53 protein-coding genes (2 of these 53 cut by a window edge) are annotated in these 57671 nt (G+C 55.8%); 28 read left to right on the forward strand and 25 right to left on the reverse strand.

Annotated features, from left to right (window positions below; translation table 11 throughout):
- From HALO_RS06270 to lpxL, 4 genes are all read left to right on the forward strand, one after another.
- On the forward strand, positions 1–716 hold the 3' portion of the coding sequence (locus tag HALO_RS06270; protein WP_050713192.1) for a peptidoglycan DD-metalloendopeptidase family protein. Its footprint begins 361 nt before the window's first position; the window shows 716 of its 1077 coding nt (coding positions 362–1077); the start codon falls outside the window, past its left edge; it ends in the stop codon at positions 714–716.
- Positions 717–881: 165 nt separating this feature from the next.
- Entirely contained in the window at positions 882–1856 is a 975-nt protein-coding gene (gene rpoS / locus HALO_RS06275; RefSeq protein WP_035585117.1) for an RNA polymerase sigma factor RpoS, read from the forward strand.
- Between the two features lie 19 nt (positions 1857–1875).
- Positions 1876–2976 carry an alanine racemase gene (gene alr, locus HALO_RS06280; protein ID WP_035585115.1) on the forward strand — a complete coding sequence of 367 codons (1101 nt, stop codon included), beginning with the start codon at positions 1876–1878 and terminating at the stop codon, positions 2974–2976.
- A 12-nt stretch (positions 2977–2988) separates the two neighbouring features.
- Positions 2989–3903 (forward strand): LpxL/LpxP family Kdo(2)-lipid IV(A) lauroyl/palmitoleoyl acyltransferase, encoded by a 915-nt coding sequence (lpxL, locus tag HALO_RS06285; protein WP_035585112.1) that lies wholly within the window; start codon positions 2989–2991, stop codon positions 3901–3903.
- Between the two features lie 65 nt (positions 3904–3968).
- Here lpxL and speD read toward each other — a convergent pair whose 3' ends face one another.
- From speD to HALO_RS06310, 5 genes are all read right to left on the reverse strand, one after another.
- On the reverse strand, positions 3969–4763 hold the full coding sequence (speD, locus tag HALO_RS06290; RefSeq protein WP_035585110.1) for an adenosylmethionine decarboxylase: 795 nt from the start codon (positions 4761–4763) through the stop codon (positions 3969–3971).
- Entirely contained in the window at positions 4760–5188 is a 429-nt protein-coding gene (locus HALO_RS06295) for an OsmC family protein (RefSeq protein WP_035585106.1), read from the reverse strand. Before HALO_RS06295 ends, speD begins: the two co-directional genes overlap by 4 nt.
- Positions 5189–5259: 71 nt before the next feature.
- Positions 5260–5682 (reverse strand): gamma-glutamylcyclotransferase family protein, encoded by a 423-nt coding sequence (locus HALO_RS06300; protein WP_050713193.1) that lies wholly within the window; start codon positions 5680–5682, stop codon positions 5260–5262.
- Between the two features lie 3 nt (positions 5683–5685).
- A complete protein-coding gene (gene murU, locus HALO_RS06305; protein ID WP_035585103.1) occupies positions 5686–6354 on the reverse strand; it encodes an N-acetylmuramate alpha-1-phosphate uridylyltransferase MurU in 669 nt (222 codons plus the stop codon).
- Positions 6351–7361, reverse strand: a complete 1011-nt coding sequence (locus tag HALO_RS06310; protein ID WP_035585101.1) for an aminoglycoside phosphotransferase family protein — start codon at positions 7359–7361, stop codon at positions 6351–6353. The genes murU and HALO_RS06310 overlap by 4 nt, the downstream gene beginning before the upstream one ends.
- Before the next feature lie 70 nt (positions 7362–7431).
- On the opposite strand from HALO_RS06310, the gene HALO_RS06315 reads away from it, so the two are divergent.
- The 5 genes from HALO_RS06315 to apaG are packed head-to-tail and all read left to right on the forward strand — an operon-like array spanning position 7432 to position 13275.
- A complete protein-coding gene (locus HALO_RS06315; RefSeq protein ID WP_050713194.1) occupies positions 7432–9882 on the forward strand; it encodes an LPS-assembly protein LptD in 2451 nt (816 codons plus the stop codon).
- A 48-nt stretch (positions 9883–9930) separates the two neighbouring features.
- Entirely contained in the window at positions 9931–10956 is a 1026-nt protein-coding gene (locus HALO_RS06320; RefSeq protein ID WP_035585096.1) for a peptidylprolyl isomerase, read from the forward strand.
- Entirely contained in the window at positions 10956–12020 is a 1065-nt protein-coding gene (gene pdxA, locus HALO_RS06325) for a 4-hydroxythreonine-4-phosphate dehydrogenase PdxA (protein ID WP_035585093.1), read from the forward strand. The genes HALO_RS06320 and pdxA overlap by 1 nt, the downstream gene beginning before the upstream one ends.
- 53 nt (positions 12021–12073) lie before the next feature.
- Complete coding sequence (rsmA, locus tag HALO_RS06330; RefSeq protein ID WP_035585090.1) at positions 12074–12901, forward strand: 16S rRNA (adenine(1518)-N(6)/adenine(1519)-N(6))-dimethyltransferase RsmA; 828 nt, start codon at positions 12074–12076, stop codon at positions 12899–12901.
- A complete protein-coding gene (gene apaG, locus HALO_RS06335; RefSeq protein WP_035585087.1) occupies positions 12898–13275 on the forward strand; it encodes a Co2+/Mg2+ efflux protein ApaG in 378 nt (125 codons plus the stop codon). The genes rsmA and apaG overlap by 4 nt, the downstream gene beginning before the upstream one ends.
- Here apaG and HALO_RS06340 read toward each other — a convergent pair.
- Together HALO_RS06340 and HALO_RS06345 are read right to left on the reverse strand one after the other, a co-directional pair.
- Positions 13272–14720, reverse strand: a complete 1449-nt coding sequence (locus HALO_RS06340) for an FAD-dependent oxidoreductase (protein ID WP_050713195.1) — start codon at positions 14718–14720, stop codon at positions 13272–13274. The genes apaG and HALO_RS06340 overlap by 4 nt on opposite strands.
- A complete protein-coding gene (locus tag HALO_RS06345; protein ID WP_035585085.1) occupies positions 14720–14899 on the reverse strand; it encodes a hypothetical protein in 180 nt (59 codons plus the stop codon). Before HALO_RS06345 ends, HALO_RS06340 begins: the two co-directional genes overlap by 1 nt.
- 247 nt (positions 14900–15146) lie before the next feature.
- Here HALO_RS06345 and HALO_RS06350 point away from each other — a divergent pair, with 247 nt between their 5' ends.
- Positions 15147–15959 carry a symmetrical bis(5'-nucleosyl)-tetraphosphatase gene (locus HALO_RS06350; protein WP_035585083.1) on the forward strand — a complete coding sequence of 271 codons (813 nt, stop codon included), beginning with the start codon at positions 15147–15149 and terminating at the stop codon, positions 15957–15959.
- A gap of 7 nt (positions 15960–15966) precedes the next feature.
- Complete coding sequence (locus tag HALO_RS06355) at positions 15967–17106, forward strand: polynucleotide adenylyltransferase (RefSeq protein ID WP_050713196.1); 1140 nt, start codon at positions 15967–15969, stop codon at positions 17104–17106.
- Here the strand turns inward: HALO_RS06355 and folK are convergent, their stop codons facing one another.
- A complete protein-coding gene (folK, locus tag HALO_RS06360) occupies positions 17107–17655 on the reverse strand; it encodes a 2-amino-4-hydroxy-6-hydroxymethyldihydropteridine diphosphokinase (protein ID WP_035585080.1) in 549 nt (182 codons plus the stop codon).
- A complete protein-coding gene (gene folB / locus HALO_RS06365; protein WP_035585077.1) occupies positions 17652–18032 on the reverse strand; it encodes a dihydroneopterin aldolase in 381 nt (126 codons plus the stop codon). Before folB ends, folK begins: the two co-directional genes overlap by 4 nt.
- Positions 18033–18135: 103 nt before the next feature.
- Between folB and plsY the strand changes: the two genes are divergently transcribed.
- A complete protein-coding gene (gene plsY / locus HALO_RS06370) occupies positions 18136–18708 on the forward strand; it encodes a glycerol-3-phosphate 1-O-acyltransferase PlsY (protein WP_035585072.1) in 573 nt (190 codons plus the stop codon).
- On the opposite strand, the gene tsaD is transcribed toward plsY, so the two are convergent.
- On the reverse strand, positions 18705–19754 hold the full coding sequence (gene tsaD / locus HALO_RS06375; RefSeq protein WP_035585069.1) for a tRNA (adenosine(37)-N6)-threonylcarbamoyltransferase complex transferase subunit TsaD: 1050 nt from the start codon (positions 19752–19754) through the stop codon (positions 18705–18707). The genes plsY and tsaD overlap by 4 nt on opposite strands.
- Before the next feature lie 236 nt (positions 19755–19990).
- Here tsaD and rpsU point away from each other — a divergent pair, with 236 nt between their 5' ends.
- The 3 genes from rpsU to rpoD all read left to right on the forward strand — a co-directional run bounded on the left by rpsU (position 19991) and on the right by rpoD (position 24402).
- A complete protein-coding gene (rpsU, locus tag HALO_RS06380) occupies positions 19991–20206 on the forward strand; it encodes a 30S ribosomal protein S21 (RefSeq protein ID WP_007113641.1) in 216 nt (71 codons plus the stop codon).
- A gap of 247 nt (positions 20207–20453) precedes the next feature.
- Complete coding sequence (gene dnaG / locus HALO_RS06385; RefSeq protein ID WP_035585068.1) at positions 20454–22325, forward strand: DNA primase; 1872 nt, start codon at positions 20454–20456, stop codon at positions 22323–22325.
- 226 nt (positions 22326–22551) lie between these two features.
- Positions 22552–24402 (forward strand): RNA polymerase sigma factor RpoD, encoded by a 1851-nt coding sequence (gene rpoD / locus HALO_RS06390; protein WP_050713197.1) that lies wholly within the window; start codon positions 22552–22554, stop codon positions 24400–24402.
- 94 nt (positions 24403–24496) lie between these two features.
- Here rpoD and HALO_RS06395 read toward each other — a convergent pair whose 3' ends face one another.
- Together HALO_RS06395 and HALO_RS06400 are read right to left on the reverse strand one after the other, a co-directional pair.
- On the reverse strand, positions 24497–26068 hold the full coding sequence (locus tag HALO_RS06395; protein ID WP_035585062.1) for an AbgT family transporter: 1572 nt from the start codon (positions 26066–26068) through the stop codon (positions 24497–24499).
- 195 nt (positions 26069–26263) lie between these two features.
- The gene (locus HALO_RS06400; RefSeq protein WP_035585059.1) at positions 26264–26911 is read right to left on the reverse strand and encodes a hypothetical protein; all 648 of its coding nucleotides are present in this window, start codon (positions 26909–26911) and stop codon (positions 26264–26266) included.
- Between the two features lie 209 nt (positions 26912–27120).
- Here HALO_RS06400 and HALO_RS06405 point away from each other — a divergent pair, with 209 nt between their 5' ends.
- Positions 27121–28488, forward strand: a complete 1368-nt coding sequence (locus tag HALO_RS06405) for an L-serine ammonia-lyase (protein WP_035585056.1) — start codon at positions 27121–27123, stop codon at positions 28486–28488.
- On the opposite strand, the gene HALO_RS06410 is transcribed toward HALO_RS06405, so the two are convergent.
- Positions 28485–29381 (reverse strand): LysR family transcriptional regulator, encoded by an 897-nt coding sequence (locus HALO_RS06410; protein ID WP_035585053.1) that lies wholly within the window; start codon positions 29379–29381, stop codon positions 28485–28487. The two genes, HALO_RS06405 and HALO_RS06410, sit on opposite strands and share 4 nt — an antisense overlap.
- Before the next feature lie 130 nt (positions 29382–29511).
- Here HALO_RS06410 and HALO_RS06415 point away from each other — a divergent pair, with 130 nt between their 5' ends.
- The 4 genes from HALO_RS06415 to mtgA all read left to right on the forward strand — a co-directional run bounded on the left by HALO_RS06415 (position 29512) and on the right by mtgA (position 33491).
- Positions 29512–30495, forward strand: coding sequence for an MBL fold metallo-hydrolase (locus HALO_RS06415; RefSeq protein WP_035585050.1), 984 nt, complete (start codon positions 29512–29514; stop codon positions 30493–30495).
- A gap of 45 nt (positions 30496–30540) precedes the next feature.
- Positions 30541–31650 (forward strand): S-(hydroxymethyl)glutathione dehydrogenase/class III alcohol dehydrogenase, encoded by a 1110-nt coding sequence (locus HALO_RS06420; protein WP_035585046.1) that lies wholly within the window; start codon positions 30541–30543, stop codon positions 31648–31650.
- A 259-nt stretch (positions 31651–31909) separates the two neighbouring features.
- Positions 31910–32764: an S-formylglutathione hydrolase gene (fghA, locus tag HALO_RS06425; RefSeq protein ID WP_050713198.1), complete on the forward strand. Its 855-nt coding sequence runs from the start codon at positions 31910–31912 to the stop codon at positions 32762–32764.
- Between the two features lie 10 nt (positions 32765–32774).
- Positions 32775–33491, forward strand: coding sequence for a monofunctional biosynthetic peptidoglycan transglycosylase (mtgA, locus tag HALO_RS06430; protein WP_035585042.1), 717 nt, complete (start codon positions 32775–32777; stop codon positions 33489–33491).
- Here the strand turns inward: mtgA and HALO_RS06435 are convergent.
- Together HALO_RS06435 and HALO_RS06440 are read right to left on the reverse strand one after the other, a co-directional pair.
- Complete coding sequence (locus HALO_RS06435; RefSeq protein WP_442905716.1) at positions 33488–34255, reverse strand: EAL domain-containing protein; 768 nt, start codon at positions 34253–34255, stop codon at positions 33488–33490. The genes mtgA and HALO_RS06435 overlap by 4 nt on opposite strands.
- 48 nt (positions 34256–34303) lie before the next feature.
- The gene (locus tag HALO_RS06440; protein ID WP_050713199.1) at positions 34304–35218 is read right to left on the reverse strand and encodes a DMT family transporter; all 915 of its coding nucleotides are present in this window, start codon (positions 35216–35218) and stop codon (positions 34304–34306) included.
- A 144-nt stretch (positions 35219–35362) separates the two neighbouring features.
- Between HALO_RS06440 and HALO_RS06445 the strand changes: the two genes are divergently transcribed.
- The 3 genes from HALO_RS06445 to HALO_RS06455 all read left to right on the forward strand — a co-directional run bounded on the left by HALO_RS06445 (position 35363) and on the right by HALO_RS06455 (position 38614).
- Entirely contained in the window at positions 35363–35755 is a 393-nt protein-coding gene (locus HALO_RS06445) for a DUF4168 domain-containing protein (RefSeq protein WP_035585033.1), read from the forward strand.
- A 221-nt stretch (positions 35756–35976) separates the two neighbouring features.
- Positions 35977–37887, forward strand: coding sequence for a DUF294 nucleotidyltransferase-like domain-containing protein (locus tag HALO_RS06450; protein WP_035585031.1), 1911 nt, complete (start codon positions 35977–35979; stop codon positions 37885–37887).
- Between the two features lies 1 nt (position 37888).
- Positions 37889–38614, forward strand: coding sequence for a 3'-5' exonuclease (locus HALO_RS06455; protein ID WP_035585028.1), 726 nt, complete (start codon positions 37889–37891; stop codon positions 38612–38614).
- Between the two features lie 100 nt (positions 38615–38714).
- On the opposite strand, the gene HALO_RS06460 is transcribed toward HALO_RS06455, so the two are convergent.
- The 4 genes from HALO_RS06460 to HALO_RS06475 all read right to left on the reverse strand — a co-directional run bounded on the left by HALO_RS06460 (position 38715) and on the right by HALO_RS06475 (position 43499).
- Positions 38715–40355, reverse strand: coding sequence for a BCCT family transporter (locus HALO_RS06460; protein ID WP_050713200.1), 1641 nt, complete (start codon positions 40353–40355; stop codon positions 38715–38717).
- Between the two features lie 114 nt (positions 40356–40469).
- Positions 40470–41345 (reverse strand): glycine betaine ABC transporter substrate-binding protein, encoded by an 876-nt coding sequence (locus tag HALO_RS06465; protein WP_035585026.1) that lies wholly within the window; start codon positions 41343–41345, stop codon positions 40470–40472.
- A 121-nt stretch (positions 41346–41466) separates the two neighbouring features.
- Entirely contained in the window at positions 41467–42297 is an 831-nt protein-coding gene (locus HALO_RS06470) for an ABC transporter permease (RefSeq protein WP_035585024.1), read from the reverse strand.
- Complete coding sequence (locus HALO_RS06475; RefSeq protein ID WP_035585021.1) at positions 42297–43499, reverse strand: quaternary amine ABC transporter ATP-binding protein; 1203 nt, start codon at positions 43497–43499, stop codon at positions 42297–42299. The genes HALO_RS06470 and HALO_RS06475 overlap by 1 nt, the downstream gene beginning before the upstream one ends.
- A gap of 396 nt (positions 43500–43895) precedes the next feature.
- Between HALO_RS06475 and HALO_RS06480 the strand changes: the two genes are divergently transcribed.
- Positions 43896–44315 carry a hypothetical protein gene (locus tag HALO_RS06480; RefSeq protein ID WP_231896815.1) on the forward strand — a complete coding sequence of 140 codons (420 nt, stop codon included), beginning with the start codon at positions 43896–43898 and terminating at the stop codon, positions 44313–44315.
- A gap of 197 nt (positions 44316–44512) precedes the next feature.
- Here HALO_RS06480 and HALO_RS06485 read toward each other — a convergent pair whose 3' ends face one another.
- The 5 genes from HALO_RS06485 to HALO_RS06505 form a co-directional block, all read right to left on the reverse strand.
- The gene (locus HALO_RS06485) at positions 44513–45913 is read right to left on the reverse strand and encodes a sigma-54-dependent transcriptional regulator (RefSeq protein WP_035585016.1); all 1401 of its coding nucleotides are present in this window, start codon (positions 45911–45913) and stop codon (positions 44513–44515) included.
- Between the two features lie 11 nt (positions 45914–45924).
- On the reverse strand, positions 45925–47370 hold the full coding sequence (locus HALO_RS06490; RefSeq protein WP_035585013.1) for an ATP-binding protein: 1446 nt from the start codon (positions 47368–47370) through the stop codon (positions 45925–45927).
- Between the two features lie 55 nt (positions 47371–47425).
- Positions 47426–48616, reverse strand: coding sequence for a PQQ-dependent sugar dehydrogenase (locus HALO_RS06495; protein WP_035585011.1), 1191 nt, complete (start codon positions 48614–48616; stop codon positions 47426–47428).
- 104 nt (positions 48617–48720) lie between these two features.
- Positions 48721–49596, reverse strand: coding sequence for an AEC family transporter (locus tag HALO_RS06500; RefSeq protein ID WP_050713201.1), 876 nt, complete (start codon positions 49594–49596; stop codon positions 48721–48723).
- A gap of 79 nt (positions 49597–49675) precedes the next feature.
- On the reverse strand, positions 49676–50590 hold the full coding sequence (locus HALO_RS06505; RefSeq protein ID WP_035585007.1) for a LysR family transcriptional regulator: 915 nt from the start codon (positions 50588–50590) through the stop codon (positions 49676–49678).
- Between the two features lie 204 nt (positions 50591–50794).
- Here HALO_RS06505 and HALO_RS06510 point away from each other — a divergent pair, with 204 nt between their 5' ends.
- On the forward strand, positions 50795–52759 hold the full coding sequence (locus HALO_RS06510; RefSeq protein WP_050713202.1) for a ligand-gated channel protein: 1965 nt from the start codon (positions 50795–50797) through the stop codon (positions 52757–52759).
- A 155-nt stretch (positions 52760–52914) separates the two neighbouring features.
- On the opposite strand, the gene HALO_RS06515 is transcribed toward HALO_RS06510, so the two are convergent.
- The gene (locus HALO_RS06515) at positions 52915–55047 is read right to left on the reverse strand and encodes a TonB-dependent receptor domain-containing protein (RefSeq protein ID WP_035584999.1); all 2133 of its coding nucleotides are present in this window, start codon (positions 55045–55047) and stop codon (positions 52915–52917) included.
- A gap of 319 nt (positions 55048–55366) precedes the next feature.
- Between HALO_RS06515 and HALO_RS06520 the strand changes: the two genes are divergently transcribed.
- The 3 genes in view from HALO_RS06520 to HALO_RS06530 are tightly spaced (at most 53 nt apart) and all read left to right on the forward strand, a layout consistent with a single transcriptional unit that may run on beyond the window.
- Entirely contained in the window at positions 55367–56302 is a 936-nt protein-coding gene (locus tag HALO_RS06520; RefSeq protein ID WP_035585718.1) for an ABC transporter substrate-binding protein, read from the forward strand.
- A 53-nt stretch (positions 56303–56355) separates the two neighbouring features.
- Positions 56356–57324, forward strand: a complete 969-nt coding sequence (locus tag HALO_RS06525; protein WP_035584997.1) for a FecCD family ABC transporter permease — start codon at positions 56356–56358, stop codon at positions 57322–57324.
- A 38-nt stretch (positions 57325–57362) separates the two neighbouring features.
- On the forward strand, positions 57363–57671 hold the beginning of the coding sequence (locus HALO_RS06530; protein WP_050714129.1) for a FecCD family ABC transporter permease. Its footprint extends 789 nt past the window's final position; only the first 309 of its 1098 coding nucleotides appear in the window; the start codon lies at positions 57363–57365; its stop codon lies beyond the right edge, outside the window.

Here is a 57671-nt window from a genome sequence, read left to right on the forward strand (position 1 = left end):
CGCAGACAGCCTCAGTGGCGAGTGATGACCAGGAGCTGGATTGGCTGTTGCCCGATGAATCAGCGATTCAGCGCAATCAGCGCCTGACGGCTGAACGCAATGCCGCAGAGCAAGAGGCCGATGGATCCYCCTCAACGCCTCAGCCTGAAGTGGTCGCGGCGGCTGATCCCGAGCCTGAGCCCGCCCAGCAGCCTGCTCCTCAACCATCATCAGAGCCCGAACAGGCGCCCGAGCCGGAACCTGAACCTGAACCCCAGCCTGAACCTGAACCCCAGCCCGAAGCTGCCCCTGCCACGCAAAGTGCCAGTGTGGATCGCTCTTCGCGGACCTATACGCCCGCTGAAACCATTGCCTGGCAGTGGCCTGCCGATGGCAACGTCGTTGGCGCCTTTGGTCAGGGCGATAGCATCACTGCCGGGATTGATATCGCCGGTGAAAAGGGGCAACCTGTTAAAGCGGCAGGCCCCGGCATCGTGGTCTATGCGGGCAGTGGCGTAAGGGGCTACGGCAACCTCATCCTGCTTAAGCACAACGATCAATTCCTGAGTGCGTATGCCCATAACGACAGCTTACGGGTCAGTGAAAATGATGTGGTCGAGGCTGGAGAGGTGATAGCCACAATGGGGGATAGCGATGCAGAAAACGTCAGATTACACTTTGAGGTTCGCCGTGATGGGCAACCGCAAGATCCCATTGACTTTCTGCCTTCCCGCTAATGCACTCAGCAAAAGAGTGAGCCGTCAGCGTTATAACCTGGACGTTGCCCGAATCGCTGTATTCGAGCGTCATATAACAATCGTCACATAACAATATGGTGTGCGTCCTGAACGCACCCCTTTGATTTTTAAATGGCGGGTAGGCGACAAACGAGGGGTAAGGCCATGAGTATGTTGGAGAAAGATCTACAGGAGGTTGACCTGGATGCTGCTGAGGAGGCGCTTGATGATACCGATGACGAGGTCACGGTAGAAGAAGACGCTTTCGAGAAAGCACTAGGGCGTGAGGATCGTCAATCGACCCAAAGCTTGGATGCGACGCAAATCTACCTCAACGAAATCGGCTTTTCGCCACTGTTAACGCCAGAAGAGGAAGTTTATTACGGCCGCCTGGCACGTAAGGGCGACCCCTTGGGCCGCTCGAGAATGATTGAATCCAACTTGCGGCTGGTGGTAAAGATTGCCCGCCGCTACCTAAACCGCGGCTTAACGCTGCTGGATTTGATCGAAGAGGGCAATTTGGGCTTGATCCGCGCGGTAGAGAAGTTTGACCCCGAGCGGGGCTTCCGTTTCTCGACCTATGCCACTTGGTGGATTCGTCAGACCATCGAACGGGCGCTGATGAACCAAACGAGAACGATCCGGCTGCCCATTCATGTGGTCAAAGAGCTCAATATTTATCTGCGTGCGGCGCGGGAATTAACCCAGAAGTTTGACCACGAAGCCACCGCCGAAGAGATTGCCGATCACCTCGATAAACCGGTTGAAGTAGTCAAGAAAATGCTCGGCCTTAATGAGCGCGTGTCGTCGGTCGACTACCCCATGGGTGGCGAGAGCGATAAGCCGCTGATCGATACCCTGGCAGACGATGAAGTGCAGGGCCCCGAAGCGCGCCTGGTGGATGGCGACGTCAAGCAGCATGTGGACCTTTGGCTGGACGAGCTGAGCGAAAAGCAGCGCGAAGTGGTGGTGCGCCGCTTTGGCTTGCGCGGCCATGAATCGGCCACCCTGGAAGAAGTGGGCGCCGAAATCGGTTTAACCCGCGAGCGGGTGCGCCAGATCCAAGTCGAAGCGCTCAAGAAACTACGCCGTTCGCTGGAAAAGCAGGGCCTGTCTCTGGAAGCTCTGTTTGAGACCTAATACATAAGCGAGACCACGCATGCGCCCCCTTGTGGCCGATATTGATCTGGACGCGCTGCGTCACAACTATCAATTGGCGTGCAGCTGCGCGCCCCAAAGCCGCTCAGTGGCGGTGATTAAAGCCGATGGGTATGGGCATGGTGCGCTTGCCTGCGCCCAGGCGCTGGCAAACCAAGCGCCGGCGTTTGCCGTTGCCTGCATTGAAGAGGCCCTTACGCTTCGCCAGGGTGGCATTACCCACCCCATTATCCTGCTGGAAGGCATCTTCAGCGCCGACGAACTGGCGCTGGTGGATTCCCACGGCTTCTGGATTGCGGTACACAGCCAATGGCAGGTCGATGCCCTGCTAGCTGCTTCACCTAAAAAGCCAATTCCTGTCTGGTTGAAAGTTGACTCCGGCATGCACCGCCTGGGCTTTGCCATCGACGAGGCTGCCGCCATCTGGCGTCAGCTAAGTGCCGCGCCAAGCGTGGCCTCGCTCCACCTAATGAGTCACTTTGCCAGCGCCGACTCCCGTGATAACCGCTACTTCCACCAGCAAATGGCCCGGCTTCAGGGGCTTGCCAGTGAGCTAGATGCGCCGCTGTGTTTGGCCAACTCTCCGGCCACCCTGGCGTGGCCAGTGGCCCACGGCGACTGGAACCGGCCTGGGGTCATGCTCTACGGCAGCGACCCTTTGGAAGTGGCCAATGACATCACCCAGCAGTTGCAGCCGGTGATGACCCTGCGCTCGGAAATTATTGCCCTGCGCGAGCTGGATGAGGGCGAACCTGTGGGCTATAGCGGCCGTTGGCGGGCGCCGCGACGTTCACGTATTGCCGTGGTCGCCTGCGGTTATGGCGATGGCTATGACCGTCATGCCCGCGATGGTACGCCGGTACTGGTCAACGGCCAGCGCTGTGCGCTTGCCGGTAAAGTCTCCATGGATATGCTCACCGTTGATGTGACGGACGTCCCTGAGGCCGCGATTGGCAGCGATGTCGTACTGTGGGGCAGAGCCAGCAACGGCGAAGTCCTGTCGGTGGATGAAGTGGCCCGTTACTGCGATACCATCAGCTATACGCTGCTCACGGGGGTACTGCCTCGGGCGCCGCGGCGTTATCATGGGCGCTCTGTTTAAACGGTTGTTTCCATGTCGAAATCACGTTACCCACGCTCCTTCGCCCACCCGCGATACTGGCCCACCTGGCTGGCTATTGGCGCGATGTATGCGGCTGCCTGGCTGCCTTGGCGATTGAAAATGGCCATTGGCAAAGGCCTTGGTTTACTTGCCTGGCGCTTTGCCAAGCGGCGTCGACGGATTACTGAAACCAACATTGCGCTATGCTTTCCGGAAAAGACCCCCGACCAACAGCATCAGCTGGTCAGAGAAACCTTTATTGCCAATGGCATCGGCCTGATTGAAACCGCCACCGGCTGGTGTCGCGATGGCGAAAGCCTACGTCACCGGGTTGCGTACATCGGCGAGGAGCATATGGCCCGCGCTGAGGCTCAAGGTAAAGGCGTGATTATTGTTGGCGTTCACTTCTCTTCCCTCGATTTAGGGGGCGCCATCCACGCGCTATTTTTCGCTGCCGATGCCGTTTATCGCCCGCATAATAACCCGCTGTTTGAGCGCTTTATGACTCGTGCGAGAAGGCGTAATTTTGGTGTCGCCATTGACCGTTATGACCTACGCGGCGCGGTGCGTCAGCTCAAGGCGGGCCGTATGGTGTGGTACTCGCCTGATCAGGATTTTGGCCGCGATGTCAGTGTGTTTGCGCCGCTGTTTGGCCAGCAGGCTGCGACCATTCGTTTAACGGCCAAGCTGGCGCGTATGACCGGCGCACCGGTGGTGCCAATGATGTTTCACCGCAACCCGGATAACGCGACTTATACGATTGAAAGCCTGCCCGCCTTGGAAGGCTTTCCCAGTGGCGATGAAGTGGCCGATGCCACGCGGATCAACCAGTTTATTGAGTTGGCCATTCGCAAGCACCCCGAGCAGTACCTCTGGCTGCATCGGCGTTTTAAAACCCGCCCCGAAGGTGAGCCCAGCGTTTATTAATCTCACTGTCGTCAGCCATAAAAAAAGCCAGCGTTAGCTGGCTTTTTGGCATTCCTGGGCGGCGTTTACTCCAGGTTGCGGGAGTAGAAAATTTCCAGCATCTCTTTACGCAGACGGCCCTCAATGTCACGGGCTTCTTCAAAGGTAATGTCGCGACGCGATGTGCCGAACAGGTAGTTATCCAGCGCGAAGTCTTTAAGCAACATTTTGGTGTGGAACATGTTCTCCTGATACACGTTAACGTCCATCATTTGATACGCATGCTTGGTGTCTTCAGCAAGGTAGTCTTGGATGGAGGTAATGCCGTGATCAATAAACAGTTTTTTGCCATCCACATCGCGGGTAAAGCCGCGCACCCGGTAATCCATGGTAACAATGTCGGAGTCGAAACTGTGGATCAGGTAGTTCAGCGCCTTTAACGGGCTGATATGACCACAGGTGGAGACATCGATATCCAGGCGGAAGGTACTGATGCCGTTGTCAGGGTGCGATTCAGGATAGCTGTGCACGGTGACGTGGCTTTTGTCCAGGTGCCCAACCACCGTCTCAGGCAGCGGTCCGGGGCCCGGCTTCACTTGTTCGGGTGCCGCCTCGTCAAGCTCATGTTCGGCAATTAATATCGTTACGCTGGCGCCATGGGGCTCGTAGTCCTGGCGGGCGATATTAAGCACATGGGCGCCGATAATATTGGTGACGTCTTTAAGAATCTGCGTTAAACGTTCGGCGTTGTAGAGCTCATCGATATAGTCGATGTAAGCCGCCGTCTGCTCTTCGGTTTTGGCATAACAGATGTCGTAAATGTTAAAGCTTAACGAGCTGGTCAGGTTGTTAAACCCGTGGAGTCGGAGATTGTCGGTCACGTCCGAACCTCGTCAATAATCTCAAAGGAATGGGTGATCTTAACGCCGCCGTTAACGAGCATGATCGATGCACTACAGTACTTTTCAGCGGAGAGTTCAACCGCGCGGGCAACCTGCTTCTCTTTCAGCGCGCGTCCGGTTACCACGAAATGGACGTGGATCTTGGTAAAGACAGCGGGCACCTCATCGGCGCGTTCGGCGTCTAGCTCAGCGACGCAGTCGGTCACATTGGCACGCGCTTTATCCAAAATATTCAAGATATCAAACGCGGTGCAGCTGCCCATGCCCATTAATAGCATTTCCATTGGGCGAGGCCCTGTGTTGCGGCCACCGTGGTCGGGCGGGCCGTCGATCACAACGCTGTGCCCGCTACCGGATTCCGCCACGAATTGGCGGCCTTCTGTCCATTTTACCCGTGCTTTCACGCTGCTCTCCTCATCTAGGCGACGAAAGGTAAGTCGCGCAGCATAACATTTCTTGGCCTGCGCGCCTCTCCTCAGCGCCGCTGTTGAACATTGTTAATGTTCGGCATGTGCCAGCCACCTTCAACAATGGCTGGTTTACCCACCACGCTGGGATTGTATAGATACACCCAGGCAAGGCCAAAACAGGTGGTTATCTGCTGGCGGTCATATTCGCCCTGGGCCGGGGCATCAACGCGGTAGTCCTCTAACCGGTCTAGCTGGGCCAAGTGGTCAATGTTGATCCGATAGACCTCAAGGGTGACCCCTTTTGACGGCTGCCATTTGGCACCGGGGTAGGGGCCAATATCGTAGAGCGTGAGCGCTGAGGCAACGTCACTCCCTAGCAGTGTCGCACCATTTAGCCAGTGGGCATTGTTGAAGCCTTGTTTTAGCGTGCCGTAGACCGCTACCCGTGGCGTGTCAGTGATTGCCTCACTTAAATAGCGCGGATGCATAGACTACCTCCCTTTGCCCTGTAGCTGGCTTTCCAGCGAGGCCAAGCGTTCAGGGGTGCCCACATCGACCCAGAGGCCAGTGTAACGTTCACCGCTTACCCGATGGTTATCAATGGCAGCTCTAAGCAGTGGCGCCAGTGCAAAGGCGCCCTGGGGCTGACCGGCTAACAGGGCGGGGTGAATCACACCGATGCCTGAATAGGTTAAGCGCTCAGCGCTGGTTTGGTTAACGCGCCCATCCTCGAGGCCAAAATCCCCATTCGCGTGGTGTGGCGGGTTTGCCACCAGCACCAGGTGCGCCAGATCGTCGCCTTGCAACGCGTGTTTKCCGGGAAGCGCTGTGCACCAAACATCACCGTTGACGAGCAGAAACGGCGCATCGCCCAGCAGTGGCAGCGCTTGCTGAATACCGCCGCCAGTTTCCAGCGGCGCTGTTTCCCGGCTCCAGTGAATCCGTAGCCCGTAGGCCTCTCCGTCGCCGAGTGCTGCGATAATCTGCTCTGCACGGTAGCTAACGTTGATGACCACTTCATGAATGCCCGCCTCACGAAGACGCTCAAGATGGTGCACAATCAGCGGCTTGCCCGCCACGGGCAGCAGCGGCTTGGGGCAGTGGTCGGTGAGCGGGCGCATCCGCTTGCCCAGGCCCGCGGCTAAAATCATCGCTTTCATGACGGTATTTCCGCTAGTCGTTTCATAATGGCAGGCCGTAAAGTGAGTTGGAGCCACTCAGCGAACTCATCCTGCTCGGTCAGAAACGAAAAGCTATCTTCCAGGTGATCCAGAAAGTGCGGTAAGCGCTCCAGATAGCCACTTTTTTGATCGCGCAGGGTTAAACGGCAGAAAATTCCCAACACTTTTAGTGATCGCTGGGCGGCCATAGCGTGGCACTGGGTGAGAAAAGTGGCAAAATCCACGCTGCTGGAAAGTCGGCCGTCGCTGCGCGCCTGGCGATAAAAAATATCGACAAAGTCGGCAAACTGCTCGCTGCTAAAGTGGCAGTAGCGACCCCGGAGCAGTGAGATTAAATCATAGCTAAGCGGGCCCGCCACCGCGTCCTGAAAGTCGATCATAAACAGCTGTTGTTTATGTACCATCAGGTTCATGGCATCAAAATCACGGTGCACAGTGACCACCGGCTGCGCTAAGGCGTGCTGGATTAGCTGCTCGCGAACGGCGTGCCAGCTTTCCGGCGGCGGCAGCTTTAACCAGGCACTAAGACACCACTCAGGAAACAGGTCGAGCTCGCGGCCCAGCAGTGCCGTATCATAAACCGGCAGTGAGTCGGGGCCTACGCGGTTTTGCAGCTCGGCGATCAGCGTGAGAGCCTGGGCATGGTAGGTCTGTGTGGTCGCGTCGTCGCTAAATAAATGCTGCAGCGGTGTATTGCCCAAGTCCTCAAGCAGCAGAAAGCCGTCCGCGAGGTTAGCCGCGTGCACCTTGGGGACCGGCAGTCCGGCACTGCGCCAGCGCCGGGCAATGGTCACAAATGGCTGGGAGTCCTCTTGCTCAGGCGGGGCATCCATAACCACCTGGGTGGTGCCGTCGGGTAGCGTAAGGCGAAAATAGCGCCGAAAACTCGCATCGCCCACGGCAGATGAAAGTGAAATATCGGCCTTGGATAGGCCATTTTGTTGGGCAGCCCACATGGTGAGGGCGTTAATCCGATATGAGGACATGCAAGCTCCTTGCTGGTCGGGCATCATGCGGGCTGTATAATACCGATTCTGGATGCCAAGGATAACGAACATGGGCAAGCGATTTTCGCGCACCTTGCCGGTTGCGCATACGCTGATGGGCAGTTTGCTTGCTGGCGCCTCGTTTACGGCGGTGGCTCAGGGTCAAACCATGTCCGCTGAAGCGTTGGATTGGCAACCCTGGGGGGAAGAGGAAGCGGCTAACCAATTGTGCCGTGGGCGCTACGTCATGCCCAACTACCGCTTGCCAGCGGAAGATAACCCGGAAACTCTCTCGCTAGAGGCCAGCGACGTCGATTATGCCGCCGACGGCGAGGCGTTGTTACGTGGTGATGTGGTGCTGCGCCGCGGCAATGAAGAAGTGGAAGCCGAGCGTGTGTTTTTMCCCGCTGACCGCCAGCAGGTCGATGCAGAGGGTAATATCGCCATCCGTGATGGGCGCGCTTTAGTCCGTGGCGAGCAGGCGATGCTAAGGCTAAACGAAGACCGCGCCACCCTGGGCAACAGCCACTATGTGCTCTACGAGCAGCATCTGCGAGGTCAGGCCAGTCAACTAGAGCAGACCGGGGAAAATGAGTACCGCCTGCAAGACGCAAGCTTTACCACCTGCGACCCGGGCGCCAATAGCTGGCAGCTGGTCAGCAGTGATATTCGCTTGAATCAGGCTGAGGGGTTTGGCACCGCGCGGCATGCCCGCTTGGAGGTGAAAGATGTGCCGGTATTTTACTGGCCTTGGTTACGCTTTCCCATCGACGATCGCCGCCACACGGGGCTGCTGTCCCCGTCGATTGGCTTTTCAACGGACGGTTTCGACTACGCCCAGCCGTTTTATTGGAATATCGCCGCTAACCACGATGCGACTATCACACCGCGCTGGATGAGTGATCGCGGGCTGCTAATGAACGGTGAGTACCGCTACCTGTTTGAGGAGAGCGCAGGCATCGTTGAAGGCGGCTATTTAAATAGCGATAACGGCGGCTCTGGCGGCAATGAAAACMGCTTTGAGGGCGAAGATCGCTGGTACGTGGATGCCCGCCACGCAGGGCGTGTAAACGAGCGCAGTAATTATCGACTGCGCTATGGGGCGGCCAGTGACGGGCGCTATTTTGATGACTTTGGTGGTGAGTTTGGCGACAGTGACCGCGTCAGCATGGAGCGGTTGGCCCAGGTTGATTACCGCGGCCAGCGTTGGCAGTTAGATGCCCGTGCCCAGGGTTTCCAGCGCTTGGAAGACCCGCTGAGCGATAGCGATAAACCCTTCTATCAACTGCCGAGTCTGAGCGCGAATGCCAATTGGCAGTTCGACAACGGGCTATATACCCAGTGGCGATCGAACGCGACCTATTTTTGGCGCGATGTGGATGAGCGCCGCGTGCCGGAGCGTGAAGCGGCCACCGGTAGCCGTTTGCATCTATCGCCTGCGGTTGGTTGGCGTTTTGAACGGCCCTGGGGGTACCTTGAGCCGCGCACCGAGCTGTGGAATACCGCCTATGAACTGGATTACGGTGAGCGCGACMCACAGCGTAGCGATTCGCCCAGCCGCAGTGTTGCGTTGACCTCCATTGACAGCGGGCTCGTCTTTGAGCGTGAGCTGGCCCTGGGGGGGCGCGATTATCGGCAAACCCTGGAGCCGCGCTTGAACTACGCTTACGTGCCGCGTACCGATCAGAGCGAACTGCCTGACTTTGACAGCCGCGAACGCGCTTTCTCCTGGGATCAGCTCTGGTCAGCCCAGCGCTTTTCCGGCACCGACCGGGTGGGCGATCTTAACCGGCTCTCATACGGGGTGCAGTCGCGGCTACTGGAAGATGCATCCGGTCGTGACCGGCTCTCGTTCGGGGTAGGCCAGAGTGTTTACTTTGAGGATCGCCGAATCGATAGCGAAGGCGATGCTGATACACTGCCGGATCGGCCAGAAGATAATGCCAGCGTCAATCCGGAAAGCCGCTACCAAGCCACTCGGGATCGTTCGCCGCTGGTGTCACGTCTTGATTGGCAGATCAATGATCGCTGGAGCAGTGGAGCAGAATGGCTCTACGATGATCACCGTGAACGTACCGAACGTTCAAGCATTGATGTAGGTTATCGGCACCCGAAAGGGCATGTAGTGAACCTTGGCTACCGTTGGGAGATCGAAGGGTTCGACCCAGGCGTATTGCCGGGCGACGATGGCTTCCGCGACTATAACCGCGAAGAGTGGGATCTCTCGTTTGCCTGGAAAGCCACAACCAACATTGATTTGATTGGCCGCTACCTGCACGATCAAACCAATGAGCGCTCCCTGGAGCAATTGGCAGGCGTGCAGTGGAACAACTGCTGTTACGGTTTGCAGTTGGTGTGGCGCGAGTGGGTAGACGACAATGACACCGCCCCCATTGATGATGATTTTAATGATCGTGGGCTATTTTTGCGCTTCGTATTCCGTGGTCTAGGCGGCGTTGGTCAGGATGCGGATAGCTATTTTGAGCAGACCATTCCTGGCTATAGTCCGACTGCCCTGTAAATGACTTCCATCGAATGGCTAATGAAGCTAATGAAAGAGACGTTTGTTATGAAAATGAGAAAGCCCCTGCTAGGCCGTATGAAACAGCTTTCTGCTGGTAGCCTGCTCGCGTTGTGTGTAGGTGCAGGCCTTGCGCTGGCCCCGCTAACCCTGCAGGCGCAGAACTTCCAGTCCACCCAGCGCCAGGCGCTAGACAGCGTTGTTGCAGTGGTTAATAACGATGTGATCATGCGCAGCGAGCTTAATGATCGCATGGCGCAAGTCGAGCAGCAGGCGCAGTCCCAGGGCGGCAGCCTACCGCCGCGCTCCCAGTTGGAGCGCCAGGTGCTTGAACGCATGGTGATGGAAGAGATTCAACTGCAAATGGCGGAAGATGCCAATTTGAGCATCGATGATACCGAGCTCAATGGGCAGGTGCGCTCGATTGCCGAATCCAACGGTATGACGCTTGATGAGTTTGCCGATGCCGTGGAAGCCGACGGTATGACGCTGGCCAGCGTGCGCGAGGATATTCGCCGCGAAATGCTGATGCGCCAGGTACAGCAGCGCCAAATTAGCGACCGCGTATCGGTCAGCGACCGTGACGTTGAGCGCTTTCTAAACCAGCAGTCCGGCCAATCAGGGGAGCAGAACTTTATTGAAGAGACCCGTGCCCGCCACGTACTGATTGCACTAACCCCTAATCGTGATGAAAATCAGGCCCGTGCACGAGCCGAAGAAGTGCGCCAGCGTCTATCACAAGGCGAGGATTTTGCCTCGGTGGCACGTGAGTATAGCGATGATAGCGGTACTGCCCTCAACGGCGGTGAGCTGGGCTGGGTTCGACCAGGGCAAACCGTACCCGCCTTTGAAGAAGCGATGCGTGAGCTGGACGTTAATCAGGTATCCCAGCCGGTACGTTCTCAGTTTGGCTACCACGTGATTGAGGTAGAGGAGCGTCGTCGTCAAAACGTTACCCAAGAGAGCCAGCGCGAGCAGGTGCGTCAAGCGATCTTCCAGCGTCGCGCTAACGAAGAGTTAGAAACCTGGCAGCAAGAGGTGCGCTCTCAGGCCTTTGTTGATATTCGACTCTAATGGTAGCGGGCGCTTTATCAACCGATAGCACTTTGCCGGTGGTCGTCACCACTGGCGAACCGGCAGGTATCGGCCCCGAGCTAACGCTGATGCTGGCGGCTCAGGGCAACCTTCCCGCCCATACCGTGGCGATTGGTGACCCGGCGATGCTGCGCCAACGCGCAGCCGCACTGGGGCTCAATGTTACGCTTAAAGAGTGTGCACCCGGCGAGTGTCCAAGCGGCGCCAATATGCTGCCGGTTTGGCCTGTAGCGCTCAAGGCGCCTGCTGTGCCGGGGGTTCTTGATCCGGCCAACGCTGACTACGTATTGGCCACCCTGGCGCTGGCTGTGGATGCCTGCCAAAGGGGCTTGGCTGCTGCTATGGTCACGGCGCCGCTGCACAAAGGCGTGATTATCGAGGGCGGGCATTCAGCCTTTACCGGCCACACCGAATGGCTGCGCGATGCCTGCAACGTCGAAGAAGTCGTCATGATGCTGGCCACCGACGCGGCGCTGCATGCGGCTTCACCTGGCTGGCAGGGCAATGGCGATCTTCGTGTGGCACTGGTGACCACCCACTTACCGCTGCGCAACGTCGCCGACGCCATCACCTTTGAGCGGGTCACGCGTATCAGCCGCTTGCTGGCGGCCGATTTGCAGCGACAGTTTGGGATTGCCAAGCCACGCATTGCGGTGTGCGGCTTAAACCCCCACGCCGGTGAAGATGGCCATCTGGGGCGCGAAGAGCTGGATGTGATTATTCCGGCCCTTGATGCGCTGCGCGCTGAGGGAGTGGATATACTTGGCCCCTTGCCCGCCGACACGCTGTTTACCCCCAGGCACTTAGCTGGTGTCGATGCGGTGCTGGCGATGTACCACGACCAGGGCTTGGCGGTGTTAAAATACGCAGGCTTTGGTCAGGCCGCTAATATTACTCTGGGCTTGCCAATAGTGCGTACTTCAGTTGACCATGGCACTGCGCTGGATTTAGCCGGCAAAGGCGTGGCAGACCCCGGCAGCCTAAACGTCGCTATCGCCCTTGCGCGCCGTTTGGCCGTGCAGCGGTTGGCTGCTACCGCTTAGCTTTTTCTACTCAATACTCCCGATTGCATCCGCACTCCAAGGAACACCGTTTGATGTCTACTGTGCCCCAACACCGCGCTCGTAAACGCTTTGGTCAGAACTTTTTACGCGACCTCGGCATTATTTCGCGGATCGTTCGCGCCGTTGGCCCACGCTCGACGGATCGCCTCGTCGAAATCGGTCCAGGCCAGGGGGCGCTGACCGAGCCGCTGCTGGAAGCCGCGGGGCATTTAGAAGTGATTGAACTCGACCGCGACCTGATCCCCGGCCTTCGGGTGCAGTTTTTCAACTACCCGGACTTTGTGATCCATGAAGGCGACGCGCTGAAGTTTGATTTTGCCGCGCTGAAAGGCGATGGACCCGCGCTACGCGTGGTGGGGAACCTGCCCTATAACATCTCCACACCGCTGATAATTCATCTGCTGGCGGCAGGAAGTGCCATAGAGGATATGCACTTTATGCTGCAAAAAGAAGTGGTTGAGCGCTTGGCGGCAGAACCGGGCGGCGCTGATTGGGGGCGTTTATCGGTCATGGCTCAGTACTACTGCCAGGTCGAGCAGCTGTTTATTGTGCCACCGGAAGCCTTTGTGCCACGCCCCAAGGTCGATTCGGCCATCGTGCGGCTAACCCCCCATGAAACGCTGCCCCATACCGCGGATGATCCAGCGCTGCTGTTTGATCTAGTCAAGCTCGCCTTTGGCCAGCGGCGCAAAACGCTGCGCAATAACTTCAAAGGACGGGTGAGTGCCGCTACCCTGGAAGACCTGGGTATTGACCCCATTCGCCGTCCGCAAACCTTGACGGTTGAAGAGTACGTGGCGATTGCCAACCGGGTCACTGCCGACGAGCAAGCGAGCGGTGAGCGGGGCACTCAAGCGTGAGTGGCCTGGCGATCAAGGTAAGCGTTGTGCCTAGCTATCGTGCCGATGAGTCTAACGACGGCGAGTCGCGCTACGTGTTCAGTTACACCGTGACCGTGCACAATCAAAGCCCCCACAGCGTTCAGCTTATGGCGCGCTACTGGAAAATCACCCAGGGCGGAGGCGAGTACCAAGAAGTGCGCGGCAAAGGCGTTGTCGGCCAGCAGCCGCTGATCGGTCCCGGCCAAAGCTTTCGCTACACCAGCCGGGCGATTCTCCAGACCCCGGTGGGCGTTATGGAAGGCGCCTATACGCTGTTAGACACCTCCACCCAGCGTGTTTTTGAGGTGGCGATTACGCCATTTAGATTGGCCGTACCTCTTCAGCTCCACTAGGCGCTCCGCGTTAGTTCACTCTCTAGATGGTCGCAAAGCCGCAGAGCCAACTGCACTAACGTCAACGTGGGGTTGGCGTGCCCCGCGCTGGCAAACACGCTGGAGCCCGCCACGTAAAAGTTATCCTGGGCAAACAGGCGGCAGTCGGCGTTCACGATACCTTCCTCGGCATTTAGGCTCATGCGCGTGCCACCCATATGGTGACGCCCTGCCAGTTCGCCATCGGTGGGCAGCTGCACCGGCGTATCGGCGAGCCAGGGCGCCATTTGCAGTCTGCCCACCTCGTTGTCGCGCAGATACTCCCCCAGTAGCAGCATGCTTTCGCGTATGGTGCGGCGATCCAACTCAGATTGCCGCCATACCAAGCGGCTCCTGGGTACCCCCAATTTATCCAACTCATCGCTCAGCTCAATACGGTTGTCATAGCGCGGTTCCTGCTCCCAGGCGGCTCTTAACACTGCGCCGTGGATGACCCGACCTTGAGCCTGCCAGACTCGTAGTCGACCGGCCAGCGTGGGCGCTTGGTCGGCGAGCTCGTCAATCAGTTCCTGGGTGGCTTCAGCGTTCATGCGGTGCAAGCGCAGCCCACAATTAAGTATTTGCCGTGCGTTGATGGCGTCAGCGGTGGGGGAGAGGAAAACATTGTACTCGTCGTCCAAGCCCAGTGCGGCGGGCTCAAATAGCAGCGCCTTGCCCACCGTGGCGTGGGGGTGCTCCATCCAGTAGCGCCCCAGAGTATCGGCTTGAGGTATTAGCTGGCCATTTAACTGCTGGTTGCACCACTGCAGCAGGCGTGAGTTGTCGATGCCGCCGCAGGCGAGTATGAAATAGCGCGCCTGAACCTTGCGGTAGTCGCCCCGGTAATTTCTAAAAGTGGCGCTGGTGACCTTGCCAGCCAACGTTTCCAGTGCCACCAAGTTGGCTGTTAGGCAGCACTCCAAAGTGACCGAATCGCTCAGCGTCGCGGCATACTTCTCTTTCATGCGTGTGGGGTGACCCAGCGAAAAATAGATGCGCTTTAACCCTGCCTCAGGGATCAAATGATCGGCTAGCGTGGGCTCCAGACCAAGCATGTTAACGGCCGCGCTGTAGTAAGGAGCTAGCGCATTGCGGCCTATTGGCCAGGCGGTTTCGCTGGCGGCGGCTTTGGCATTGAAGTCGTAGCGATCCAAGGGGCGACAAATGCCGCCCCAGKGGTTGGTCGACCCACCCAAATGACGCAGCCGAGCGCCATACAGAGGAATATAGGGGTCGCCGACGACGTCGCCTTGGTAGCACTCTTGGGAGCGTTCGCTGTAGTCCGCATCGCCACCTTCACAGAGCAGTACGCGATGCCCCCGATCCGCCAGGGTAACGGCCATGGAAATGCCCGCCGCACCCGCGCCGATAATGCAGACATCCCAGGCGTCGCTGTGCTCGCTGATATCCTCAAAGGCGATATACATCAGCGGTCACTGCTGCGCAGTAACCAGCCATTAACCGTCACCGCAACGTTCGGCGGGGCAAGTTTGGGAGCGGCAGCCTGCGCGCTCGGCAACAGCGCTGTGCCAGGCAGTATGAGTGCGCCAAGGCTTGCCAGCGTTGCCGCGCGCAGCAGCCCGCGTCGAGAATGATCCATTGTCATAGGCGTATCGTTTTCCCTAACAGTTATTACGAGGTGGCGAAGTATTGAATGGCTAAGTATTGAATGACTAAGTATCGAATGGCTAGGCTATCGAAAGGCTTAAGAGCATCAAGGAGTACTTTTATAGTGATCCAGGTTGGCTCTTTTCACCAGCGTTAATCATCAACATAAACAGCCTACGGCAGGCAGAAGGGGGCGCTGAAGTGGTAGTATTTAGCCCACTTATTTTATTAAAAAGGCCTCCCGCATGAGTACCTATGCGATCGGCGATCTGCACGGCTGCCACGCCGAATTTGTAACTCTGCTTGAAAAGCTCAGCTTCGACCCCGCGCGGGATACGCTATGGCTAGTGGGTGATTTGATTAATCGTGGGCCAGGTTCTTTAGCATGCCTGCGCGAAGTGCGCGCGCTGGGTGGCGCCGCCCGAAGCGTATTGGGCAACCACGATTTCCATTTGCTGGTAGTGGCCCGTGGTGGCGGCAAGCTGAAAAAAAACGATACCCTGAGCGGTATTCTTGATGCCCCTGACCGCGAAGCGCTGCTGGATTGGCTACAGAGCCAGCCGCTTAGCGTGTTTGAAAACGGTACGCTGATGACCCACGCGGGGCTGCTTCCCCAGTGGAGCGTTCTCCAGACTGAGGCACTTGGGCGGGAAGTGCAGACGGCGCTTGCCAGCGAAACATCCGGTGAGTTTTTAACCCAGCTATTTGGCAACCAGCCGGATGCCTGGCGCGACGATCTAGACGGCATGGATCGCCTGCGCCTGACGGTCAATGTACTCACCCGGATGCGCTTTATTGATGCCCAGGGGCGTTTGGATTTTGCCGCCAAAGAGGGGCTCGATAGCGCACCAGGGGGCTTTTTGCCCTGGTTTCAATATCCGCGGAGCGATGACGCCCGGCTGCTCTTCGGCCACTGGGCGGCGCTGGAAGGACATACCCCACTGGCGCAGGTGCCCGTTGAGGCGCTGGATACGGGCTGCGTTTGGGGCGGTCGCTTAACCGCACTCAATCTGGATAGCGGCGAGCGAACCAGCGTGCCCAGTCAACAGGGAAAATAAAATCGTAATGGAAAGAAAACATACTCAACAACGCGCTGATTCCCGCTTGGCGGGCCTGAACGTCTATCGGGTCGGCGGTGCCGTGCGCGACACGCTGCTGGGCTGGCCTGTTTACGACAATGACTGGGTCGTCGTGGGCGCCACGCCAGACGCCATGCGCAAGCGCGGCTTTAAACCGGTGGGGCGTGACTTTCCGGTCTTTCTGCATCCGGATACGGCCGAGGAGTACGCACTCGCCCGCACCGAGCGCAAGTCTGGTCATGGCTATGCGGGGTTTGAAGTACACGCCAGCCCCGGTGTCAGCCTGGAAGAGGATCTGCTGCGGCGTGATTTAACCATTAACGCCATTGCCCAGAGCCCCGAGGGTGAATTAACCGACCCGTTTAATGGTCAAGGCGATATCGAACAGCGCGTACTTAGGCATATTTCCGCAGCGTTTAGCGAAGACCCGCTGCGGGTACTGCGTACCGCGCGCTTTTTGGCCCGCTATGCAGCGATGGGCTTCACCATTGCCCCTGAAACCCTGGCGCTGATGCGTCAAGTGAGTCACAGCGGTGAACTTGAGCATCTGGCCGCCGAGCGGGTCTGGGTCGAAACGGAGAAAGCGCTAGGCGAGCCGAGCCCAGAGGTCTACTTCACCACCCTTGAGCGCTGCGACGCCCTCACCGTGTGGTGGCCAGAATTACTGGGCGAGGCGCTCGTAAAGGGTCTGGCAGCGTTAGCTCAGGCGCCTGTCAGTGGCAAGCTGGTAGTGGCTCACTGGCGCTATGCGCAGTTGGTGTCGCCGCTAACGGCGGAGCAGCGCGAAGCTTTGGCAGCGCGACTCAAACTGCCCAACGCCGTTGCTCAGCTTGCTCGCCATACCGCGCTTACGCATGGATTGCTTGCCGCCACACTGGATGGCCCCAGCGTGCTGCACTGGCTGGAGCGTTTGGATGGCTGGCGTAAGCCCGAGCAGGTCGAGGCGCAGCTAGCGCTAGTCAAGGTGCTGGCGCCTGAGCAGGTTGGGCAACTCGAAAGCGCCTGGCAGGCTGCTCGGGAGGTTAGCCCCCAGGCGTTAATAGCCGAAGGGTATCAAGGGGCCGCGTTGGGAGAAGCCTTGCGTGAGCGGCGCGGGCAGACGGTGGCGACTGCGCTAGCGGATTAGTCACCGGCGAGCCGCCGCAAGAAGGGGCTGTTGGTCTGCTTGGGAGATCCAGCGGCCGCGCCAACTAAAATCGACGGCCCAAAGACGCTGGCTGCCTAGTTCGAAGGCGTTCCATAGCGCGGCATAAGGGGTGCCGCAGCGGGGATGGCGCTGTTCAGGCAATAGCTCTGCAAGCGGTTGCAGAACAAACGCATTATGGGTGATTTCGCCGCGCGGGAGGGCAACATCGTCAACAGTGCCACAAAGTCTGCCCACGGTGAGCAGGTCGATATCCAGCGCACGAGGGCTAAATTTGGCAATATCGGGCAGGCGGCCATGCTCAATTTCCAACTGCTTACCCCACGCCTGAAGCTCGCCGGGCGTCCAGGCGCTGTGAAACGCCACTACCAGGTTATAAAAATTGCGACTGTCGGCGAAACCGACCGGCTCGCTTTCAAACACCCGAGAGATTTGTAGGGGGCCGAAGGTATCGGCAAGCGCATCAAGGCAGCAGCGAATATGCCGAGTGGGATGGATATTACTGCCTAAACTGACCGTCACCAGGTTCATGCGTTGGTCTCCTGGGCTGCCTCCGGCAGGCTGCCGCGGGTAATTTCCAGGCCGACGCTAGCGGCGTTGGGGACTGCCCCCGGTTTACGCACCGTTAAACGCAGCCAGGTAATCGGAAACTCCGTACGCAGGCACTCAGCGAGGCGTTCGGCAAAGGTCTCTACCAGAGCGAATTGATGGGCGTCGGCAAACTGCTGAATGCGCTGGCAGATAGCGGCGTAATCCAGGGTGAGGTGTAGTTCGTCGGTGGCTGCCGCCGAGCGAATGTCGGTCGCCAGCACCAAGTCTAGGCTTAGCGACTGTTGAATCGAGCGCTCCCAATCGTAGACACCAATGACGGTGTCGACGCTTAACGCTTCAATAAAAATGCGATCCATCCAGCTTCCCCCTACGGTAACAAGCGGGCGATTGTACGTTAGGATGGGGTTAAACGACAGTAAGCCGGGTTATCGAGACGGCCTATAAAGCGAGCATACAGCCATGGGGTGGATAGTGGTGGGGTATTTTAGCGGCAGTTGGCTGGCAGCGCTGAGCGTTTGCCGCCTAGCTGGCGTGGGTGACCCTCGGCAACATGGCTCGTTTAACCCTGGCTTTTCCAATGTGCTGCGCCTCTATGGCCCCCGCTTAGCGGCAGCGACACTGCTKTTAGACGCTTTAAAAGCGATGCCCGCCGTACTCGGCGCAAAGTTGACCAGTTGTCCGGTATGGTTGCAGGGACTGGTCGGGTTGGCGGTATTGCTAGGTCACAGCTTTCCACTATGGCATGGCTTTCGCGGCGGAAAGGCGGTCGCCAGTGCCTTTGGTGTGCTGCTGGTGTTGGTGCCTTATGTGGCGCTACTAAGCGCGGTTGTTTGGTCGCTGTTGGCGTGGCGACTTAAAACGGCGGCGCTGGCCTCGCTGTTGAGTGCCTTAGTGGCGCCGCTAGCTTGTATTTGGTTAGCCCCGGAGTATGTCATGGTGGTGGGTGGGTTCAGCCTGCTGGTACTGGCCCGCCATGGGCTTAATATTCGCCGATTGCGAAGCGGCGAGGAGCCGCCGTTTCGCGGTTCTTAGCGTGAGGCAGGCGGTATCAACTGATCCAGCGGCCAGCGGGGCGTCGCCTGCATCATGCCGGGAATATCACACTCGCCCGCGGCTAGGCGTTGAGCGCCTACGTAGGCAATCATGGCGCCATTGTCGGTGCAGAAACGCCCGCGTGGGTAGTAGGCACGGGCCTGCCGTTTTTCACACTCAATTTGCAGCCGTTCGCGCAGGCGATGATTGGCGCTCACTCCGCCCGCGACTACTAAGCGCTTCAAGCCGGTTTGATCCAATGCTCGACGGCACTTGATTACCAGCGTATCGACAACCGCCTCTTCAAAGGCGCGGGCAACGTCGGCGCGGGCCTGGTCGTCGAGTTGTTGGGCGGTTTCCAACTGGCGAATAGCCGTCATGGTGTGGGTTTTTAAGCCCGAGAAACTGAAATCAAGCCCCGGGCGGTCGGTCATGGGCCGCGGGAAACGAAAGCGCTTAGGGTCACCCTGTTCCGCTAGCTTGGCGACCTGTGGTCCGCCTGGGTAGGCCAAGCCGAGCATCTTGGCGGCTTTATCAAACGCTTCACCCGCGGCGTCATCCACCGATTCACCGAGCAGTTTATAGCGGCCCAGCCCTTGAACTTCGACAAGCTGGGTATGGCCGCCGGATACCAGTAGCGCCACAAAGGGGAACTCGGGAGGCTCATCTTCCAGCATCGGTGCCAGCAGGTGACCTTCCATATGGTGTACGCCGAGTACCGGGATGTTTAGGGCGCGGGCCATGCCGTGAGCGGTGCTGGCGCCGACCATTAATGCGCCGACCAAACCCGGCCCAGCGGTGTAAGTGATGCCATCCAGGTCGCGGCGCGTCAGTTTGGCGTCGCTGAGCACCTGCTCAATCAGCGGCAGCAGTTTGCGGGTGTGATCGCGAGAGGCGAGTTCGGGCACCACACCGCCAAACTCCGCGTGCATGGCGATTTGGCTATATAGCGCGTCGGCAAGCAGCCCCTGGCCGCCGGTTAGCGAGGTGTCGTAAAGCGCGACGCCGGTTTCGTCGCAGGAGGTTTCAATGCCCAGAACACGCATAAAAAGCGACTCTCAAAGGATATTTAAAAGATATAAAGGTGAAAAATACTGCAGCGCTAGTTTAGCATTGTCGCCGCAGGTCAGCGTAAGCATTTGCAAAGATGGTCAACGGCGACTAAACTACTGTGCGCTGTAAAACTGGGTCGTACACCGCTTTGTTAGTCGCAATATGAATCGCGATATCGCAGTGTACGTACTATCCGAACTCAAGACTCCTTAAGGTAGGTGAGTGCTTAATGCCTTCTGTAAAAGTACGTGATAACGAGCCGTTTGACGTCGCCCTGCGTCGCTTCAAGCGTTCTTGCGAAAAAGCCGGTGTTCTTTCTGAAGTACGCCGCCGCGAGCACTATGAGAAGCCGACTGCTGAGCGTAAACGCAAAGCGGCCGCTGCCGTAAAACGCCACGCCAAGAAAATCCAGCGTGAGCAAAAGCGTTTCGAACGGCTCTATTGATCCGTACCCGAGGGGGCCGGAGCAGTTAGCTGGTCGTCTCARGAGGGATGCCAAGCGGCCGCCACTAGGTGGCCGTTTGTTTTTGACTGTTGTTTTTAAAGCCATCGTTTTTTAAAGCGATCGTTCAAGACCGTCGCTGTTTAAGGTGATCTGGCAATGGGTCTGATGACGTTAAGCAGGGTTCTTAAGAGCGGTTTTTAAAAACAGTCTCGAAAGTTAGCGCTTTGCGCGAGGATGCCCGTAGTTCATGGCAGGCCAAATTCCACAGCGTTTCATTGATGACCTGTTAGGCCGCGTTGACGTGGTCGAGGTGGTTGGTGAGCGTGTGCAGCTTAAAAAGGCTGGCCGCAACTATTCTGGGCTATGTCCCTTCCATCAAGAGAAAACCCCATCGTTTACTGTCAGTGCTGATAAGCAGTTTTATCACTGCTTTGGCTGCGGGGCTAATGGTAATGCACTACGCTTCTTGATGGAGTATGACAAGCTGCCATTTCCTGAGGCGGTCGAGCAGCTAGCCGGGCGCTTGGGGATTGAAGTGCCGCGTGAGGGTGCTGATGACCCGCGTGCTCAGCAGCGTGAAAAGAAGCGCAAAGAGGGCGTCAACCTGCTCGAACTCGCCGCCAGTTTTTATCGCGAGCGATTAAAGATGCAGGAGGGGCAGTCCGCTCAGCATTATTTGTCGGGTCGCGGACTCTCGGATGACGTGATCAAGACCTATGGTATTGGTTACGCTCCAGCAGGCTGGGAGGCGCTGAAGCAGCACCTCAGCGAGCGCGGTATTGGTGAGCCGGTTCAGGTCGAGTACGGCCTGTTGATTCACCGCGAAGATACCGGACGTACCTATGACCGCTTTCGTGATCGGGTAATGTTCCCGATTCGCGATTTGCGTGGTCGCACGATTGCTTTTGGCGGCAGGGTGATGGGTGATGATCAGCCCAAATACCTTAATTCGCCGGAAACGCCCGTGTTCCATAAGGGGCGTGAGCTATACGGCTTGTATGAGGCGCGCCAAGCCTCCAGCAAGCTTGAGCAGCTTGTCATGGTCGAAGGCTATATGGATGTGGTGGCGCTGGCGCAATACGGTATTCATAACGCCGTGGCGACGCTGGGTACCGCCACCACGGAAGACCATTTGACCCGCCTGTTTCGACTGGTGAGTCGCGTAGTGTTCTGTTTCGATGGTGACCGTGCGGGAAGACAGGCGGCTAGTCGGGCGTTGGAAACCGCGCTGCCGCAAATGATTGATGGTCGTGAAGCGCGCTTTCTGTTTCTGCCCGAAGGTGATGACCCGGACACCCTGGTGCGCCGTGAAGGCACTCAGGCATTTCAGGATCGTGTGACCTGTGCCATGCCGCTGTCGGAGTTTCTATTCGAGCAAGCCGCCCAGGGGCGCGACTTAAAAACAGTGGAAGGGCGTGAGCGATTTGCCAGTCAGGTGCTCGAAGCATTGAACAAAGTGCCTGAAGGCATGCTCAAATCGTTACTACTGGAGTCGCTGGCGCAGCGTAGCGGGCTGGCGCAAGAGCAATTGAAAGTGCTGCTCGAAAAGCGTGCCCAGGCGTCGCAACGGACTCTTTCCAAGGGCACCGCCAATGGCGATGTTTCTCAGGAACAGGGAGAGTCCGATTCGGCGTCATCGGCGATGCCTGGCGCTGTTTTGGCGGCCCCTGCTCTGTCGCCGCGTTCACGTTCTCAGGCGCTCTCCCCGGTTGGGCGTATCGTGCAGCTGTTGCTGCATGAGCCCAATTTGGTGGCCACGCTGCCTGATCATTTGGAGTGGTTGCCTGAAGATGACGATGCGCCGCTATGCCGCGAGCTGATTGAACTGCTCAAGGCGGGGCGCTACCGCAGCCCACAAGTGGTGTTGGCGCATTTTCAAGGCAGCCAGCAGGGACAGGCCTTAGCGGTCTTCGCCAAGCGCGAGCTGTTGATTCCCAAGCCAGATCGGGAAGCAGAGTTGAAGGGCTTGGTGGAGCACTTGCAGTACGTTCAGCGCCAGCGTTCTCCCCAAGAGGAGTACGCGGCGTTGCTGGCGCAGGAGCGCGCCGGGCAAAAGTTAGATAAGGAGCAGCGCCGACGTTTGGCAAGCCTGGTAATGGAGCTTGCACAGCGCCAATGAGGCGGTGTCTTGGGCGGTGGGGGTTGAATTCCTAGCGTTTCAGCACCAGATATAGGGTCAGCCACCGAGCGCTGGCCTAACCGAACAAACTAACACACCTGAATTKCCGCGCAAATACGTCATGCTGGAAAATTTCCTGCTATTTACGCTATACTGTACGGCTTGTTGAGTTTAATCGATTCAGCGCACCAGGTGTTTCATTCTTCTTCGTCGAGATAGGGTTTCTATGGCTGGAAATGCGCAGCAGCAGTCGCGTCTGAAGGAGTTGATCGCTCGAGGCAAGGAACAGGGTTACCTGACCTATGCCGAGGTCAACGACCATCTACCCGAGGATATCGCCGACCCGGATCAAGTGGAAGACATCATTGGCATGATCAACGACATGGGTATAAGTGTCGCTGAAGAAGCGCCAGATGAAGACACTTTGATGATGTCGGATCAATCCACGGACGAGTCCGCTGCGGAAGAGGCCGTAGCGGCCCTTGCCGCCGTGGAAAGCGATGTAGGCCGCACCACTGACCCCGTACGCATGTACATGCGAGAAATGGGCACGGTTGAGCTTCTGACCCGTGAAGGCGAAATTGAAATCGCCAAACGGATCGAAGAGGGCACCCGTGAAGTGATGTCGTCTCTGGCCTATTTGCCGGGTGCCGTCGCGTCCATTCTGGACGCCTACGACGCTACTCAGGATGAAGAAGCGCCAGGGCGTCTTTCGGATCTGTTTTCTGGTTTCATCGATCCCGATGAGGGGATCCCCGGTGTTGCCGAAGCAGAGGTGCCCGAACCGGAACCCGAATCCGAGCTTGAAGAGGATGTTGAAGGCGACGGCGACGATGAAGACGACGACTCCACGGCCAGCGAAGGCGGACCGGATCCTGAAGAGGCGCGTGCGCGTTTCGAGCAGATTCGCGAGCAGAACGCCTTGGTCGAAGCGGCGTTTGCTAAACATGGCCGCGGCAGTGCCGAGCTAAAAGCGGAACAAGCTCGTTTAGCTGTGCTCTTCTCGCCGATCAAGCTGGTACCCAAGCATTTTGAGCGCTTAGTCGGTCAAGTGCGTATCAGCGTTGAGCAGGTGCGTGCCCAAGAGAAAGCGGTCATGCAGCTGTGCGTGAAAAAAGCCAAGGTACCGCGCAAAACCTTTATCAAGTCGTTTCCTGGCAACGAGTCGCGTAAAACCTGGCTGGATGATTTCCAGGCAGCGCAGAGCAAGTACGCCGATCGCCTCGAGCCGCTACGCGCCGATATTGCCCGTGCCCAGCGTAAGATCGCCTTCGAAGAGGACATGGTGCAACTCTCGGTTGCCGATCTGAAAGAGGTGAATCGCAAGCTCTCGATTGGTGAAGCGAAAGCGCGCCGTGCCAAGAAAGAGATGGTTGAGGCCAACCTGCGCTTGGTAATCTCGATTGCCAAGAAGTATACCAACCGTGGTCTGCAGTTCTTGGATCTCATCCAGGAAGGCAACATCGGCTTGATGAAAGCGGTCGATAAGTTCGAATATCGCCGTGGCTATAAGTTCTCGACCTATGCTACTTGGTGGATTCGTCAGGCAATCACTCGCTCGATTGCCGATCAGGCGCGCACCATCCGTATTCCGGTGCATATGATTGAGACGATCAACAAGCTCAATCGCGTATCGCGCCAGATGTTGCAGGAAATGGGCCGTGAGCCGACGCCGGAAGAGCTCGGCGAGCGTTTGGAAATGCCAGAAGATAAAGTCCGTAAGGTGCTCAAAATCGCCAAGGAGCCGATCTCCATGGAGACGCCTATTGGTGACGACGATGACTCACACCTGGGTGACTTTATCGAAGATGGCACCATGCTGCTGCCCATTGATATGGCTACCGGTGAAGGCCTTATCGAAGCAACGCGTAACGTGTTAGGCGGCTTGACCGCCCGCGAAGCGAAGGTGCTGCGCATGCGTTTTGGTATTGATATGAATACCGACCATACGCTGGAAGAGGKGGGCAAGCAGTTTGACGTGACGCGTGAGCGAATCCGTCAGATTGAAGCCAAAGCGCTGCGCAAGCTACGTCACCCCAGCCGCTCAGAGCCGCTGCGTTCGTTCCTCGACGAGTGAATAACGTTAGCAGTGAATAGTGAGGGGTAAGTAGAAAGTAAAAAGCCCGCCGTTCTCAGAACGGCGGGCTTTTTACGTTAAGCAATGCAAAGGGCTATAGCGTGTAGTAGGTGGCGGAGCCAGGGCCAACAGGTAAGCCAAACACAAACACCCAAACGAAGAACAGCAGACTCCATCCAATCAGCATAAACAGCGTATAGGGAAGCATAAGAGCAACCAACGTGCCAATGCCCATATCCTGCCGGTAACGGGTTGCTACAGCGAGGATCAGGCCAAAGTAGCTCATCATCGGGGTGATCAGATTGGTGACTGAATCACCGATACGATAGGCTGCTTGAATGACCTCTGGTGCGTAACCCATTAACATTAACATGGGGACAAAGATGGGAGCCGTCACCGCCCACTGCGCCGAGGCGCTGCCCAGCGACAAATTGACGAATGCACACATAATAATGAACAGAGCAAACAGGCCGGGGCCGCGTAGTCCGAGAGACTCCAGCAGATCCGCACCAGCAATCGCGGTCACGGTACCAAAGTTACTCCAGTTAAACAGCGCTACGAACTGAGCAGCGAAGAACACCAGGACGATGTATAAGCCCAGACTGCTCATGCTTTTAGCCATGGCGTTTACCACGTCGCGGTCATTGTGCATGGTGCCGGCTAGGCGGCCATAGACAAAGCCTAATAGAGTGAATGATACCGCTACAATCACAACGATTCCGCGTAAAAACGGTGAGCCGCTTATCAGCCCCGTTTCAGGGTTGCGCAGTATTCCACTCTCAGGCACTACCATCACGGCAACCAGCACGACTAATGCCAGCGCTGCTAAGCCGGTGCCTTTTAAGGCGCGTTTTTCCGTTGATGAAAGTTCTCCCATATTTTGCTGGTCAATGTCGTTATCGGCGTAGGCAGAATCAAATTTACCCAGCTTGGGTTCTACGATGCGCTCGGTGACCAGTCCACCAATCAGCGTCACAAAGAACGTGCTGGCAAACATAAAGAACCAATTGGCCTCTGCGCCGACGACATAAGCAGGGTCAAGTAGCCGGGCCGCTTCCTGGGTAATGCCTGAAAGTAATGGGTCAACTGTGCCGATTAGCAGGTTAGCGCTGTATCCCCCAGAAACACCACAGAACGCAGCAGCTAGGCCCGCAAGGGGATGCCGTCCCAGTGAGTGGAATATCATAGCGGCAAGTGGAATCAGTACAACATAACCAAGCTCTGCAGCCATATTAGACATAATGCCTGCAAAGACTACTGCGTAAGTAACAATTCGGGGGGAGCGGTTGAGCACTAAGGCGCGCATGCTCGCGGAGAGCAGTCCCGAATGCTCGGCAACGCCTACGCCCAGCATAGCCACCAACACGGTGCCAAGTGGGGCGAAGCTAGTGAAATTAGTGACCATTTCGGTGACCAGTCGGCGTAAACCTTCGGCATTTAGTAAAGAGTTCACGGCGATCCACTCGCCCTCATTGGCGGGTCGTGGATCGGCTACTGAAACCCCCAGTGCAGCCGCAATACCGCTGGCGATAACCACTAATACGCAAAGTATTGCAAACAGTGTGACGGGATGAGGAAGCAGGTTACCTAGCCACTCAACGCTATCTAGAAAACGGGTGAAAAAACCACGCTGCAGGTTTTTTTCATCTTGTTTGGTTTTATTCATAAGGTTTATGTCGTCAATGTAAGAGTTTTTGGTAAAAGATATGGCGGTGAAGCATAGCGAGCGACACTACGTTGAAGCGCAGCGGGTCGCAAACGGCTTTTTGCATAACGAGATTTGAAAAATGAAACGCCGTCTTGCCAAGCAAAGACGGCGTGTGTAGCTGATTACATGGGGGGCAGCAAGCAGGTATGGGCTTTACAACGCCGTCTGCCGGGCTTGATAAACGCGACGGGCCAGTAGCAGTAGTTCCAGGGTGGCGATCAAAATTAAGCTATAACCAAGCAGCTCAACCACTTCTTCAGCGACGCTCTTAAAGGTTCCCGAGTAGCTGTCTTCAAGAATGGCTTGCCAAAACTCCTGCCGTCCATATAAGCGTGAGAAAATATAGGTGGTCAGCACGCCGGCTGTAAAAAGACCAAAGGCGAAGGTATTGCTGTAATGGGCGAACTCCTCCAGAAAGCGTTGGCGTTGTTTAATCACCCAAAAGAGCGTGGGGAGAATAATCAGTGCAACAAGCACTTTCCAGGTGTCTTCAGCGACATAGTTGTCTAAAAAGTGATCCTGCTCACGCACCAGAGAGGCGGCCACAAACGCCAGCAGTAGTAGCGTGATGGTGGGCCAAACTTTAAGCACTTGGCGAATATAAATCAGCATCGCACAGCAGGTGGCCAGCACCAGGGTCTGGGTAAACTCGGTAAAGCCTAACTCAGAAAACCGAACTGAGGGTAAATAGAGCGCTTCAAAATAGGCACCTTGGGTAATCGCGCCGACAAACAGCACGTACAGCACTGCACGTCCTAAGATGGTTCGAAATCCGATAGGCCAGGGAGGGGAGGAAGACATACCAACATCCTTTGTGGGTAAGCAGCGTAGCTACTACACAATTTTGCAATGACATGTGCATATAAAAACATGCAGGGTTGAATGTTCATTATATCGTCACAGTTATGTGTTGGCACGTCGATATTGCGGTTAATCACTCGACGTTTGGTCATCGGCGCTGCAAAGTGTCCCATAGGCAGGTAATAACAGTGTTGTGAGGCGTAATAGACATGGCTATTAGTGTGTTTGATCTTTTCCGAATTGGCATCGGGCCATCGAGTTCCCATACTGTGGGCCCGATGCGCGCGTCGCGAGATTTTGCCTTGGCGCTTGGCGATACCCGCGTTACCCGACTGGTGGTAAGGCTTCATGGGTCACTTGCCGCCACCGGGGTGGGCCACGGTACCGATCAAGCCGTCATCATGGGGCTGATGGGCGAAGCACCAGAAAGTATCGATCCAGACACGATTACGTCGCGGTTAAAACAACTTGCCGAAGGCGAGCCGCTGTTGTTGGCCAATGGCCAACAGATCGCTTTTGACGCTCATAACGATGTCGAATGGGATGAGGCCTGTTTGCCGTTCCATCCCAATGCCATGGTGCTAAGCGCCTATTGTGATGATGCGTTGGTCGCGACCAATACCTTTTACTCCCTTGGCGGCGGCTTCTATGTCGATCAAGCCAAGGCAGATCAAGGCGAGGTTGGCGAAGACGCTACTGAACTGCCTTACCCCTTCAATACGGCGGCTGAGCTGCTCGCGCTATGTCGCCAGCATCAACTGCGTATTAGCCAACTGATGCTTGAAAATGAGAAGGCTTGGCGTAGTGAATCGGCCATTCGCGAAGAGCTGCTAACCATTTGGCACGCCATGAGCGACAGTATTGAGAATGGCCTGCGTGCGACAGGCCATTTGCCCGGTGGGTTAAATGTGCGTCGTCGAGCGCAACTGCTCCACCAGCAGTTGCTTCATCCGCCGAAAAATCAGCGGCTGATTGTGTCGAGTTTTACCGTGATGGATTGGGTCAATGTGTTTGCGCTGGCAGTGAATGAAGAGAACGCCGCCGGGCGGCGCATGGTCACCGCCCCGACCAACGGTGCTGCAGGCATCGTACCCGCCGTCTTGGCGTACTACTTGAAGTTTGAACCCGACGCCAGCGAGGCCGATGTGGTCGATTTTCTGCTGACTGCCGGGGCGGTAGGCATTTTATGCAAAAAGAACGCCTCCATTTCCGGTGCAGAGGTGGGCTGCCAGGGTGAAGTTGGCTCCGCTTGTGCTATGGCGGCCGCTGGGCTTGCCGAAGTGCTGGGCGGCACGCCGGGGCAAGTGGAAAATGCCGCTGAGATCGGCTTGGAGCATAACCTCGGGTTGACCTGCGACCCGGTAGGCGGGCTTGTGCAAGTTCCCTGCATCGAGCGCAATGCAATTGCCTCCGTCAAAGCAATCAATGCTGCACGAATGGCGCTGCACGGCGATGGCGAGCACTTTATATCGCTGGATAAAGTGATTCGTACCATGCGTGATACCGGCCGCGATATGCAGGACAAATACAAAGAGACTTCCAAGGGCGGGCTCGCGGTCAATGCTATCGAGTGCTAGGCAAGCGGATTGCTGGGTAGCAGGGTGTCTATATTAGCGACCAGGTAGTCGACCAGTTGGCGGATTTTGGGTGACAGGTGGCGGTGGCGAGGGTAAACCGCCCAGACGGCGGTATCGTGATGCTGAAAGGGCTCAAGCACGGCCACTAGCTCGCCGCTGGCCAAGTAGGGGGCAACGTAGTAGTCCGGTAGTTGCGCAAGCCCCAGCCCCTTGCGCGCCGCGTCTAGCAGCGCTGGCCCGGAATTGCCCGACCAGCACCCCTCGACACGCACTTCACGGCGTTGGCCGTTGACTTCAAACAGCCAGTTGGGCCGTGAGCCAATCAGGCAGCGGTGCTGGCTAAGTTCCGCCAAGGTGTGGGGGCGCGGCGCCTGGCGGAAGTAGCTCTGTGAGCCGACGATATACTCACGGCGGTCACATAGGCGTCTGGCGATCAGGCTTGAATCCTTTAATACGCCCATCCGAATGGCAATATCGTAGCCCTCTTCAATGAGTTCTACTGGTCGGTTAGTGAAGTGCATATGAACGTCCAGCTGCGGATGCAAACACTGAAAGTCATTCACCAGTGGGGCGATAAAGCGCTCGCCAAAGGTCGTGGCCGAGGTCAGTTTAAGTAGCCCGCTAGGCTTGGCCTGGAGTTCGCTAAGCGCCTGCTCGGCATCCCGCAGCCCATCAAATAGATGGCGGCAGTGTTCCACGTAGGTAGTCCCCGCGTCGGTTAAGCGAATTTGACGGGTGGTGCGATATAGCAACTGAACACCTAGCTGATTTTCGAGCTGGCTAACCAAGCGGCTAATATGCGAGGTCGATACCTTTAGGTGGCGGGCCGCAGCAGAGAACGTGCCTAAACGCACCACCTCCACAAAGGCTTCGATACGGCTCCAGTGCTGCATGCTAACTCCCTGGGTTGATAGTAATTGTTGCTGTGTGGCAATAATCTTATGAGTGTATCCCGGTTTATCAAGAGCGCCTAGCTGGCCTACACTGCTAGCATCGCTAGCCTATCAATGGAGCCTTGTGCTTATGTCTATATCTTTATCTCAGTGGTCTCGCGGTGCGCTAGCAGTGGCCGTGGGCGCTGGCTGGGCAGTTAGTGCTCAGGCAGAGCTACCCACCCAGCAGCAGGAGCAGGCGCCAGGCTGGTTTCGCATGATGGTTGGGGAGTATGAGGTAACCGCGCTGTACGATGGCCATACGGCTATTGATACCTCCTTGTTAAAAGGCATGGAGCAAGAAGAGATTCTCCGCCACTTGGATGCGCTATTTATCGATGCAGAGAGTGGCATGCAAACTGCGGTCAATGCCTTTCTTATTCACACTGGCGAGAACCTTGTGCTGGTTGATGCCGGCTCAGCTGCCTGCTTTGGCCCCTCGTTAGGTCAGGTGGAGAGTAACCTGCGCGCTTCTGGCTACTCGCCGGAGGATGTCGACACGGTGCTGATGACCCATCTGCATCCTGACCACGTGTGTGGTTTGGCCAATGAGGAGGGCGAAGCGGTTTATCCCAATGCTGAGCTGCGAGCGAGTCAAGCCGATGCCGATTTTTGGCTGGATGAAGAGCGTGCGGCTGCGGCGCCTGAAGCCAATCAACCCTTCTTTACCATGGCTCAAGAGGCGGTAGCGCCTTATCAGGAAGCTGACCGTTTCAACCCTTTTACGGCCGGTGATGAAGTGCTGATGGGTATCGTTGCCCAAGATACCCATGGCCACACCGCCGGACACTCAAGCTTTATGCTCAATAGCGATGATGACGCCATGCTGGTATGGGGTGATGTGGTGCACAGCTACGGTGTTCAATTTGCTGACCCTACTGTGGCCATTGAGTTTGATTCTGACCCCGAGCAGGCCATTCGCACCCGGGAAAGCGTGCTCGAAAGCGCGGTTAAAGATAAACACTGGATAGCTGGTGCCCATATGCCTTTCCCTGGCATTGGTCATATCGTAGAAGATGAAGAGGGCTATCGCTGGCTGCCGATTGAGTTTGGCCCAGTGGCTACTGACGAGTAACGCCTTAGTTTTTGTTTTTGAAGTAATGAACATTTAGGAGTCAAAATGAAGTCACGCGCAGCTGTTGCATTGGAAGCGGGTAAGCCGCTTGAACTGGTCGAGATTGATGTCGAAGGCCCGAAGGCGGGGGAAGTGCTGGTTAGAATGGCCGCTACGAGTGTTTGCCATACCGATGCTTACACGCTCTCCGGTGCTGATCCCGAAGGTAATTTCCCCGCTGTCTTGGGCCATGAAGGTGCAGGCGTGGTTCAGGAAGTAGGCGAGGGCGTCACTAGCCTTAAGCCAGGCGACCACGTCATTCCGCTCTACACCGCCGAGTGCGGCAAATGTAAATTCTGTTTGTCGGGTAAAACCAACCTGTGTGGCAGCGTTCGCGCTACTCAAGGTAAAGGGGTAATGCCCGACGGTACCTCGCGTTTCTCACTCGATGGCAAAATGCTTCATCACTATATGGGCACCTCCACGTTCAGCGAGTACACAGTGTTGCCTGAAGTCTCGCTGGCGGTGGTTTCCAAAGAAGCCCCCATGGATAAGATCTGCCTGCTGGGCTGCGGCGTAACCACTGGTATCGGTGCGGTGCTCAATACTGCCAAAGTAGAGCCGGGCGCCACGGTGGCAGTGTTTGGTCTCGGGGCTATCGGTTTGGCCGTCATTCAAGGTGCGGTAATGGCCAAGGCGGGGCGTATAATTGCTATCGACGTCAACGCTGATAAATTCGAGCTGGCCAAGCAGTTTGGCGCCACCGACTTTGTGAACCCGAAAGAGTATGCTGATCCGATCCAGCAGGTGATTGTCGATATGACCGACGGCGGCGTCGACTACTCTTTTGAGTGTATCGGCAACGTTAACGTGATGCGTTCGGCGCTAGAGTGTTGCCATAAAGGCTGGGGCGAATCGATCGTGATTGGTGTAGCCGGGGCTGGCGAAGAGATCTCCACACGGCCGTTCCAACTGGTCACCGGGCGGGTCTGGAAAGGCTCTGCTTTTGGTGGCGTAAAAGGGCGTAGCGAACTGCCGGGCTACGTTGATCGTTATATGAACGGCGAAATCAATATCGATGATTTCATTACCCACGATATGCCGTTTGAGAAAATCAACGAAGCGTTTGAGTTACTGCATGCGGGTAAGAGCATTCGTGCCGTGCTGCATTACTAGGTTCTACAAGGCTAAGTGCCAGGGCAGGTTGAAGCGAGGGTCTTTTGACAGGGATGTCAAAAGTAGCGCCCACGGATGGGKTCACAGCGCCCTCGCGGAAACCTGCCCTGGCACTCCGCTATAGGGAGTTTTACAGGCAGTCATTTGCCCTGTGCATTACTAGGCCCAGCATTATTAAGTAGTATAGGAAGCACGTTTAAAACGCTAAAACGCGGTAGGGTGGACCTGCCGCGTTTGCTGCATTTAAAGGAACCTGCCCATGAGCATGAGTGAAACTCTAGAACTGGTGTCTGCCAACCGTAGTTTCGGTGGCTGGCATAAGCGCTACCGCCACTACTCCCGTGCGCTGGATTGCGACATGATCTTCGCCGTTTACTTGCCGCCCCAGGCGGAAAACGAGCGCGTACCGCTGCTGTGGTGGCTCTCGGGGCTGACCTGTAATGACGAAAATTTCATGCAGAAAGCCGGTGCTCATCGTATCGCTGCTGAGTTGGGGGTGGCCATCGTTTGCCCTGACACCAGCCCACGGGGAACCGATTTGCCCGGCGAGCATGAGAGTTTTGATTTAGGCTCTGGGGCCGGGTTTTACGTCAACGCCACTGAGTCACCGTGGAAGTCACATTACCGCATGTACGATTATGTGATTGAGGAGCTGCCTTCCGTGGTGCGCCAGCACTTTCCGGTCAATGGCCGTGAATCGATTAGCGGCCACTCCATGGGGGGGCATGGTGCATTGATTCTAGCGCTGCGTCATCCTGGGCGTTTCCGATCGGTATCGGCGTTTTCGCCAGTGGTCAACCCGATGAACTGCCCTTGGGGTCAACAGGCGTTTAATGCCTATCTGGGGGATGATCAGTCACGCTGGCGCCAGTACGATGCCTGCGAACTGGTGGCCAACGGTGCATCCCGCCAGCGGCTGTTTATCGACCTGGGGGAAGCAGATCAATTCCTGGAAGAGCAGCTTCAGCCAGAGCGTTTAGAGGCCGTTTGCGAACAGTACGATCATCCGTTAACGCTGCGCCGTCAGCCGGGTTACGATCACAGTTACTTCTTTATTGCCTCGTTCATTGAGGATCATCTGCGCTATCATGCAGACCMCCTCATGAAGCGTTAAGGATAACGGGATGCTCAATCGCTCGCTGCGCCGTTTTATGCGTCTGCTTTGGCGGATTGTTTGGCGCGGCGTGTTAGCGTTTGTGCTGCTGTCAGTCGCGCTGGTACTACTGTTTCGCGTCGTTCCTCCACCGGGGTCGATGGTGATGGTCGAGCGCAAAATTCAGAGCTGGATCCATAGCGAACCGATTCGTATACAGCGCGAGTGGCGAGGTTGGGATTCGCTCTCTGTAAATGCCAAACTGGCAGTGATTGCCTCAGAGGATCAGCGCTTTCCGCATCACAGCGGGTTTGATCTTGTCGAATTGCGCCGCGCGTGGCAGGCCAGCCAAGATGGTGGGCGGCTGCGGGGTGCCAGCACCTTGACTCAGCAAACGGCTAAAAACGTTTTTCTGTGGACAGGCCGCAGCTGGACGCGGAAGGGGCTGGAGGCGTGGTTTACGCTACTGATTGAGATACTCTGGAGCAAGCAGCGTATTCTGGAGGTCTATCTTAATGTCGCCGAGTGGGATCGCGGTGTCTTTGGCTTAGAGGCCGCTGCTCAGCACTATTTCGGCGTCTCTTCCAGTTCGCTAACGGAGCGCCAGGCAAGCCTTCTTGCGGCTATTTTACCCAGCCCGTTAACGCGCAGTGCCTCCCGGCCCGATGCCCAGGTTGAGCGACGAAGCCAGTGGATACGCCAGCAAATGCGCAATTTAGGTGGTGCGGACTATTTAGAGCACCTCTAGTCATATTGAGCGTCGTCAATTTCTGCCAGTGCTTCCAAGTTTGGGTAAGCGAAGTAATAGCCTTGCTGCATAGGAATGCCCAGTGTTAGCAGGCAACGCGACTCCTCGCGGGTTTCCACGCCCTCAGCAATCAGCTGTGTTCCCAATGTATCTGCTAACGCCACCAGGCTGCGTAGTATGGCCTGGCGGCGTTTGTCGCGGTCGCACTCCATGACTAAATCGCGATCGATTTTCAGCGTATCGGGCCGCAGGTCGGTCAATAGATCGAGATTGGCATAACCGTTACCAAAATCATCCAGCGAGGTGGTAAAGCCCATCTCGCGATAGCTCTCAATAATTCCTCGCATATGCATGCGGTCTTTGACCCGCTCGGTTTCGGTAATTTCGAAATTGAGCCGCTCGGTGGGCCAGCCAACACGGTGCGCCGCTTCCAGGGTGGCTTGAATGCACGCCTGTGGCTCATAAACGGCATTGGGCAGAAAATTGATAGAGAGCCGTTCCCGCATGCCAAGAGCGCTTGCCAACTCAATGGCTTTGATGCGGCAAGCCTGATCAAAGCGGTACATCAACTCATCGGTCACCTGGCCAAGTATTGAAAAAGCGGTTTCACCGTTAGGGCCGCGTACTAATGCTTCGTAGTAAACAACTTGCCGCTGGCTGACATTGACGATCGGTTGAAACGCCATGGTAAATGCAAAAGGTACCGGGGAGTCGCAACGGTTACAGTGTCCGTTCACCCTGGCACAGTGGTGTTGTGCTGACATGTTTATCCAAGCCCTGGTCTACAACTATCGTTAATTATAAAAATCGCGTTATCGTCTAATTGCCATTACTACCCCAGTGATGGCAACCAACATCCCCACAAGCCCTAGCAAGGGAAGACGCTCGTCAAATAGCCACCATGCCTGCAGCGCAGTGACCGGTGGCACTAGATAAAAAAGACTCGCGACCCGCGAGGCCTCCCCCTTTTTGATCAAGGCCATGAGTAACAGAATAGCGGCAATTGAGAGAATCAACACCAGCCAGCCCAGGGTCAGCACAAAGGTGCTGCTCCACTCCACCTGACGAGTCTCAAATAGCAGCGCGCCTATCCCCAGCAGAGCACTCGCCGCCAAGTATTGAATAACTGCTCCGGAAAGCAGCGGCATGCTGGTGCAGTATCTTTTTTGATACAGCGTACCTAAGGAGATGCCGATCAACGCAGCGGTAACACACAGTAGAGCGCTAACCCCGAAACCATCAAACAGCGATTCACCAATCTCTAGCTTACTGCCAAGCACTAAACTGATGCCTATAAGGCCCAGCCCTAGTCCCAGCCATTGGCGCCATGAGAGCTGCTCGCCTAATAAAGGCCCGGCGAAGGCGGCGGTCAGCAGTGGCTGGAGCCCCACCAGTAATGCCGCTAAACCGGCGGGCATACCTAGGTAAATGCCATAGAAAACGCCACCTAAGTAAGCGCCGTGGACTAGAAAACCTGATACAGCGATGTGTGTCCATAACCTGGGTGATGAAGGCCAAGGGATACGCATCACTACGACCAGGGGAATCAGCAGCAGTAGCGTGAGGACAAAGCGAATAAACAAAAACGTAAAGGGTTCTGCGTAAGGCAGACCGAACTTGGCGCCGATAAAGCCGGTGCTCCAAAGCAGAACAAAAAGTACGGGCATTGCGGTCAGCCCCGCCGATGATAGACTTTTCTGACGTAAGCTTTTGAATATATTAGTCATTTAATTTCCGTGGTGGCGTGTTGGATCCGGTTTTTAGATACATTTTGTTCTTTTTGTTACTAACTTTTACATAATAAATTGAACCTGGCTGAATACGGCGCGTCACAGTGAGCACATACACAACGCAATATTGAGGTTTTTTCTATGCAACGTATGACTGCCCTGTTCTCCGCCGCCCTGCTTGCCACTGGTCTGATGGCTTCTACTGCCCACGCCCAGCAAGAACAAGGCGCTGAGCAAGATCCGATGGCGACCCAGCAAGCAGCACCTGCCCAGGATTTTTCTGACGATCAGCTCCAGCAGTTTGCCGATGCTTCTCAAGAGATTGCGGTTATTTCTCAGGAATATACCCAGCGTCTGCAGGAAGCAGAAGATGAGTCAGCACAGCAGGAAGTGCGCACTGAAGCCAACGACCGCATGATCGAAGTGGTCGAAGACAGCGGCCTAGATGTTGATACCTTCAACGCTATCGGTCAATCTATTCAGCAAGATCCAGAAATGATGCAGCGTGTTCAGGAAATGGCTGAACAGTCCTAAGTCATATCGCTGCAAATAATTGATGTCGTTTTGAATGAAGTAATGTTCATTTATCGGCGTTAATATCAGCATGGCTTCGGCCAACAAAGCCCGGTGCATAACTGCACCGGGYTTTTTTTCATTTTGCCGGGGACAGTTTTATTATGCTGGGTGGGGTTTACCTAACTTAKCCTTCCCGCCACACTTTAGGTTATATAACCCGATACGCTCGAGGAGTCCGTATGGATGTCGAACTACTAGAAATACGCCAGCATATGGGCCGGTTTCCGCCTTTTGATGGGCTGTCGGATGATCTTCTCGATGCCATTGCTGAGCAGGTGGAAGTGAGCTACTTCAAAACCGGCAGCACTATTTTAGCGCTAAACGATACACTCAATGATCTGTGTTATATCCGCAGTGGCGCTGTGGAGGTCTATCGCAGCCAGGGGGAGCTATATAACCGTTTAGGTGAAGGCGATATTTTCGGCCATTTCAGCCTGTTGCGGAATCATAAAGTGCGCCTTCCTGCGAAGGCGATTGAAGATACCTTGCTCTACTTTATCCCTAAGGCGGTCTTCCAAAAGCTGTGCGATGAGGATGAGCATTTTGCTGATTTTGTCGAGTTAGAGCGACCACGGCTAGAGAGCGCCGCCGAGCAGCAAAAGAAATCCAATGACATGATGGTCACGCGGATACGCAAACTGCTAACTCGCTACCCGGTGATGGTGGAAACGTCTACCAGCGTTCAGCACGCCGCGCAGCAGATGAGTACAGCTCAAGCTTCCGCGCTGCTGGTAATAAAAGAGGGTAGCGACAATCCGCGCTACAGTTTTAAGGATAGCGAAGGCCAGACTTGGCAGATGTGTGGGATTTTAACCGACAGTGATTTTCGTACTCGGGTGGTGGCCGAGGGGCTGTCGCCGCATACCTCGGTCGGTGAGGTGGTCTCCTCGCGGCTCATTACCGTTCAATCGGATGCGTCTGTTTATGAAGCCATGTTGACGATGTTGCGCAGTAACGTGCATCACCTGCCCGTGCTGTATCGTCAGCGACCGGTGGGGGTGGTGCACCTCTCGGATATTATTCGCTATGAGACCCATAGCGGCCTCTATCTGGTCAGCAATATCTTTAATCAGTCCAGCGCCCAGGGCCTGGCGCGCTTAGCGCCGGATGTGCGCGCGGCGTTTGTGCGCATGGTACAAGAGGGCGCTAACTCACAGATGGTGGGTAGTGCGCTCTCTACCATCGGGCGCAGCTTTACGCGCCGGTTGCTGGAAATGGCCGAAGTAGAACTCGGCCCGCCGCCGGTGCCCTACTGTTTTATGGTCAATGGCTCCATGGCGCGCAATGAGCAGAGCATTGTCACTGACCAGGATCATGCGCTGATTCTCTCCGACGAGTTTGACCCTAAACTGCACGATGATTATTTTTACGCCTTGGCAAAAATTGTTAGCGATGGCTTGGACGCCTGCGGCTATACCTACTGCAAAGGCGATGTGATGGCAACCAACGCTCAATGGCGTCAGCCGCTCAGCGTTTGGAAGGGCTATTTCCAGGATTGGATGGCCAACCCCACGCCCGAACGGCTGCTGCACAGCTCGATTTTCTTTGACCTGGATAGTTGCTACGGCGAAGACCTCTATGTCGAAACGCTGCAAGATTTGATTGCCGAGACAGCGCCAAAATCACCGCTGTTTTTAGCCGCCATGGCGCGTAATGCCTTAAACCGTACGCCGCCGCTGGGGTTTTTCCGCACCTTTGTGATGGAACAAGATGGCAAGCACAACAACTCCATCAATTTAAAACGCCGCGGTACGGCGCCAATGGTGGATTTGGTGCGTATTCACGCCTTGGCCTGCGGCTCCAAAGCGCAAAACTCCTTCCAGCGCTTAAATGACATCAGCAAGACCCAGCTCTTGGCGAATGGTATGAGCGACAAGCTTAACTATGCATTTGAGTTCTTATGTATGTCGCGGATTCGCCATCAAATGATTGATCTGCAAGAGGATCGTCTGCCGGATAACAATATCGAGCCTGAAAACGTTGCGGATAGCGAACGGCATACACTCAAAGACGCTTTCCAGGTGTTGAGCAACGCGCAGAAGTTTCTCAAGTTCCGTTACCCCATGCCCGCACATCGGCAGGGGCGTTAATATGCGCGGTATACGCCCACGTCAAAAAATCACCCAGGCCGACTGGCAGGGCTATATGGCCCAGCGGGCGCAGCAGGCGGGTAATCCTGCGCTTCAGCAGTTTTTTAGCACCTCGTTACCAGATCCGGAAACGCCCATTTCTGAGGTGCCCATGGTGGCGCTGGATATGGAAACCACCGGGCTGGATGAGCGGCGACACGCGATTGTCAGTATTGGCGTCGTACCCTTCACGTTAAGCCGTATCAAGTTGGCCGAGCGGCGCTATTGGGTCGTCAAGCCGCCCAGGCCACTTGATGAAGCCTCGATTGCTTTCCACCATATTACCCACTCGGAGATCGCCCAGGCACCGGATCTAGAGGAAATCCTCGATGAGCTGCTGGCCCAGCTAGCGGGGCGATTGGTGGTCGTGCATTTTCGTAATATCGAACGACCCTTTTTAGATGCAGCGGTTAAAGCCCGCCGTAAGGAAGGGGTGTTGTTTCCTATGATTGATACCATGTCGCTGGAAGCGCGGCTGCACCGCCAATCGCTATGGGCACGTTTTCGCCGCTGGCTGGGCCGTCCACCGGTTTCCATCCGCCTGCATGCTAGCCGTGAACGCTACGGTTTGCCTGCTTATCAAGGGCATCACGCCTTGGTGGATGCGTTGGCGACCGCAGAGCTTTTACAGGCGCAAATTGCCACCCACTATCGGCCTGACACGCCTTTAAAAGATATGTGGTGTTGAAGGCTATCTATCAACATACCAACAAAAAACGGGCAACCCAGTGGGTTGCCCGTTTTACTTACTCGCTAGGTTTAAACCAGAAGGTCGGTTTAAAACAGCGCTAGACCGCCTTGGGTTCGCTCATCAGTCCCTTGATGATGGCATAGCAGGCCACCAGCAATATGATGGTGAACGGGAAGCCGGTGGAGACGGCCATGGTTTGCAGCGCGGTCAAGCCACCACCGAGCAGCAGGGCAATGGCAATCGCGCCTTCAATGATCGCCCAGAACACACGCTGTGGCGTTGGTGCATCGACCTTGCCGCCCGCGGTAATCGAGTCGATAACCAGCGAGCCGGAGTCAGAAGAGGTGACGAAGAACACGATGACCAACACAATGGCGACGAATGAGGTGATTTGCGATAGCGGTAGCTGCTCTAACATAATGAATAGCTGCAGATCGACACCCGCATCACGTACGGCTTCGATGCCCTGACTCACATATTGGTCGATCGCTGTGCCACCAAAGGTGGTCATCCATAGTACTGATACTGTCGACGGAACCAGCATGACCGAGACCAGAAATTCACGCACGGTGCGGCCACGGGAAACCCGCGCGATAAACATACCGACGTACGGAGACCAGGAGATCCACCAGGCCCAATAGAAGGCTGTCCAGCCCTGGCTAAAGTTGGCGTCTTCACGGCCAAAGGGATTCGATAGCGCAGGTAGATGAACCGCATAGTTCCACAGGTTTTCAAAGAAGCCTGTGACAATCATCAGGGTAGGGCCAACCGCAATCACGAAGAACAGCAGTATTGCAGCAAGAACAATATTGATTTTGGAGAGCAGTTGTACGCCCTTATCAACGCCCGCAATGATCGAGCAAATGGCAATCATCGTAATGCCGATGATCAACAGGATCATGGTGATATCACTTTCCGGCGCGCCAAACAGGTACGTCAAGCCCGCTGCAGCCTGTGTGGCACCTAGCCCTAGAGAGGTCGCCAAACCAAACAGCGTGGCAAATACCGCCAGGATATCGATCACATGACCCGGCCAGCCCCAAACACGTTCCCCCAAAATCGGGTAGAACACCGAACGCATGGAGAGCGGCAAGCCCTTATTGAACGAGAACAACGCTAGCGAAAGCGCCACTACGGCATAAATCGCCCAGGGGTGCAGGCCCCAGTGGAAGATGGTTGCGGCCATAGCTAACGCTTCAGCACCAGCGGCATTGCCTTCCGCGCCGGCTAACGGTGCCCAGCTGCCGCCGTCAAATGAAGTGCCAAAGTGGGTCAGCGGTTCATTGACACCGAAGAACATCAGGCCAATGCCCATACCCGCGGCAAACAGCATTGAGAACCAACCCATATAGGTAAAGTCAGGTTTGGCATCGGCGCCACCAATGCGGATTTTACCTAATGGGGAGAAGATCAGGCCAATGCATAAAATAACGAATATATTCGCCGCTAGGATAAAGAACCAGGCTAGGTTGCCGGTCAGAAAACTGAAAATGGCGTCGTATATAGGCGCAATCGTATCTTGCAGCGCCAGGGTTAGCACCACAAACAGCAACACGACGATTGCTGAAATGCTAAATACCTTGCCATGCAGGTCAAGATTGAGACCCATGGTGTTGGTGGTGATGTTGTCTTGGCCGATGACATAATCGGTATCAATCAGATTCGCCGGGCCATCTGGAGCAGGTATGCCCTCAGAGACCGGCTCTTCAGGGGGACGTTTATCGTCGTGGTTATCCACAGGTGCCTCTCTTTTTTAATAGCAGTATGCTGAACAGATACATGCCGATCAAAGGGATCGTTATAACGACAACAGAGGGCCGAAGCCCCCCGTTGTACTGCCTACATGGATCGATTAGCTATTGAGCCACTGCTCAACGACGTCCTGATTATCTTCAACCCACTGTTTTGCGTTCTCATAGGGGTCGCTGCCATCTTCCTGATTCATCAGCATGACTTCGCCCATCTGCTCAGGCGTCCACTCGAAAGCGTCGAGAATGGCATAAGCTTCCGGCATGTCATCTTCCAAGCCGTCGCGAACGACCGTATGGATCTGCTCTGCMCCGCCATAGACATTTTCCGGATCTTCCAGATATTTGATGTCGAAGCGAGCAAACATCCAGTGAGGCGTCCAGCTAGTAACAACGATATCTTCTTCGTTATTGATCGCACTCGCCAGCGCCGCTGTCATGGTGGCACCGCTGCCGCTGCGCAGGTCTAGATCAAGGTCATAGGTATCCACAACCTCTTCAGTGAGGCTCATCAGGCCTGCACCGGGGTCAATACCGATGATCTCGCCATTAAACTTATCGGCGTTATCGTTAAGGTCGGCAATGGAGTCGACGTCGGTGTATTCAGGTACCACGAGACCCAGCTTGGTGCCGTCCAGGTTTTGGCCGAGATCTTCAACATTATCACCAACGCGTTCCATATAATCGGCGTGGGTGGTTGGCAGCCAAGCAGCAACGATGGCATCCGCATCGCCAGTGGAGAGCGCCTGGAACATGGCAGCTGCTGAGAGTGACGTTAGATCAACCTCATAGCCTGCTTGCTCAAGTACCGCGGCAATCACGTTAGTGGAAGCCACTTCGGAAGACCATTCAACGTAGGCCAGGTTAACCGTGCCTTTCTCTTCTTCAGCTTGCGCCGCACTGCTAACGGCAACACCGGCACCCGCTAACAGTGCTAGTGAAGCAAGACGGATACGGAGGTTCAATGTGCGATGTTTCATTCACTTTCTCCCTTGGGTATAAATTTTAATGTGGTAAATGCTTGCTGCTCAATACAGCATGGATAGCCAGAAGCGACTTAGCAAGCACGTGACTCAACGCTGCCGCTTCTGTTGCTTTGCTTTATTTGCGGGTTTTGCGTAGCGATTGCGTTAAACGATCCAACAGCATCGCCAATATAACCACCGCAATACCCGCTTCGAAGCCATCGCCCGGGCGCAAGCGTTGAATCGCGCGCCATACTTCGCTGCCCAAACCATCGGCACCAATCATGGCGGCGATGACCACCATGGAGAGGGCGAGCATAATCGTCTGGTTGATACCCGCCATTACCGTGGGTAGTGATAGCGGTAGCTGCACTTTAACCAGTTTCTGGCCACGGGTGGCGCCGTAGGCATCGGCGGCCTCGATTAGCTCCACCGGCACTTGACGAATGCCCAGCGTGGTAAAGCGAATAGCGGGGGGCATCGAGAAGATCACCGTAGCAAAAATCGCCGAGACCGAGCCAATCCCAAAAAACGGAATAGCCGGAATCAAATAGACGAACGCGGGCATGGTCTGCATAAAGTCCAGAATCGGCATAATCACCCGGTAAAGCCGATTAGACAGCGCCGCAGCAATGCCGACCGGTAGCGCGATAACGATCGCCACCAGGGTAGCAAACACCACCAGCGTAAGCGTTTCAATCATGGGCTCCCACAGGCCCAGGTTCCAAATTAATGCTAAGCCTGCGATGGCCCCAATAGCTAAGCGAGTGCCGCCTAACCGCCAACATAGCAGGGCAATCAGGCCTAGCAGCGCCCATTCAGGTAGCCAAAAAAGGCTACTGTTTAAAGTATCAATGCCGGTTTGGGTAAAGCGGGAAATGCCGCGGGTAACCATGGAGAATTCGCTGGTCAACCAAGTTAGGCCGCTTTCAATCCAATCACCTAGCGGGATGCGTGGGATCTCCATTATTGCTCTCCTGCTCGTGCCAGTTCGTCGAGTACTGCGCCTTTTACCACTACGCCAAGTAGCTGCTCCTGCTGATCAATGACGGCAATGGGGAAGCTCTTTTCACTAAACATGGCAAACAGGTTATGCAGTGGCTCATCCATGGGGACTTTGCGGAAGTCCTGGGTCAAGTAGGGAATAATCGAATCGGCACCCTCTTCAATCGCCCGGCTGGCAGCATCGGCCTCAAGTAAGCCAAGTAGGCGCCGGTTGCGGTCAACCACATAGATAGAGTCGATAGCATGGTCACGCATACGGTGTAACGCCGTACGCGGCCCGTCGCTTTCGCGGGCGGTGGAGCGCAGAGGCCGCATGGCACTTTCAGCGGTCAAAATACGCGCCCGGTCAACGCCTTCGATAAAGCGTCGCACGTAGTCATCCGCAGGCTTGGTGAGAATTTCTTCCGGCGTGCCGATCTGCACCACTTCGCCATCTTTCAGTAGCACGATACGGTCGCCAATATTGAGCGCCTCATCCAAATCGTGGGTGATGAAGACCGTGGTCTTTTGCATTTTGGATTGCAGTTGCAAAAGCTCTTGCTGCATATCTTTGCGAATCAGCGGGTCGAGCGCGGAGAAAGCCTCATCCATTAACAGTACAGTGGCATCGTTTGCCAGAGCGCGGGCCAAGCCAACACGTTGCTGCATGCCGCCGGAAAGCTGGTTGGGATAGGCGTCTTCCCAACCTTCCAGACCCACTTGCTTGAGTGCATCATGAGCAATTTTGTGACGCTCCGTTTTCTCTACGCCGCGAATTTCCAAACCGAACTCGGCATTTTGCTGCACAGTGCGGTGGGGAAATAGCGCGAAGTTTTGAAACACCATAGAGAAGTGGCGGCGGCGACACTCCAGCAGCGCTTTTTCCTTCAGCGTTGGAATGTTTTCACCGTCGATAATGATCTCACCTTCGGTGGTCTCAATCAGACGGTTCAGGCAGCGGATCAAGGTCGATTTGCCTGAGCCCGATAGCCCCATGATGACTAAAAGCTCGCCTTCATAGACATCAAACGAAATGTTGGACAGCCCCAGCGTTTGGCCAGTTTTCTCCAGAATTTCGGGGCGTTTCATTCCCTGGTTACGAAGCTCAATGGCTTTATCTGGTTGTTTGCCAAAGACTTTACTTAATCCACGTACTTTAATTTTGACCGGTCGTGTTTCGTCCATCGGCGATGCCTTTATGTTGAGCAGAATAAGTTGAACAGAATGGGCGTGTGTCGTTGCTACGCCATTCATAAAGAAATAAGAGATTGAGTCGGATAATTTATTAAAAATTATTATACATAGGTAGGCACTGTGTGTCACAACGGCTCGCTCAACGGGGAAATTAACGCTACATGTGTCATTTTTTACCCACCCTAGGGGGTGTGTTATACGCCCATAGCGGCATGCGATTTTATTTATAAAATATTGATTTTATTTGTTTTTATTTTTTTATGGTTTGTTTGGCACGTAAAGTGAATTAGGTTTCACGTAAGCAACATTTTATATGTATAAGGCTGGTTTGCGATTATCCAGTTAGATGTTCAGAAACATTCAGTGTTAGTAATGGAGGTGGGTATTATGGACAAGCAACATGACCGCATTGAGAGTAAGCAAATTTCCAATCGCCCACGCTGGATAACACTATGCATGATGGCGACGGCAGCAAGTGTTCTTGTACTCGCCGGTTGCGGCGACAACGAAGAGACTGCACCGCCTGCAGAAGAAGCTGCACCGCTAGAGCAAGACGCCACCAGTCAGCCTGAATCAGGCCAGCCAGAGTCAGGCATGAGTGAAGAGCCTGCGATGGAGCAAGATCCAGGTTTGGGAGAAGAACCGGCTACAGAAGGCAGTATGTCGTCTGAAAGTACGTTGCCCGAAGACACCATGGATGAGCCTGCAGAAGGTACCATGAATCCTGACGAAGATGAGCCAGGTTTTGGTGAAGGCACCGATCCTATGCCTGGTGCTGAAGATGATGAAAATTCAACCAGTAATTAATTAGTTAACTGTTTTTAAGTAACTTTTTTCAGTAACTGTTCTGAGTAAGTGTACCGCTCCCTACGATGGTAAATCGCCTCAGCTGTTTGTTCCCTGCGGCTGCTCCACACGGTTTACCATCCTTTCCACCCCCGCGCCCGCGGGGGTTTTTTTTGGCTGAGCGTCAGGTTGTGCCGCTTTACGGTTTATATCTGCGGTTACTCTTCGCTGTCTTCTAAGCGACGATAGAGCGTCCTGCGGGCAATGCCTAGTACTTCAGCTGTGCGTCGCTTATTGCCACCGGTTGCTTCTAATACCTTGTTAATATAGCGCTTTTCGACTTCCTCTAAGCTGGGCCAGCGGATCGGTGGGGGCGATGGGATTTGGCCACCAGCCAACACTTCGCCGCGCACTGCAGGCACTAAAGGCGTACCCGCTTCTACCGTTGATTGTTCGCGCAACCGCTCGGGTAAGTCTTTATGGCTGAGTGAGCCATCTTCGCTCAGGGTAACCGCCCGCATAATGGCATTTTCCAGTTCGCGAACGTTACCGGGATAGGCGTAGTTGAGCAGGTTGTTGAGTGCTTCCGGCTCGATTTGCTCTATCTGTTTACCCTGTGCCTCTGAGTGCTTATCGATAAGGGCAAACACAAGGTGCTCGATATCGGTACCGCGCTCGCGGAGCGGGGGGATACGTAGCGAGAACGTCTCTAAGCGGTAGAACAAATCACTGCGGAAGTTCTCCTGCTCGATCTCTTTTTCCAGGTTACGGTGAGTCGCGGCGATAATACGCACATCCACCGGCTCTTCGCGTTCGCCACCCACTGGGCGAACGGTTCGCTCCTGCAGGGCCCGAAGCAGTTTAGCCTGCAGGTTAATCGGCATTTCACCAATTTCATCTAAAAACAGGCTGCCGCCCTGGGCGCTATGAAATAACCCTTTGCGCGCTTCGTTAGCACCGGTAAAGGCGCCTTTCACATGGCCGAAGAACTCGCTTTCCATTAAATCCGCGGGAATGCTGGCACAGTTGACCGGCACAAATGGCTGGTCATTGCGTGGGCTTTCCTGATGAATGGCGCGGGCAAGTAACTCTTTACCGGTGCCGCTTTCACCTAAAATCAGGATAGGGGCATCACTTTTGGCCAGGCGTGAGGCGTCATGAAACAGCGTCTGCATGACCTGGCTTTTACCTACGATGCCGTGGAAGTGGCTGATATCAGCATCGTGGGAAACCGCCAAGCGTTGGCGTTCCAGCACACGAAATACCGCATCACGGATAGCATCAAGGTCGAGCGGCTTGGTTAAAAAGTCGTCAGCGCCAAGCTTTAGTGCCTCGACCGCCTGGTCGATGGTGCCGAACGCGGTAATCACAATAATGCCCAGCTCGCTGCCTACTTGGCGGAGCTGCTGGAGCAGCTGAATGCCGGTCATACCCGGCAAGCGCACATCGGTAATCACCAGTGAGACGGTGGTGTGGCTGAGTAAGGCGATCGCCTCTTCAGCGCTAGGTACGCCGAGCGTTGTGTAGCCTGCATCCTGCAGTTCTTCTTCCAGCAACTCGCGTATAGCGGCGTCATCTTCCACCACCAACAAAGGTAAAAGGGGGTCCTGTTGGGTCACAAACGTTGTCCTCACGCGGATGCGGTTTCACTAATAGGTAGCGTAATCTCAAATCCAGCGCCGCCAAGGGCGCTGTCAAACACGCCGATCGTACCGCCGTGGTCGTTAATAATGCGATGTACCATAGAGAGCCCCAAACCGCTGCCTTGGCCAACCGGTTTGGTGGTGAAAAATGGGTCGAACACTTTATGGTGATGGGCGGCGGGAATCCCCGGGCCATCATCTTCCACCCACAGTATCAATTCGTGTTCCTGCTGCTGGGCGTGCACCCGAATGCGGCTTACTTCAGGGGCCTGCGCTGCATTGCGCAGCAAATTGGTCAGCACCTGCACAATTTGTTGGCCGTTGGCGAGTAAGTTGGGTGTCGGCGACGGTAATTCAATGTCTAAACAAATATTGCGTGGCTCTAACTCGTCTTCAACCAAACCACTGGCACTCATAATAAGCTGATCAAGCGCCAGTTCGCCTTTCTCTACGTTATGTTGGCGGCCTAATTCCATCAATTGGCGCACAATTTCAACGATGCGTTCCACCTCGCCACGAATACGCCCCAATCGTGCGCGTTCGTCGTCGCCAATCACATCGCGTCGAGCAAGGCGCTGAGCCTGGCCGTTAATCACCGTTAGCGGAGCGCCTATCTCGTGGGCAACCCCCGCCGCCAGAACGCCCAGTTCAGCCAGTTTCTTCGATTTACGCAGACGTTTTTCAAGCTCAATTTCGCGCCGTTGACGATTCTCGATCTCGTGGTCTTTCTCGGCCATCGCATCCAACATGCCATTCAAACCGGAGGCGAGGTGGCGGTATTCGATAGGGCCGTCTTCGGTGGCGCGTTGGCTACGATCACCTTTTTCAACCAACTGCATCACGTGGAGTAGCCGGTTCAGCGGGCGCTCAATATGGCGGCGAAACCCCCACCAAATACTAAATACGATCCCGGCCGCGCCAATCACAAACACCAGTACGGCCACAATGCTGATAAAGCCAGTGTAGTTCTCAATACCGGTATTTAACCGGTTCACCTGCAGCACACCGTATACAGTGCCATCCTGTGATCGCAAGGGTGTCAACGCAGAGTAGTAATTCCAACCCTCGTGTTGTCGGTAATTGCTATATAAGTCGTCACGTTCAATGACTTGCTGGATCTCTTCGCGGGTGAAAATATCTTTGCCAAGGCCTAACCCGTAAATATCCCGCCCGTCGGTATCGAAGACATAAGCACCATAAATACGATGGAACGAGAACGCCGACTGCAGCGCTTCTTCAAGGGGCGTGTTGCTATCCGGCGTAACCGCATAGCTGAGTGAAGAGCTCAGAGTGCGGGTAATAATTTCAACTTCCGTTTGTAGCTTCGAGCGTACGTTATCCTCAAGCGACTTGATCGCCACTAAGCTAAATACCACCAGGATGACAAACAGCGGCACAATCACCGTTAAAATAATCAAATTGCGTAATCGCATGGGGCATCCATGGTGGCATTAAGACGTTTGAGTATCAGCGAGTGAACAGGGGCTGCTAATCGGTTGGCGCTAGACGATACAAGCCACCCTGAGGGGCGTCAGTGAGCAGGTAAATAGCATCATCAGGGCCTTGGCGAACATCCCGGATCCGGCCTACTTCGCCTTGTAAAATAAGCTCTTCTTCGGCGACGCGGCCATCTTCCAGGCGCAGACGCAGTAGCTTCTCGCTACCTAGCCCACCGGCTAATAAGTTGCTCTGCCACTCGCCGAATGCATCGCTGGTCACTTCAGCAAGCCCGGCAGGCGCAAAGCGGCCTTCAAAGACGTACACCGGGTCAACCATCCCAGGCACTGAGTCTTCACCAATCGGTTCATTGGTCGCGTAATCATTGCCCTGGCTGACGTTAGGCCAGCCATAATTATTGCCTGCTTCGATATGGTTCAGTTCGTCGCCAGTACGTGGGCCATGCTCCGATGCCCAGGCTTCGCCGTTACTGAGTACGGTCATGCCTTGAATATTGCGATTACCCATGGAGTAAATTTCATCCAGAGTGGTGTCATCATCTACGAAGGGGTTGTCGTCGGGTACGCCGCCCGTGGCGGTAAGGCGCAGGGTAGACCCTGCATGGTCATCGCTGGCCTGGGCGCGGGGTGGTTCACTGCCGCGGTCACCAATACTCATGAGTAGCGTGCCGTCGGGCAGCCACGCCAACCGTGAGCCGTAGTGGCGGCCAGGCCCAGAGGCGCGATCCTGCTCGAATAAGTGTTCGACCTCGCCCAGCTCATCGCCCTGCCATTTTACCCGTGATAGCGCTGAACGGCTGTTATTACCATCGGGCTTGCTCCAGGTGAAGTAGATCCAATCGTTGTCGCCTCCGCCGTTTCCCCCTTCAAAATCGGGGTGCAACACTACGTCTAACAGGCCGCCCTGGCCCCGAGTGCTTACTTCCGGCATGCCTTCCAGCGTAGGGGTTTCACCGCTTTCTGGATCGACAAGTTTCAGCTGCCCGCTGCGCTCGCTCACCAAGTAGCGGCCATCGGGTAGAAACGCCACCGCCCAGGGGTGTTCAAAACCTTCGGCAACACGCTCAATGGAAAGCGTTAGATGGTCGGTTTCCAGTGATTCCTGGACGACTTCCGCATTTGCCGTGTTAATAGCGCTCGCTAGCACTAGCCCACTGAACCCCGCCAAAACCGCTGGGCTCAGCCGGAGGGGAGTATGATGGCGCTTGTTGATAGACAGCATAGCGTGGCCTCTGGTGATATTAATTGCTGGCATCCTTGTCAGTAGTCTAGCAGTGACCTTTTAGCTGCGTTGGGGTTCCACCACGACATAAACAGGGCAAGCCGCTACATGAGTAGGGCGAGCAGCACGGGCAGGTAAAACAGCGCTAACAACGTCGAGCAGAAGACCAAACTGGCTACATAGACGGGTTCGCGCTGGGCGCGCTGAGCAAAGAGATAGTTGAAGACCGCCACTGGCATGCACATCTGCACCACTAAAATGCTTTGGGCCAGTGGCGGCAGACCCACCCAGCTCGCGATCAGCCAGGCGACACCGGCGGCGAGGGGCACGCGCACTAGGCTAAACCCAAGCCCTGAACGCAGGTTCTTCACCTGAATGCTAGCCAGGGATACGCCTAGGGTAATCAGCATCAGCGGTACTGTGAACCCCGACATTAAGTCCACCGTATTCGCCAGCCAGGGCGGCAGGGAAGTGCCCGTCAGCAGTAGCGCCATGGAAATCGCAATGGCATACACCGTAGGCGTTTTGGCAAGGGTTTTAAGCGGGTTGCCTTGGCTATTAAGCACAGCGCCTAGGGTGAACTGAAAAAGCGAGACGGTCACCATCACGGTGATGCCGTAGGCAAACCCGGCACTACCAAAGGCGTAAAGCACCACGGGTAAGCCCATGTTGCCGGTGTTGGGGTACATCATGGGCGCAAGCAGTACCCGCCAACTGCGGCGCAGCAGTTTTGCCACGCCAAAGGTCGCCGCCCCCATAGTGAGAATGACAAGCGCGGCGGCTAGCATCGTCTGGCCAAAGGKGGTGGCATCAATATCAGCACCCGCCAGGGAGGCCAATACCAGCGAAGGCGTGCCAATGTTAAACACCAGCCGGGTAATAAAGTCGACCGGGTAGGGATGGCCTAGGCGTACCCACAAGTAGCCGAGCCCTGCACCCGCCAGCACGGGCGCCATGACAGCAAAGAGTTCGGCGAGCATTTACAGTCCTTGGCTAATCGGTAGCCGCCTATTGTCGTTAATAAGCGGGCTAACTGGCAAGGTAAACACTCGAATTAACTTACACCGTTGCGGCTGACGTGCGCCACGGTGCGGGCACTTGGCTACGTAAAAACTCTAACAGCGCGTGGGTACGGCGGGTCTGGTGACCGTAAGCATAAAGCAGTGTGATAGGCAGTGGCACCGGCTCCCAGCCGGACAGGCAGTTAATCAGCTCGCCTGGATGATGCTGTTCGCGTTTTGCGGTTAACCAGTGTGAGAGCAAGCCGATACCCTGGCTGCGCGCAATGGCATCTATATGCAGGGTAGTGAGATCTACCCGCAGCCGTGAACAGGGCGGGTTAAAGGTGTATTCGCCATGCTCTGGATGAGTGAGCAGTAGCCCGTCAGAAGCCGTGCCCAGCAGGTCTATCCAGGCGTGTTGGTTTAGCTCATCGGGATGGTGCGGCGTGCCAGCGGCTGCTAAATAGCGTGGGCTAGCATAAAGCCCGCGGGATAGGTGGCCCAGGCGCTCCTGGTTTAGCCCGCACTCATGAGTCGGCCCAAGCCAGACATGCACGCTATTGCTGTGCATTTTAGTGGGCGGCGTTTCCCGAGTGTGTAGCGTTAGCTCTACCTTAGGGTGGCGATTTAAGAACGCATCAATGGCACTGGCTAACCAGCTGCGGGCCAGGGCACCGTGCACTTCAAGGGTAATTTCTCCGCTAATCTCCTCACGCAGCTCTGCCAGAGCTTCCTGGCTATGCGCCGCCATTGCCAAAAGCTCGGTGCAGTAGTTGTGAAACAGCAGCCCCGCCTCGGTGGGAATTAAGCGGTTGGCCTGACGGCGCAGCAGCGGCTGGTTAAGCCGGGCTTCAAGCTGGCTGATGCGGCGGCTAAGGGTCGATTTGGCTAATCCGAGCTTCTGAGCACTGCGTGTCAAACTGCCCGTGGTCATCACATCGGCAAAGGCGGTCAGTTCGTCAAAGTCATACATGGTCAGGCCCACGGGAAAAGGGTGAGCGCTAATTGTGCCACTGTTTGGTACGAATGAAAATAATAGGCATTTGTGTTCCGGTATGTTGAACGAACCGTCTCACCCCAATGTGCAAAGAGTGTGTAAAAATATTAATGCTAATAATTCGCATTTAATGGAGCGAATGCTTACCCACATTGCTCACACACTATAAAGGACGAAGTTATGTCTCCCTGTTTGCGCCGTACGCTGCTGGCCAGCGCTATCTCTTCGCTTGCCAGTAGTGCTCTTTGGGCACAAGACGCGCCCCGCTTAGACGATATGGTGGTAACTGCGTCAGGTTTTGAACAGCAGATAACCAATGCCCCCGCGTCTATCAGCGTGGTTTCCCGCGAAGAGTTGGAACAAGGTCACTATCAGAGTGTTACCGATGCGCTGCGCGATGTGCCCGGCGTGATTGTCACCGGCGGCGGGAGAGGGGATAACGGCCAGGATATCTCCATTCGCGGCATGCCCTCCCAGTACACCCTGATATTGGTCGATGGGCGCCCGCAGAATTCCCGCGAGTCTCGCCCTAATGGCGATGCAGGTTTTGAGCAAGACTGGCTGCCGCCGTTACAGGCTATTGAGCGTATTGAAGTAGTGCGTGGGCCAATGTCGACGCTCTACGGCTCTGATGCGATTGGTGGCGTGATCAATGTGATTACACGCAAGGTTGCGCAGGAGTGGCATGGCAATGTTCAACTCGACACCGTACTCCAGGAAGACAGCGACTCCGGCGACAGTCGCCAAGCCAATTTTTACCTAAGCGGCCCGCTGGTAGGCGATCGCTTAGGGCTCCAGCTCTATGGCCGCACCTCTCAGCGTGATGAAGACACTATTCTTAACGGCTACGAAGATAAAAGCCTGCAAAGTCTTACTGCACGGCTGAGTTTTGCAGCGACTGATAACCATGACTTCACTTTTGAGGCGGGTATTACCGAGCAGGAGCGCGAATCGCTGATGGGCAACTCGGCGCCATCAGAGGGCTGTCGCGGCGGCTGCTCCGATAGTTTTAATGAGTTCACCCACCAGCATGTCGCTATGACCCATAGTGGTCGCTTCGAGTGGGGCACCAGCGAAACCTACCTTCAGCGTGAAAGTAGCGAAAACAAATCACGTGATATTGAAATCACCAACACCACCGCCAAAACCAGCGCGGTCATTCCGCTAGGCATGCATATGTTGACGGTAGGCGCTAGCTACGAGGAAGAGTCGCTTGACGACAGTACGACAAATCAATTGCCTGGCTCTGATCGTAGTGAGATTGAGAATAGCCAATGGGCCCTCTTTGTAGAAGATGAGTGGATGCTCACCGATGCTTGGGCACTGMCCGGTGGGTTGCGTATTGATGACGACGATAACTACGGCAGCCACCTTAGCCCGCGGCTTTACAGTGTGTGGAATATGACGCCTGACTGGACATTAAAAGGCGGTGTCTCGACCGGTTATCGAGCGCCGAACCTGCGCGAGATCACCCCCGACTGGGGGCAGGTCAGCCGTGGGGGCAATATCTACGGTAATCCTGACCTTGAACCAGAGACCTCGCTCAATAAAGAGCTGGCCCTGCTTTATGCCAACGATAGTGGCTTGAGCGGCGGTGTCACGCTGTTCCATAACGACTTTGACGATAAAATCACTCGCATCGCTTGTCCTATCGATATCTGTACGGATGGCGCTAACGATTATGGTAGTGACCCGACTTACCGCGTCAACGTGGATGAAGCGGTGACTCAGGGCGTAGAGGCGAGTGTGGCTGCGCCGTTAACCGATACCGTTGAGCTAACGGCCAGCTACACCTATACCGATAGCGAGCAAAAAAGCGGTGAGTATGCAGGCGAGCCGTTAACACAGCTGCCTAAGCACCAGGTATCCGCCTCGTTAGATTGGCAAGTCTCTGCCAAGTTGAGTCAATGGACAAAAGTCACTTACCGCGGCGAAGAGAGCCAACCGACTACCGGCCCTTCGAGCAGTGCCATTGTGGCTCCTTCCTACGCCTTTGTAGATGCAGGCGTTGGCTACCAGTTGAACGAAAGTACTCAACTGAACGCGGGTATCTACAACCTGTTCGACGAAACGATCGGCTACGACGAGTATGGCTATGTAGAAGATGGTCGTCGGGTTTGGTTAGGACTCAACGTTGCCTTTTAAGCGCTAGGTCCCCGTCCTAAATGCAACACAGCAGCGGCTATCCAGCGAGATAGCCGCTTTTTTAGCGGCTTAGGAAAGGGGGCAGACACAAAAAAAGCCCCAGCGCATGGCCGGGGCAGAAGGAGAGCATCGAAACAGTAGCGAGCTGAAACCGATTAGAACTCGTAGCGGGCGGAGAGCCACAGGCGGCGACCTTCTTCGCTATTGGCGTAAACGTTGCCAAAGCTGGTGCCATCGCCGTAAGCGCGGTAGTCAACAAAATCTTTGTCAAACAGGTTATAGATCGTCGCGCTCAGATTAAGCTGATCGGTGACCGCGTAATTACCGCCCAAGTGAAACAGCGAATAGGCTTTAAAGTCGCCAAGGTCATCAAACGAGGGGGCACCGCGGACGCTTTCGCGGTTACGGTAGCGTTCGCTGCGGTATTCTGCTGAGAGCCAGGTATCCAGCTTTGCCGTTGTCTGCCAGCGCAGGGTGGCGTTAATGGCGTGTTCCGGGGTATCTGTCAGCGGCTCGCCCTTGTTATCGCCACTCTTCTGTTCGCTATCGGTGTAGGTGTAATTGGCGTTGACGCGCCAATCGGGAGCGAACTGGTAGCCAGTAGAGAGCTCAACCCCCTGGGTGATCGCCTCGTCCACATTGACCTGTTGACTGTAAGTGCCGTCAGGAATTAGCGGGTCGTTTTCCACCAGGATATCGCTGCCACTGGCAATCTTATCGTCAAACTGGTTGTGGAACAGCGTGGCGCTGGCAGTGAAACCCTGTTGGTTATCGTAATGCGCACCGATCTCGCTGCTGGTGCTGGTTTCCGGTTCAAGATCCGGGTTACCAATCGTGAGTATCGTGCCCTGGCCCGTTACACCGTTAATGCCGTCATGCAGATCATTAAGCGATGGCGTTTTGTAGCCGCGGCTCACCCCACCTTTCAATGTCCAGTTGGGCGTCGTGTTCCACACCAAGTAGCCGCGCGGGCTGAACTGGCTGCCAAAGGCGTCGTGGTGATCGTAACGGCCGCCTAGGGTCAGGGCCAAATCGTCCCGTAGTAGCCACTCATCTTCCGCAAATAGCGACCAGGTGGTCTGGGCAAAGGTTTCACCGGCCAAGCCATCGTCAAGCTCCGCATCCCACCACTGCATACCCACGGTGGCCATATGGTTGTCTAGCGGCATGATGAATTTGCTGTCGAGCACGGTATTGGTGGTTTCCAGCTCCCGTGGAGCACCACCGACAATGCCAGGAAAACCCTCATAAGCGACGCCCGTATCACCAGGAATCGTGCGTCCTTTGGTTTCGGTGGTGTTGCGCATCAGGCTGGATTCCAAGGTGCCCGAGGCAAAACGGCCGGTGTGGCCAATGGCGATTTGCTCGCGCTCAAAACGGAGTTCATCCGAATAGCCGTTGGCGCTGCCAGGGTCGGGCGCACAGCTACGGGTGCGACCATCCAGGGTGCCTAGCTGGCACTCGTCGTTGTCGTAGCGCTGGCGGCTCACTTCACCATCCAACCATAGGTCATGGCTGTCCGTGGGTGTCCAGGTTAGCTTGCCACCCAGACTGTACGTATCGCCTTCCACTGGGCTAGGGCCGCGCTGGTCGACTTCTACAGGTTCACCGTTGTTATCGGTATAGGTAAGCTCGGAAGCGTCACGCTCATAAATCCGCCCGCGCAGTTGAAGACCCAGGGTATCCTCTACCAGAGGGCCGCTGGTATAGAGATTGATCTCGCGGCGATCGCCGAAGTCGCGATCCTCGTTAAAGGTATTCTCAACCCCAATAGAGCCTGTCCACTCGCGGCCAACCCGGCGGGTAATAATATTGATGACACCGCCCATGGCGTCAGAGCCATACAGTGTCGACATCGGCCCACGAATCACTTCAATGCGCTCAATGCTGGAAACGGGGGGAAAGAAACTGGTGGAGGTTTCGCCAAAGCCATTGGGGGTCACGCTGCCCGCTGCGTTTTGGCGGCGGCCATCAATCAGGATCAGCGTATAGTCGCTGGGCATTCCACGGATACTAATGTTGCGCCCACCGGTTTTACCTACCGCTCCACCCACGTCGACCCCTTCAACGTTGCGCAGCGCATCGGCGATGCTTGTCACCCGCGTGCGTTCCAACTCTTCACGAGAGATCACCGAGATACTGGCAGGCGCGTCGACCATTGCCTGCTCAAACCCGCTGGCCGAGACAACGATGTTGTCCAATTGCTGATTTTCTTGGGCGGAGGCGTTGCCTGCAGAAATAGCGAGCGTAACGGCGCTAGCCAGAACAGAGCGGGTAAAGCGTGGCATGTTATTCCCCTTGGTGACGATAATTGTTAGCTAATGATACTAATTATCAAATAAGGGCGAGAGTCTAAAAAGAAAAGTTCCCAAACGCGAGGGTGTGATCATGGAACGTTACGTTGCGTAAACTGAAACAGAAGCGTGGCGTAAGGTGTGATGCAAGGGTTGCACAAAATGGAACACGCTATTCGCAGGAATAGTAGTGCAAGTGTTTTTGAGAATCGTTACTATTAATTCCAATATACCGTATTGAGAGAAATCCATGGTGGCTAAAACATTCGTTAAAACGGCGCGGTTTAAAACGGCGATAACTAAAACGACCTCAATGGCCGCTATCCTCACTAAAAGTGCCCGTTTAGGCATAGCAGGGGTGCTGCTAAGTGCTTTAGCGGTAGGCACCGCGCACGCTCGCACACTGGATACAGCCTTTGGTGATGTAGACGTAGAGGGAACGCCTGTACGCGTAGTAACGCTTTACGAAGGCGCGCTGGATGCGGCCCTAGCGGCCGGTATTACGCCATTAGGCGCAGTGACCACGCGCGGTGGCGATAACGTCGCCGAGTACGTGGAAGCCCATCTAGGCGATGAGCGCCCAGCCATTATGGGGGTGGTGCGTGAGATCAATATTGAAGCCGTGCTGGCGCAGCAGCCGGATCTAATTTTGGCGCCCGCCCAGCTTTCCGATCAGCAGTATCAATTGCTTTCGCAGATTGCGCCTACCGTTGTACCACACACCCAGCCGCTGGCCGCGGATAACTGGAAAGCAGAGGCGCAACTTTACGGTCAAGCGTTAAACCGTGAAGCCGCCATTGAAGAGGCCATTACCGCGGTAGATCAACGTACTGCAGAGCTGGCTGAAGCGTTAGCCGCTGCCGACGTAAGCGGCACCGCCTTTTTAGTCCGCTGGATGCCGGGTGGCCCGATGGTAATGTCGGAAAACCTGATTGCCACTGGGCTGCTGGAGCGGGTTGGCCTGGATGTACAGGGTGCGGATCTGATTGGTGGGCGCGGCGTACACAGCGATGTGCTTAGCCTGGAAAACCTTGCCGAGATAGACGGTGACTGGCTTTTCCTGGCCACGCTCAACGAAGATGGTCAAGCCGCTTTAGAAGCCGCTAAGCAAAGCGCTGCGTTTACACGTCTGGAGGTCGTTCAGCAAGAGCATGTGGTGCCTGTGAACGGCCAACTGTGGAGCAGTGCCAACGGCCCGCTGGCCGCCCAAGCGATTCTTGACGATATAGAGGCTGCGCTGTTGCCGTGACGGTTCCACGTTTTGCAACGCCTGGCATTAGGCGCGCCACTCCCCGTACGTTAATGCTGCTACTTCTCACCGCCCTTGTGGCGGTGAGTGGCGTTAGTTTATTAATCGGCGCGGGCAGCGTTGGCCCTGGCAGGGCGTTGGCGCTGCTAAGCGGCGCCCAGGACAGCGAAGCGCGCTTTATTGTTTGGGAACTGCGCGCACCGCGGACCTTAATCGGCATTGCGGTAGGCATGGCGCTCGGCGTTGCGGGGGCGCTGCTGCAAGCGGTAGCGCGCAATCCGCTGGCCGAACCAGGCCTTTTAGGGGTTAGCGCGGGGGCGGCGTTTGCCGTGGCATTGGCCTTAGTGCTGGGTGCCAGCGCTGCTACCTTGCGTATTTCAGTCGCACAGCTTGGTGCCTTAGTGGGCTGTGTCTGCGTATTAAGCGTGGCACGCTTTCGCGGTGTGGGTAATGACCCTATCCGGCTCGTGCTTGCCGGAGCGGCATTTTCGGGTCTGCTGGCGTCATTGACCTCATTGATACTGCTTTACGACCAACGTGCCGCTGATGAAATTCGTTTCTGGGTGATTGGCAGTTTGGCTGGACGCCGCTTAGACGACCTGCTGGCCGTGCTGCCCAGTCTGCTGGCGGCGTCCGTGATAGTTGCGCTGATCGCCCGGCCTTTAGCCGCGCTGGCGCTAGGCGAACGGGTTGCTTCTGGTTTAGGCCACCACCCCAACCTAATTCGTTGGTTAGTGGTCGCTTGCGTGGCGCTACTGGTTGGGGCTGCCACCGCCATCGCGGGGCCGATTGCCTTTGTGGGGTTGGTGGTGCCGTTTGTCGCCCGTTCGTTTGCCGGGCCGGATATTCGCCGTACGCTGCTGTTTTGCCTGCCCATCGGGCCGCTGATGGTACTCGCCGCCGATATCATCTCCCGCGTGGTGGTTGCGCCTTCGGAACTACCTCTGGGCGTGCTCACTGCGCTATGTGGCGCCCCCGTACTGATAGCGGTTGTACGTGCGCGCCGCCTACCAATGCTATGAATTCGCTAATGAAAACCACGCCGATAAAAAGCTCGTCTATGCCTTGCTCTTCGGAAGACCAGTTCCGCGCGGACGGCAATAACAACGTACCGCCACCGCAAGGTTATTGGCGATTCGCCTGGCGAAGCGGGAACGGTGCGAACAGCCTGTTGTTTGAGCAGCGTGTGGTAGTCGTTAACCTGGGCCTGTTCGGCGCGTTACTGCTTGCCAGCGTTATTTACCTAAGCCTGGGCAGCGTTAAGGTCGCGCCAACGGCGGTGCTGCAGGCGCTGTTTGGCAGTGCAGATATGATGGCGAGCTTTGTGGTGCAAGAGCTACGCTTGCCACGTTTGGCCGCAGCCGTAAGT

It is taken from the genome of Halomonas sp. R57-5, from assembly GCF_900070345.1.
Classification (GTDB): Bacteria; Pseudomonadota; Gammaproteobacteria; order Pseudomonadales; family Halomonadaceae; genus Vreelandella; species Vreelandella ventosae_B.

Bases quoted from the DNA above. Each gene is read 5' to 3' on its own strand.
- rpoS (WP_035585117.1), top strand. From the start codon at position 882: ATGAGTATGTTGGAGAAAGATCTACAGGAGGTTGACCTGGATGCTGCT.
- alr (WP_035585115.1), top strand. From the start codon at position 1,876: ATGCGCCCCCTTGTGGCCGATATTGATCTGGACGCGCTGCGTCACAAC.
- lpxL (WP_035585112.1), top strand. From the start codon at position 2,989: ATGTCGAAATCACGTTACCCACGCTCCTTCGCCCACCCGCGATACTGG.
- HALO_RS06300 (WP_050713193.1), bottom strand. From the start codon at position 5,682: ATGCATCCGCGCTATTTAAGTGAGGCAATCACTGACACGCCACGGGTA.
- HALO_RS06310 (WP_035585101.1), bottom strand. From the start codon at position 7,361: ATGTCCTCATATCGGATTAACGCCCTCACCATGTGGGCTGCCCAACAA.
- HALO_RS06320 (WP_035585096.1), top strand. From the start codon at position 9,931: ATGAAAATGAGAAAGCCCCTGCTAGGCCGTATGAAACAGCTTTCTGCT.
- pdxA (WP_035585093.1), top strand. From the start codon at position 10,956: ATGGTAGCGGGCGCTTTATCAACCGATAGCACTTTGCCGGTGGTCGTC.
- rsmA (WP_035585090.1), top strand. From the start codon at position 12,074: ATGTCTACTGTGCCCCAACACCGCGCTCGTAAACGCTTTGGTCAGAAC.
- HALO_RS06345 (WP_035585085.1), bottom strand. From the start codon at position 14,899: ATGACAATGGATCATTCTCGACGCGGGCTGCTGCGCGCGGCAACGCTG.
- HALO_RS06350 (WP_035585083.1), top strand. From the start codon at position 15,147: ATGAGTACCTATGCGATCGGCGATCTGCACGGCTGCCACGCCGAATTT.
- HALO_RS06355 (WP_050713196.1), top strand. From the start codon at position 15,967: ATGGAAAGAAAACATACTCAACAACGCGCTGATTCCCGCTTGGCGGGC.
- folK (WP_035585080.1), bottom strand. From the start codon at position 17,655: ATGAACCTGGTGACGGTCAGTTTAGGCAGTAATATCCATCCCACTCGG.
- folB (WP_035585077.1), bottom strand. From the start codon at position 18,032: ATGGATCGCATTTTTATTGAAGCGTTAAGCGTCGACACCGTCATTGGT.
- tsaD (WP_035585069.1), bottom strand. From the start codon at position 19,754: ATGCGTGTTCTGGGCATTGAAACCTCCTGCGACGAAACCGGCGTCGCG.
- rpsU (WP_007113641.1), top strand. From the start codon at position 19,991: ATGCCTTCTGTAAAAGTACGTGATAACGAGCCGTTTGACGTCGCCCTG.
- dnaG (WP_035585068.1), top strand. From the start codon at position 20,454: ATGGCAGGCCAAATTCCACAGCGTTTCATTGATGACCTGTTAGGCCGC.
- HALO_RS06395 (WP_035585062.1), bottom strand. From the start codon at position 26,068: ATGAATAAAACCAAACAAGATGAAAAAAACCTGCAGCGTGGTTTTTTC.
- HALO_RS06400 (WP_035585059.1), bottom strand. From the start codon at position 26,911: ATGTCTTCCTCCCCTCCCTGGCCTATCGGATTTCGAACCATCTTAGGA.
- HALO_RS06405 (WP_035585056.1), top strand. From the start codon at position 27,121: ATGGCTATTAGTGTGTTTGATCTTTTCCGAATTGGCATCGGGCCATCG.
- HALO_RS06410 (WP_035585053.1), bottom strand. From the start codon at position 29,381: ATGCAGCACTGGAGCCGTATCGAAGCCTTTGTGGAGGTGGTGCGTTTA.
- HALO_RS06415 (WP_035585050.1), top strand. From the start codon at position 29,512: ATGTCTATATCTTTATCTCAGTGGTCTCGCGGTGCGCTAGCAGTGGCC.
- HALO_RS06420 (WP_035585046.1), top strand. From the start codon at position 30,541: ATGAAGTCACGCGCAGCTGTTGCATTGGAAGCGGGTAAGCCGCTTGAA.
- mtgA (WP_035585042.1), top strand. From the start codon at position 32,775: ATGCTCAATCGCTCGCTGCGCCGTTTTATGCGTCTGCTTTGGCGGATT.
- HALO_RS06435 (WP_442905716.1), bottom strand. From the start codon at position 34,255: ATGTCAGCACAACACCACTGTGCCAGGGTGAACGGACACTGTAACCGT.
- HALO_RS06440 (WP_050713199.1), bottom strand. From the start codon at position 35,218: ATGACTAATATATTCAAAAGCTTACGTCAGAAAAGTCTATCATCGGCG.
- HALO_RS06445 (WP_035585033.1), top strand. From the start codon at position 35,363: ATGCAACGTATGACTGCCCTGTTCTCCGCCGCCCTGCTTGCCACTGGT.
- HALO_RS06450 (WP_035585031.1), top strand. From the start codon at position 35,977: ATGGATGTCGAACTACTAGAAATACGCCAGCATATGGGCCGGTTTCCG.
- HALO_RS06455 (WP_035585028.1), top strand. From the start codon at position 37,889: ATGCGCGGTATACGCCCACGTCAAAAAATCACCCAGGCCGACTGGCAG.
- HALO_RS06470 (WP_035585024.1), bottom strand. From the start codon at position 42,297: ATGGAGATCCCACGCATCCCGCTAGGTGATTGGATTGAAAGCGGCCTA.
- HALO_RS06475 (WP_035585021.1), bottom strand. From the start codon at position 43,499: ATGGACGAAACACGACCGGTCAAAATTAAAGTACGTGGATTAAGTAAA.
- HALO_RS06480 (WP_231896815.1), top strand. From the start codon at position 43,896: ATGGACAAGCAACATGACCGCATTGAGAGTAAGCAAATTTCCAATCGC.
- HALO_RS06490 (WP_035585013.1), bottom strand. From the start codon at position 47,370: ATGCGATTACGCAATTTGATTATTTTAACGGTGATTGTGCCGCTGTTT.
- HALO_RS06495 (WP_035585011.1), bottom strand. From the start codon at position 48,616: ATGCTGTCTATCAACAAGCGCCATCATACTCCCCTCCGGCTGAGCCCA.
- HALO_RS06505 (WP_035585007.1), bottom strand. From the start codon at position 50,590: ATGTATGACTTTGACGAACTGACCGCCTTTGCCGATGTGATGACCACG.
- HALO_RS06515 (WP_035584999.1), bottom strand. From the start codon at position 55,047: ATGCCACGCTTTACCCGCTCTGTTCTGGCTAGCGCCGTTACGCTCGCT.
- HALO_RS06520 (WP_035585718.1), top strand. From the start codon at position 55,367: ATGGCCGCTATCCTCACTAAAAGTGCCCGTTTAGGCATAGCAGGGGTG.
- HALO_RS06525 (WP_035584997.1), top strand. From the start codon at position 56,356: ATGCTGCTACTTCTCACCGCCCTTGTGGCGGTGAGTGGCGTTAGTTTA.